The organism is Mesorhizobium sp. f-mel (genome assembly GCF_053850215.1).
In genome coordinates, this window is record NZ_JBSPTO010000036.1 from 1 (window position 1) to 47436 (window position 47436).

Consider the following 47436-nt stretch of genomic DNA (forward strand, 5'->3'; position numbering starts at 1 on the left):
AGACTCAACTGACCCGTCCGCTTCACCGCCATCGTGATTCCCTCCGAACTTCCATCTCAGAGAATCATAAACCAAGAATTGTGCAACAGTCCCCTTGAGGGGGAGATGGCCGGCAAAGCCAGAGGGGGTTGGTCCGACCGGGTTCGGCACCATCTCTAACGAAAGGATGAGTCGCACTCCATGCGAGGCCCTGTCGCCTCCGGCGACATCTCCCCCTCAAGGGGGGAGATAAAGGCGCGTCAACCCTCGACCGCCACATGCGGCGCCAGCCGCCGGATCGCCGCGATCATGTCCTGCCCCTGGACGTCGAGCGAGGAGATTTCCATGTGCACGATGTTCTTGCCGAAGGGCAGCATCCGGCTGAGCGCATTGATGGCTGAGTATTTGATCTCGTCTGGCGGCTCGCCGGTCAGCTCGAAATTGAGCATCGCCGCACCCTTGCCGCCGGAGGCGAGGCGAACGCTGCGCACGTTGCGCCAAGGCACCAGCACGTCGCCGGCGCGGCGGTCGCGAAAGCCCTTGTCGTCGAGCACGACCTTGACCGATGTGTCGAAGGCGCCGCGCGCGATGAAGTAGCCGAGCGCCAGGCAACCGAGCGCCAGAAGCACGATAACCAGCACCCACCCGCCAGCCGCGCCCGCCGCCAGCCCCTGCAGCGCGCCGAAAGCGAAGATCGCGCCGATCAGGAACGGCCCGATTGCCGGGAAGATTTTTCCCGTGGCGCTGTTGCGGATTTCGAGCGGCGCGGACATGGCAAGAGATTGAGCCCGAAAGCGGCGGGAGTCGATAGGGCTACGCCCGGCCGCTCGGCGAGCCTTCGAGCGATCTTTCAACAGACGCGGCCGGCCGCTCCCTGCAGAAATACAAGATCGCCAGCATCACCACGACAAGCAGAATGGCGTAGTAGATCGACAGGCGGGCATAGAGTTCCGCTTTTTCCATCGTGAAGGGGCGGCCCTGGCTGTTGGCGCGCGCCATGATCGATGCGAGCAGCGCATCATGCGAAAACATTTGGTTTATTGCGGCCAATGGCAAGGTCGATGCGAACAACAGGGCGTTGTAGAGCTTTGCCCTGGGCTCTAACCTCAGCAGCATCACGCCACACCAACTGTAAAGGGTACTGTGGAGCGCAACCGCCGCGATCTTCATCGGCGTGTCCTCGACCATGAACAGGAACGGCATGCCGTCGCTGGGTTCAGTGAGGCGCAGCAAGTACCAGATCCCGGACACGAAGCCGAGCGTGCCAAGCAGAAGGTTGGCCCACTGGCGTGCGCGTGCCGCTTGCTCGGCCAGGGCATAGGACAGCAGCCATTCGCCCACCGAGGCGTTCGCCACACGCGCGAGGCTGAGCAGGCCCAGCGTGAGGACTGTCAGGGCTGCCCAAGACGTCGGCTGACCGATAATGGCCTCGGCAACGCCCGGAAACAGCCGGTCGGCCAGAACGACGGCCGCGTTTATCCAGACGAAATCGATGCAGAGACCAAGAAACAGCAATACATACTTGCGCAACTTGAAATTCCCCCAACCCCCGATGTATCGCCTCTGCTTACCGCTCACTGCTCGGGCTGCGCAAGTGTCCAGATCCAACCGATGAAGGTGAGGACCAGGAAAGGATAGCCGGCGGCGGGCAAGGGCGACGACGTCGGCAGCAAAGGCGCGCCCCAGAGGATCATGCAAGCCGACACGCGAACAGCAAGCAGCCACAACAGCGGTGAGCCGCATCCACAGGGCAAAAGTGTTCGGCGCGCTGACCATGACCAGTGCTGCCGCCCACAGCGAGATGCCGCCGACATAGGAGGGAACGCTGGCCTCAAGCCCCGCCGCGTTGCCTGCCAGCAGCAGGCTCTCGCCGGCGAGAAAGGTCAGGAACCCGGCCGCGACGCAGTCATTGCCCAGCCACTGATACTTCATCGTCAAAAGCGCCGTCGCCACCACGAGCGCCACGCTGTCGATCGTCCAGAGCGTTTCGCGGAGCGCATCGCTCGCCACGAAGGTGCCGGCAAGGCCGAATGCGCCGCCGATGGCGAGGCCGGTGGCGGCGACGAAATCCGGAGTGGAGCGCATGTCATGTCTCCCCAAGCCGAGAGGATAGCGCAGGGCGGGGCGTCCTCCAGCGGATAAGCAATGGCCGCTGCGCAGTTAAATGCTTCCGATGGCGCCATTGCGAATTTTGAGCGACGGAGCCCGACGGCAGCCCGCTCGATGCGGCCATGCCGTGGCGCGATTACCTTGAATGTCTAAGGCGTTAGACACATTTGTGACTTGTGCCCAATTTGGCACGGGCCGGATTGCCTTGGACCGCGAAGCTGATTTGCGTCTAGGCGATACAAAACTTGCTTAACACCCACCGTGTATCTAACCTTTTTTCAGTATGTTCCAGTCGAATTTCGGCGGCGTTGTGGAGTGGCTGTCCCATAGCTGCAGATATCAAATCTTGGGAAGAAGATGTTTCAAGAAAAAGTTCAGGCATGGCTCTCGCGCAAAGTACCGGATCGATTCGTCAATGTATGCTTTGATCTTCCTGCAGTGCTAGCGACGGACATCGGTTTAAATCGCTCGGAAAATCAGGATCGGGTTGCCGCAATGAAAATCAGCGCCCGTGCATCTGCAGGACGGCCGTTAGCTGCAATTGCTGTTGCCGATGGAATGGGAGGAATGCGCGACGGCGCCGAGTGCGCTGCAATCGCGTTGGCTGGCTTTTTCTATGCGCTAACGCTCTATCGCTCCCAAGGTTTAGAGCAACGGGCAAATGCTGCCATATTGTATGCAAACGACTGTGTGTTTCGTTTCGCGGGCGGCAAAGGCGGCGCAACACTTTCTGCCATCCTTGTAGACAACAGCATTCGTCCAATATGGGTAAACATCGGCGACAGCCGCATATATGCCTTCAGTAGTGGAGGATCCGTTGATCGCTTAACTGTCGACGACTCTCTGGCCGAAGCCGTCGGAGGGCACGGCAGGGAGCTTTTGCAGTTTATGGGGATGGGGCCGGGGATCCAGCCACACATAGCCGCCGTGCCAAATAGCGCCAACAATCTTGCCATCACAACCGACGGCATACATTTCTTGCCTCCTACAACCCTCAATGAGATACTTGTCCACGCGCCGGAACTAAAATCTGCAGCCGAACGGTTAGCCGCACTCGCCAGGTGGTGTGGAGGTTCCGACAATGCTTCCTCCGCCATTGCAAATGTCGCTGAACTCTCCAGTGCCCTAGGTTCGAACGATGCGGAAGGCATCCAATTATGGGATCCCTTTGGTAGTTTGCAGACGCTCTGGATCAGAGAGGACGCCGCACGCGTCGAAAACACGTTCGCGGAGCCAGCGCAGGAGCCACTGACGCCGAAGCCGCCAGTCAACGCTTTGGCATCAGATCTTCCAGAGAACAAAAACAATGCGGCCAAACTTAAAAAGAAAAGAGTCCGTAAGAAGAAAGTTTTTGACGACGAAACTCAGTTCGAAATTGAAATTGACAGCTCACCAAGCCTGGAAACTAAGAATGATAATAGCTAACCGTTATGAACCCACCGGTAGCACGGCTGCCGGTGGCATGGGGGAAATTATTCAATGCCAAGACACGCACCTGAGGCGCCCGGTTATTGTAAAGCGCCTTCAGACTGGCGTTAGTGAGCGTAGAATTGTTGACGAGCAGAAGGCGCTCGCGAAACTCCGCTCCAAGCATGTTGTCCAGCTTTACGATATCATTGAACTGGCCGATAGGCGGATTGGTGAAAAGGCGATCGTTCTTGAGTACATAGATGGAAAGAACCTTGAGATAAGCTCTTTAACTCCTGACCGTGCCTACCTTAAGATCTTGTGGCAGATCGCCTGCGGGCTGAAAGATATTCATAAAGCCGGCATTATCCATCGGGATATAAAGCCAAACAATATTAGACTAGATAGTGAAGGCGTCGTTAAAATAATCGACTTTGGCCTTGCACGATCGTCTGGCTTTGACGCAAAAACTCGAAGTGTCATTGGTACCCCCATTTTCATGGCTCCCGAATTGTGGGGAACAAACACTATCAGCTTTAATAGCTCCATCGACGTGTACGCTTTTGGCGTAACCGCTTTGGCTCTCGTTAGTTCCACTGTTCCTAACGAGCTGGCTGAGCAACCACCTAAGCCAGCTCACCTGACTTCTCTTCAATCTCTTCTAAAAGGGCTTCCGACTAATATTTCGATTGCAATCCATCGATGCCTGAATACTGATCCGGCGAAGCGGCCCAATATGGATTGGGTACAGAATGTTCTGGCGCGACATTTACTCCAGGACGAGCATCGGGCCCTGGTGGTTATGGATGGGAAACATCATCATCTCAATAGGTTAAATAGAAAGATAACGCTTAACGCAGGAAGCGTCGGATCGCTTGTTATTGCATATGATGGCTTGGATTTCAGGGTAACGACAGCGTCCGGCGCCGTCTTTCTTAACAACACTCGGGCGTCATCGGGTGCCTTGGTGCCTGGCTGCTGCGTTATTACATTCGGTGACGCTGGCCGTAGCCGCCGGTTTGTGACTTTTGATGTATCAAACCCGGAGGTAATGCCTTGAAAAGCGGGGATATCGTTTCTGGAAGGTACGCTGTACGAAGCCACGTCGGGAAAGGCGGCATGCAAGATGTCTATTTGGCGACCGATATGCTGCTTGAGATGGACGTTGCGCTTAAAACCCCACAAGCAGGGCAACAAGACAAGCGTTTTGCCCAAAGCGCTATATTTGCCGCTCGAGTAAATCACCATAACGTTGCCAAGACTCTTGACTACGTGGAAGAGTACGGCCGGCTTTTTTTGATTGAGGAGTACGTGGCAGGCGAGACGCTTGAGGCCAAACTAGAGAAATTTGGCGTTGTAGATCCTCATCTGGGGGCACGAGTTCTTCATCACATGTCGAAAGGAGTCGCTGCATCCCATCATGCTGGCGTCGTTCACAGAGATCTAAAACCAAGTAATATTATTCTCGGAAAAGGTGTGAATCTTCATCAGTTAAAGATCACGGATTTTGGCATCGCGACTCTTACAGAAGAGGTTTTTAACGAGGCTGCAAAGGACGGAGATCTGACCCGTTCGACATCGGGAACGATAAGGGGGGCACTTCCTTACATGGCGCCAGAGATGATGTTCCGGTCGCCCGGCGATCATCCAGGCCCCGCTGCAGATATCTGGTCTCTTGGAGCTCTGATGTTCAGGCTCCTGACTGGCGATTATCCATTCGGGGTATACTTGGAAGCTGCGGTAAACGTGCGTAACAAGACACGAAAGCCTTGGCCGTCATTTATGACAGTAAATCCTCAGTTTGCCCCCTTATCTAAAGAACTCATAGCTATCGTGGATAGCTGCTTAGACTACGACCCGGCGAGAAGGCCAACAGCTGACGAGCTGATCGTTAAATGCGATGAGCTTTGCTATATTAATTTTCATCGGTCGGAGGGTGTGGTCACAAATTTTATTCAGAATGGCTACAGCGGCTTTGCCACGGGCGGCGATGGGACTGTGTTTTTCAGCATGGAAAGCGTCTATGGGCCCCGAAGACCAAGCAGCTCCAACGTGCGAATATGCTATTGTATGTTCCCGGGGAATCCGCGACACCGAGGCCATCCAGTCAGCGTCATCGGATGAGTTCCAAGGCTGTGGTGATGTCGGTTAGGTAGCGCCCTCAATCCCCCATCTTCAGCGCCTGGATAAACGCCTCCTGCGGGATATCGACCTTCCCGAACTGGCGCATCCGCTTCTTGCCCTCTTTCTGCTTGTCGAGCAGCTTGCGTTTGCGCGAGACGTCGCCGCCGTAGCATTTGGCGGTGACGTCCTTGCGCAGCGCCGAGATGGTTTCGCGGGCGATGACCTTGCCGCCGATCGCGGCCTGGATCGGGATCTTGAACAGGTGGTGCGGGATGAGCTCCTTCAGCTTCTCGCACATCTGGCGGCCGCGCTTTTCCGCCGCCGTGCGGTGGACCAGCATCGACAGCGCGTCGACCGGCTCCTCATTGACCAGGATCGACATTTTTACCAGGTCGCCCTCGCGATAGTCAGTCAAATGATAGTCGAAGGAGGCGTAGCCCTTGGAGATCGATTTTAGGCGATCATAAAAATCGAAGACCACTTCATTGAGCGGCAAATCGTAGGTCAGCATGGCGCGCTTGCCGACATAGGACAGATCGGCCTGGATGCCGCGCCGGTCCTGGCAGAGTTTCAGGATGCCGCCGAGATACTCGTCCGGCGTCAGAATGGTGGCGCGGATCCATGGCTCCTCGATGGCCTGGATCTTGACCACGTCAGGCATGTCGGCCGGGTTGTGCAATTCCTTTGTCGTGCCGTCGTTCAATAGCAGCCGGTAGACGACCGAGGGCGCGGTGGCGATGAGGTCGAGATTGAACTCGCGCTCCAGCCGCTCCTGAATGATTTCAAGATGCAGCAAGCCAAGGAAGCCGCAGCGATAGCCGAAGCCGAGCGCGGCACTGGTTTCCATCTCATAGGAGAAAGAAGCGTCGTTGAGGCGCAGCTTGCCGACCGCGGCGCGCAGATCCTCGAAATCGGCGGCGTCGACCGGGAACAGGCCGCAGAAAACCACCGGCTGCGCCGGCTTGAAGCCGGGCAGGGCCTGTGCCGTCTGGCGCTTGTCCTCGGTGATGGTGTCACCGACGCGGGTGTCGGCGACTTCCTTGATCGAGCCGGTAAAGAAGCCGAACTCGCCGGGGCCGAGCTCGTCGACATTGATGCGGGCCGGCGTGAAGACGCCGGTGCGCTCGACCAGGTACTTGGCGCCGGTGCCCATCATGCGGATGGTCTGGCCCTTCTTCAGCACGCCGTCGATGACGCGGACAAGCACGATGACGCCGAGATACGCGTCGTACCAACTGTCGACCAGCATCGCCTTCAGCGGTGCGGCGATGTCGCCCTCGCGCGGCGGCGGCAGATCATTGACGATCGCCTCCAGCACGTCGGGAATGCCGAGCCCGGTCTTGGCCGAGATCAGCACGGCGTTGGAGGCGTCGATGCCGATCACCTCCTCGACCTGCTCGCGGATGCGCTCGGGCTCGGCGGCCGGCAGGTCGACCTTGTTCAGCACCACGACGATTTCGTGGTTGTTGTCGATGGCCTGGTAGACATTGGCCAGCGTCTGCGCCTCGACGCCTTGAGAGGCATCGACGACCAGCAGCGAGCCCTCGCAGGCCGCGAGCGAACGCGACACTTCATAGGCGAAGTCGACATGGCCGGGCGTGTCGATCAGGTTGAGGACATAGTCCTCGCCATTGTTGGCGCGGTATTTCAGCCGCACCGTCTGCGCCTTGATGGTGATGCCGCGCTCGCGCTCGATATCCATCGAGTCCAGCACCTGCTCCTTCATGTCGCGCAGCTCCAGCCCGCCGGTCAGCTGGATCAGCCGGTCGGCAAGCGTGGATTTGCCATGGTCGATATGGGCGACGATGGAGAAATTGCGGATGTTCTTGATCGGCGTGGTCATGCCGCGCGCTTTAGCAGGGGCAGCTTGCCCGGGCAAGCGGCCGGGCGTGCGGCCAAAGCAATCGCTGAGGTTTGCGCTGCCGGGGGGCGCAACACCGTTAAGCTTTGATCCACCAGATTAGAGCATAGTTCGCGCCCTGCGTGACAGGCAACGACCTGTCACCGTTTGGGGGGCCAAGCAATGCCACAGTCTGGAAGCCATTTTCTTCGTTCCGAGAGCGGCTCCTTAGCGCCGATACTCGCCATCATGCTGATCCCGATGATGGCCGCGCTGGGCTTTTCAATCGACTATAACGCGGCCGTTGCGACCAAGGGATCGATGCAGAATGCGCTCGATGCCGCGACCCTGTCGATCACGACGCTGCCAACCAGCACGTCACTGGCGGACCGTCAGGTGAAACTGCAGGAGTCGTTTACGGCCAATAGCGGGCAAGGCACCGCCAAGCTCGACAGCTTCGTCGTCGCTGCCGACGGCGCCGCCAGCATCAATGCTTCGGCCAGCTTTGCCATGCCGACGAACTTCATGCAGATCGCCCACGTCGACACAGTGCAGATCGGCGTCGCGTCGGCGGTGCGCAAGCGGCCGGCGCTGGTGCAGACCACGTTCAAGGTCGACAAGGTGTCGGGCTATTGGAACAAGACGATGACGCTCTACGGCACGAAATTCGGCGAGACGGCGCTCAACCCGTTGATGAAGATCAACTATGTCTACAACAACTTTGGCGATCCGAAAGGCTACGGCACGTCGACAGTGTATACGGTCAATGGAGCGACGAGCACGAAGGTCCAGGAACAAAAATGCACGACCAAGACGGTGCAGAATTTCAACAGCCTGCCTGCCGGCGCGATTACACAAACGAGCGGCAACAAGAAATACCTGACCACCTGCACCAACACCATGTATCCCGCGAACGGCGCCGGCGCGGTGATCGACGTCAGCCTGATGGATGTGCTGTATCTGCAGATGGATGTGCCGTCGGCCCAAATACCCAAGCTCAAGTCGAACGACGCGAACACATCGAACCGGTTGTACATCGACGGAGTTGAAGTCGCGAACGGCAAACTGGTGGACATCTTCACCGCCGTGCCGTGCGGCCAACCCAGCCAGCAGGCCTGGGAAGATGGCGGCAATCCCGTACCGGCTCCGGTGTCCAACGCCGACTTCTTCTACACCGTGACAGGCAAATGCGATTTCAATCAGCGGCCTTCGCAAACAGTGCTTACGCAATAGGGAGAAGCTGCCGATCTCCCCCCACGCGGGGGAGAAGGCCGGCAGGCCAGAGGGGGGCGCTGTCCCACCGGCCTTGCCAGAGATCGATGATTTTCCACCTCCGAAACCTCGGAGGCCCCAAGGTTTCCATGATTGCCTGAGTGCCATTCCAGCGTTGCACAGCGGCGCATGTGGAACTGCGCTTCAGTGCTCTACGGCGCCCCCCTCTGTCCTGCCGGACATCTCCCCCACATGGGGGGAGATCGGCTGTCGTGACGGCCTTCGCCAATCTCCAACGTCGCAAAGATAGCCAGCCTTCCAATCACGAAGCGGTGATGGCTGTAACGAACCGCACTGCGGCGGCGAAGTGTGGACATGAGCGGCGCTTCACGCCCGTCGCAGCGGAGGACAGCCGATGACTGGATCAAAAGCCAAACGCAGCAGGAGCGCGACGCGCGCAGGAGCGGCGGCGCTGTTATCGGCGACGATGTTTTTTGCAACGGGGCTTTTGGTAACGGGGGCGGCCGCAGGCCAGCCGCTCACCGTGGTCGAGCTGTTCACCAGCCAGGGCTGCTCGTCCTGTCCGCCGGCCAACGCCAATCTGATCAAGGTCAAGGACCGGCCAGGCGTGCTGGCGCTCTCCTTCAACGTCACCTACTGGGACTATCTCGGCTGGAAGGACACTTTCGGCAGGGAGGAATTCACCCAGCGCCAGGTCACATATGAGCCGTCGCTCGGCCGTTCGGGTCCGTTCACGCCGCAAGTGGTGGTCAATGGCAGTGCCGATGCGGTCGGCGCCCGGCGCGGCGAGATCGAGCGTCTGATTTCGAGCAGCGGCCCCGCGAAAGGGCCCTCACTATCGCTCGACGGCGGCAAGATCGCCATCGGCGCCGGCCCGGTGCCGGGCGGCAAGGCCGATATCTGGCTGGTGCGCTACCGGCAAGGCGTCATCGAAGTGCCGGTGGCGCGCGGCGAAAACACCGGACGCACGCTGCCGCATGCCAATGTCGTGCATTCCCTCTCCAGGCTTGGCGTCTGGACCGGCGATGCTATCGTGCTGCCGCTGCCGGCGGCCGCGAGCGGGCTCAGCACCGCGGTGCTGGTGCAGTCACCGGGTGGCGGGCCGATCCTGGCCGCCGCGACGAACTAGAATTCAACAAAGCATGATCCCGAAAAGTGGGACCCGGTTTTCGGAAAGATCATGCTCAAACAAATTTGCGCAACGCCGCATGAGCGGCGCCGCACATGCCGGCCGCATCAGCGCGCCATCAACCCCAGAGGAGACCACCATGACCAACTTCACCCGCCTGACGCTGCCGGCGCTCGCCCTAGCGCTTTGCTCGACGGCGCTTTTTGCTGGCGGCATCGCGCGCGCCGAGGATGCGATGAAGCCGATGGCCACGGATGCCATGAAGCCCGCCGATGCCATGGCCACCGACGCGATGAAGCCGGCCGACCCGATGGCCGCCGAAAAGATGAAGGACTGCATGGACAAGGCAGCCATGGAAACCGACGCGATGAAGAAGGATGAGGCAACAAAGGCCTGCGACGCCATGGGCATGGCCAAGTAGGTCAGGCAGTCCCTGGCCGTTCCTGCCCAGGCCGGAGACGGCCCTTGCGGCCGGCGCAGGGGCAAACCTGCGCCGGCGTACTATTCCAAATACGCACGGCCCGAAACGCACGGCAATGTGAGACGCCGGCGGACCCAAATGCTCTATAATCACAACACCATCATGGGAGATCAGACATGACTGGCATTCGAGAACCAATTGCGAGGCGCTCGACAAGCTTCGCCAGGAGCGCGCTTGCGGCGCTGATCCTCGCGGCGGCCGGCGCCGCACTGTGGCAGACGCCGGCGATTTCAGCCGAGGCGGCAGTGGTGATCCCACCGCCGGCGATGGACGAAAAACCCGCCGCCGGCACCGCCAAGGCGATCTTCGCCGGCGGCTGTTTCTGGGGTGTGCAGGGCGTGTTCCAGCACGTCAAGGGCGTGACCAGCGCCGTGTCCGGCTATGCCGGAGGCGACAAGGACACCGCCGTCTACGAGACGGTCGGCACCGGCCGCACCGGGCACGCCGAAGCCGTCGAGATCACCTACGAGCCGTCAGAAGTGACCTACGGCCAGTTGCTGCAAGTGTATTTCTCGGTCGCGCACAACCCGACGCAGCTGAACTATCAGGGTCCGGACCGCGGCCCCCAATACCGTTCGACGATCTTTGCCGAAAGCGACGCCCAGAAGAAGATCGCCGAGAGCTACATCGCCCAGCTCGACAAGGCCAAGGTGTTTCCGGAGCCGATCGTGACCACGCTGGAGACCGGGAAAACCTTCTATCCGGCCGAGGACTATCACCAGGATTTTTTGACGCTGAACCCGACCTACCCCTATATCGTCTACAACGACCTGCCCAAAATCGAGAATTTGAAGACGCTATTCCCAGACCTTTACAGCGAAAAACCGGTGCTGGTGCTGGCCGCCAACAAGAGCTGATCTTTTGCCAGCGTGCACTTGATGCGTCTAAGTGGACGCACTTCGGCGTAAGGTGTGTTGAGATTCAGGTTAGGCCGAGCCGAAAATGGTGGATTCCGAGAACCGGAACGGAGCTGTACTTTCGGGTACGTGAGTACCGGAAGCGCAGGGAGCCGCCGTTTGCAGGCCGGCATCACCTTATTGCACGCCTAGAAACTGCCTGAGCTCAGGCGTCCTGGGATTGGCGAAGACGTCCTCGGGGGCGCCGATCTCGTGGACGCGGCCCTGATGCATGAACACGACGCGCGAGCAGACGTCGCGGGCGAAGCGCATCTCATGGGTGACCATCACCAGCGTCATCCCTTCCGCGGCCAATTCCCTGACGACAGCCAGCACTTCGGCAACGAGTTCGGGGTCGAGCGCCGAGGTGATCTCGTCGCATAGCAGCGCGATGGGCTGCATGGCGAGCGCCCGGGCGATGGCCACGCGCTGCTGCTGGCCGCCGGACAATTCGTCCGGCAAGGCGTTGAACTTGTGGGCGAGACCGACGCGGTCGAGCATTTTTCGCGCGACCGCTTCGGCGTCCTTTTTCGGCGTCTTCTTCACCACCATCTGCGACAGCATGACGTTGCCGCCAGCGGTGAGATGCGGGAACAGATTGAACTGCTGAAAAATCATGCCGACCTTCAGGCGCAGCGCCTTGAGATGCACCTCGTCGGGCAGGAACTGGGCGCCGGCGACGACGATCGAGCCTTCGTCGATGGTCTCCAGCCCGTTGATGCAGCGCAGCAGCGTCGACTTGCCCGAACCGCTCTTGCCGATGATGGCGACGACCTCGCCCGGCGCGATGTCGATGGAAATCCCCTTCAGCACCTCGTTGTCGCCGAAGCGCTTCTTCACCTCAGTGATTGCGATGAGCGACATTGAGCTTCCTTTCCAGGAGCTGGCTCGATTTCGACAGCGGCCAGCACAAAGCGAAGTAGATGAGCGCGACCAGACCATAGACGGTGAACGGCTGGAACGTCGCGTTGGTGACGATCGAACCGGCCTTCGACAATTCGACGAAGCCGATGATCGAGGTGAGCGCGGTGCCTTTCACCACCTGCACCGAGAAGCCGACCGTCGGCGGCACCGCCACTTTCAGCGCCTGCGGCAGGATGACGTAGCGCATCTGCTGGAGATAACCCATGCCGAGGCTGGCGGACGCCTCCCATTGACCCTTGGCGATGCTCTCGACGCAGCCGCGCCAGATTTCGGCGAGGAAGGCGGCGGTCCACAGGATGAGCGCGACACAGGCGGCAAGCCAGGCGGGAACGTCGATGCCGAACAGGCCAAGGCCGAAGAAGGCGAGAAAAAGCTGCATCAGGAGCGGGGTGCCCTGGAACAGCTGGATGTAGCCGCGTGACAGCAGCCGCTTCCAATGCCGGCCGCCGATGCGCAGGAAAAGCAGGGCCGCGCCGACGATGCCGCCACCGATGAAGGAAACCAGCGAGAGGACAACGGTCCAGCGGGCGGCCAGAAGCAGGTTGCGCAGGATGTCCCAGAAGCTGAACTCGGTCATGGCGCCTGTCTCATCGCGACGCCTTCCTTGGAAACAGCATCCAGCCCAGGCCGGCCAGCAGCTGGCGCAGCAGGATGGCGAGGGCCAGGTAGATCAGGGTCGAGACGATGTAGGTTTCGAAGGCCCTGAAATTGCGCGACTGGATAAAGTTGGCTGCAAAGGTCAGGTCCTCGGCGGCAATCTGCGAAACGACGGCCGAACCCAGCATGACGATGACGATCTGCGATGACAGCGCAGGCCAGATGCGCTGCAGCGCCGGGACCAGAACCACATACCAGAAGCTCTGGAACGGCGTCATGGCGAGGCTCGCGCCGGCTTCGAACTGGCCGCGTGGCGTGGCCTGGATGCCGGCGCGGATGATTTCGCAGCTGTAGGCGCCGAGATTGACGATCATGGCGAGGTTGGCGGCGGTCAGTTCCGACATCCTGATGCCAAGCGACGGCAGCCCGAAGAAGATGAAGAACAGCTGGATGAGGAAGGGCGTGTTGCGGATCAGCTCGACATAGGTCGCGACGACGGGTTTTAGCAATTTCGGCCCCAGCGCCCGCACCCAGGCGCAGGCAATGCCAAGGGCCACGCCGAACACCGCGCCGATCACGATGAGCTGCACGGTGATCCGGATGCCCTTGAGCAGCACCGGCAGAGAACCGATCAGCCAGCCGAAATCGAACTGATAGGTCATGGCTTGCTATCTGACCTAGAGCGGTTCCGGTTCTCTTGGAACCGGTAACTCGCTCTAACTGTTTGTTTTGCCGCATTTATGCGGACGCCAAATGGTTCCATTTGGCTGCAAAATGCTCTAAGCCACACGCGGCGGGCGGCGATCACAGGTCAGCCGGCAGGTCGACCTTCAGCCATTTCTGCGAAATAGCGTTGAGGGCGCCATCGGACCTGGCAGCGGCGATGATGCCGTTGATCTTGGCCATCAATGCCGGCTCTTTCTTGTTCATGCCGATGTAGCAAGGCGAATTCTTGATCAGGAATTTGAGCTCCGGCCGCTTGGGCGGGTTCTTTTCGAGGATGGCGGCGGCGACGACATTCCCGGTCGCGATCACCTCGACCTGGCCCGAAAGGAAAGCGGAAATAGTGCCGTTATTGTCCTCGTAGCGCTTGATCTCGACGCTCGCGGGCACGACCTTGGTCAGTTCGAGATCTTCGATCGCGCCGCGGGTGACGCCAACGGTCTTGCCGGCGAGGTCTCCCGCCTTCGCGACCGCGACATCCGCCGGAGCGAACACGCCATTGTAGAAGGGGGCGTAGGCTTCGGAAAAGTCGATGACCTTCTCGCGATCGGGATTCTTGCCGAGGCTGGAAATGACCAGGTCGACCTTGTTGGTCTGAAGATAGGGAATGCGGTTGGCGCTGGTGACCGGATCTCGACCTTGGCGCCGAGCTTTTCGCCAATCAGATTGGCGATATCGATGTCGTAGCCTTGCGGCGTCATGTCGGCACCGACACTGCCGAAGGGCGGGAAATCCTGTGGCACCGCGATGCGGATGGTGCCCCGCCCCCCAATGTCGCTCAAGGCGTCAGCCCGCGCCTGCGGAAACGGGGCCATGGCGATTCCAGCCACGGCGGCGAAGGCCAGCATGCACATATTGCGACGGTTCATTATTTTCCCCTTTGACTGAGCAAAACCAATTGGTCGTCAGGGCAAAGCAACAGGCATGCCAAACCATCGAAATCGGCTCGAATCGGGCTTTCTCAATAGGATCGGGGAAGGCTTCTTCACGACCCAATGCCGCTCGACTGGCAGGCCGCCTAAATATTGTGCAGTGCGGCGGTTGCCTGTCAGTCGTAGGTCAGATCCGTCGCCTTGCCGCCGAACACGCGGTAGGCATAAAACGAATAGAAAATGATGACCGGCAGCACGACCACCGTGCCGGCCAGGATTATGGCGAGGCTTTCAGGCGCGGACGCCGCCTGCCAGATGGTCAGCCTGTCGGGCACGACGAAGGGATAGAACGACCAGGCGAGCCCGGCAAAGCCCAGCGTGAAGATGGCGGCCAGTGTCAAGAACGGCATCAGCGCGTGGCGATCGTCTGCTTTAGGCAGGTGGAAGGTCTGCCGCCACAGCCAGGCGAACAGCACCGCCGACAGGATCGGCAGCGGCGACAAATAGAGCATGGCGGGCCAGACGAACCATTTGTCGAAGATGCGCGGACTGGCGAGCGGCGTGGCCAGCGAGACGGCGACCATGCCGAGCGCGGTCAGCACCAGCGCCCGGCGCAGCCATAGCACCGCCTTCTTCTGCAATTCGCCTTCCGTCTTGTAGATGACCCAGGCCGCGCCCATCGCCGCATAGGCGGCGGCAAGGCAGAGCGCCACCAGGGCGCCGAAGGCCATGCCGCTGAGGCCGACATCCAGGCCCAGAACATAAATCCCCAGCATGTAGCCCTGCGCCAGCGAGGCGATGACCGAGCCCAGGAAGAAGATGCGGTTCCAGCGATGCTTCCGGCCGGCCGGTACCTTGGCCCGGAAATCGAAGGCAACGCCGCGCAGGATCAAGCCGACAAGGAGGAGGAAGACCGGAATGTAGAGCGCGGTGAGGATGGTGCCGTGCGCCAGCGGGAAGGCAACCAGCAGCAGGCCGACCGCCAGCACCAGCCAGGTCTCGTTAGCGTCCCAGAACGGGCCTATTGCCGCAATCATCGTGTCCTGCTCGGCGTCTTCAGCGGCCGCGAACAGGATGCCGATGCCGAGATCGAAGCCGTCGAGGATAACGTAGATCAGGAGGGCAAGGCCCATCAGGCCGGCGAAGATGAGGGGGAGCAATGTCGGCCAGTCGAGGGTCATCACCGTTCTCCCTATTTTGCCGCCGGTTGCGACAGCGGCGCGTCGAGAACGCCCGGCAGCGGCGAGGTATCGCCGTCCTTCGCCGCCTTCAGCGCCAGATAGACCAGCACGCCGAGATAGGCGATCAGAAGCAGCGCGTAGAGGATGAGATAGACCGCAAGCGAGACCGCGACCTGGCTGCCGGCGACCGGGCCGACCGCATCGAGGGTCTTGAGCACACCGGTGACCAGCCAGGGCTGGCGGCCGATCTCGGTGGTGTACCAGCCGGCCAGCGTCGCCAGCCAGCCGGACAGCGCCATCGGCACCATAACCAGCGCCAGCGGTTTCGGCAGGGTGTGGCGGCGCCTAAGGAAAAAGGCGGCCGACCAGGAGACGACGAGCATCAGGACGCCGGTGCCGACCATGATGCGAAAAGCCCAGAACACCGGGAAGACCGGTGGATGGTTGCCGGCATAGTCGTTCAGCCCCGGCACGACGCCGCTGGCGCTGTGCCTGAGGATGAGGCTGGCGCCGTCGGGGATGGCGACTTCGAATTTGTTCTCCCTTGCCGCCTCGTCGGGAAGCGCGAAAAGGACCAGCGGCACATTGGGGCCGGTGTTCCAGTTGGCCTCCATGGCGGCGACCTTCTGCGGCTGATGCTCCAGCGTGTTGAGGCCATGCTGGTCGCCGGCGAAGATCTGGATGGGGATCAGGATCGCCGCGGTGAAGACACCGGTGCGCAAGGCCTTCCACATCGATTCCGAGCGGTCGCCATAGAGATAGCGCAGCGCCGACAGGCCCGCGATCAGGAACGAAACCGTCAGGCCGGAGGCAAGCAGCATGTGGACGAGCCGGTAGGGCATCGACGGGTTGAAGACGATCGCCCACCAGTCCGTGGCGTGGGCTACGCCGTTGCGCATCTCGAAGCCGACCGGCGTCTGCATCCACGAATTGAGCGCGATGATCCAGAAGGCGGACAGGGTGGTGCCGCCGGCCACCAGCACGGTTGCCAGCGTGTGGATGCGGTTGGAGACGCGGCGGAAGCCGAACAGCATGATGCCGAGGAACGCTGCCTCGAGGAAGAAGGCGGTGAGTATCTCATAGGCAAGCAGCGGGCCGGCTATGTTGCCGACGGTTTCCATGTAACCCGGCCAGTTGGTGCCGAACTGGAAGCTCATGGTGACACCCGAAACCACGCCCATGGCAAACGACAGCGCGAACACCTTCACCCAGGTGAAATAGGCGCGCATCCAGGCGGTATCGCCTGTGGCGTTGTAGCGAAGCTTGAACAACAGCAGCATCCAGCCAAGCGCGATGGTGATAGCCGGAAACAGGATATGGAACGAGATGTTCGCGCCGAATTGAATGCGCGAAAGGATGAGCGGGTCCATGGTGGGCTCCGGCTGCTGCTTATGTCGCAGAAGATAGGCCGGATGCGCTAAACGGTCAAAGCGGCGTGGCGTCACGCGAGGCGGAACGCCGCAGGACTGCGGCAGCGGTGGATGCATCTTCGCATGCCGATGTCCAGAACTGTCAGGAGTGCCATTGACTTCCGGCTGCGCGCACCGACATTCAGCGGATTGAACCAACAGTTCTCCTTTCAAGCAGCCGTTTTTTCAGCCATGCCATCGATCATTTCCATTTCCGGGGTCACCAAGACCTACGCCACCGGTTTCAAGGCCCTGAAGGAGATCAACCTCGATATCGAGCGCGGCGAGATCTTTGCGCTGCTCGGGCCGAACGGCGCCGGCAAGACGACGCTGATCTCGATCGTGTGCGGTATCGTCAACCGCTCGTCGGGCGCGGTCACCGTGGACGGCCACGACATCAGCCGGGATTATCGCGCCGCGCGCAGCCTGATCGGGCTGGTGCCGCAGGAACTGACCATCGACGCGTTCGAGAGCGTATGGGCGACTGTAAGTTACAGCCGCGGCCTATTCGGCAAGCCAGCCAACCCCGCCTTCGTCGAGAAAGTGCTGCGCGACCTGTCGTTGTGGGACAAGAAGGACGCCAAGGCGATCACCCTGTCCGGCGGCATGAAGCGGCGGCTGATGATCGCCAAGGCGTTGTCGCACGAACCGAGAGTGCTGTTCCTCGACGAGCCGACAGCCGGGGTCGACGTCGAGCTGCGCCAGGAAATGTGGGCGATGGTGCGCCGGCTGCGCGAGGATGGCGTCACCATCATCCTGACCACACACTATATCGAGGAGGCCGAGGCGATGGCCGACCGCGTCGGCGTCATCAATCGCGGCGAAATCGTGCTGGTCGAGGACAAGGCCGAACTGATGCGCACGCTCGGCCGCAAAAGGCTGTTGCTGGAATTGCGCAGTCCGCTCGCCACCATACCCGAGACGTTTTCGCGCTACGCGCTGGAGCTTGCGCCGGACGGCAATCAACTGACGTACACCTATGACAACCAGAGCGAACGGCCGGGCGTCGCCTCGCTGCTCCGCGACCTTGAGACGGCCGGCATCCAGTTCCGCGATATCGACACGCAAAACAGCTCGCTCGAGGAGATCTTCGTCAATCTGGTGAGGAAGGACGCATGAACCTGCGAGCAGTCTGGGCGATCTACAAGATGGAGATGGCGCGCGCCTTTCGGACCGTGCTGCAGAGCATCGTCTCGCCTGTCATCTCGACATCGCTCTATTTCGTCGTCTTCGGCTCGGCCATCGGCTCGCGCATCACCGAGATCGACGGCATCAGCTACGGCGCCTTCATCGTGCCGGGGCTGATCATGCTGTCGCTACTGACGCAGTCGATCTCCAACGCCTCCTTCGCCATCTATTTCCCGAAATTCGTCGGCTCGATCTACGAATTGCTGTCGGCGCCGGTGTCCTATCTGGAGATCATCATTGCCTATGTCGGCGGTGCGGCGACCAAGTCGATCATACTCGGCCTGATCATCCTGGCGACCGCGTCGCTGTTCGTGCCGCTGACTATCGAGCATCCGTTCTGGATGCTCTCCTTCCTGGTGCTGACGTCGGTGACCTTCAGCCTGTTCGGGTTCATCATCGGCATCTGGGCGAAGAGCTTCGAGCAGCTGCAGCTGGTGCCGCTGCTGATCATCACGCCGCTGACCTTCCTTGGCGGCAGCTTCTATTCGATCGACATGCTGCCCGGCATCTGGCGCACGGTGACGCTGTTCAACCCCGTCCTCTATCTGGTCAGCGGTTTTCGGTGGAGTTTCTACGGCAAATCCGACGTCTCGATCGGCATCAGCCTCGGCATGACCGTCGTTTTCCTGCTTATCTGCATAGCGATCGTCGCGTGGATCTTCAGGACCGGCTACCGGCTGCGGAACTGACCGGCTTACAGCACGCTGAGCCGTGGGCTAGGCCGGCATCCCCTGAAAGATTGCCCTGGACGGCGGTCGAATAGGCGAGCGAGAAATCGCCATGCCGGCGGACCAGCGCCAGGCGCTCGGCATGGGTCAGCTCCTGCCGGGTGACCTTGGGCGCGGCGCCCTCGAGCAGGCGGTCGAAATGATTGCGCAAGGAGGGCATGGTCGAGATTCCGCGTGCCGCGCTTCGGAATTGGGATACCCGCAAGCCCGCGGGCTTCGAATCATTGGTGGCAGCGAGAATTGAACGGAAGCCGTTGGCAATTGGGAATAAATTGGCAAGCGGGCATAAAAAAGGAGGGGCTTCGGTCGAGCCAAAACCCCTCCCCAACGATTTACCAGCGTGGACCTGGGAGCGCGATGATCTCTAGACCGCGATCTTGCCACCGCCCTGTTTGGTGATGGCGACGACCGACGGCCGCACCGGCATATCGGGCTTGAAGTCAGGCCAGCGGGTCGACGGGTCCTCGTAGTAAGAGGGACGGCCAAAAGCCTCCCAGTCTTCGCCGCCATCGGCCGGATGCTGAACCGCGACGAAGGCGGTCTGGTCGTCGGGCGTGAATAGCGGGCCGCACAGTTCGGCGCCGATCGGCACGCGGAAGAACAGCTTTGATGTCGCCCGCGCCTCGCCTTCGGTGTCGACCGCCCACAGGCCATCGGTGCGGCCGGTCGCCTTCGGGCCCTGGCCATCGGTGGCGACCCAAAGCCGGCCGGCTGAATCGAAGGCGCAATTATCCGGCATGCCGAACCAGCCATTGGCGGTGGTTGCGGTCGAGAAGGTGGCGCCGACTTCGGCTACCGAGGGATCGCCGCATTTCAACAGCACTTCCCATTTGCCCTTGGCAGCAGTGAAATCGCCACCGTCCTCGACGATCTCGATAATGTGGCCGAAAGCGTTTTCGGCGCGTGGGTTGGCGGCATCGACCTGGTCCGTCTTGCGTTTAGAATTGTTGGTCAACATGACGTAGACTTTGCCAGTCGCCGGATTCGGCTGGATATCCTCGGGGCGGTCCATCTTGGTGGCCCCGAGCAGATCGGCGGCACGGCGCGTCTCGATGAGCACGTCGGCCTGGCTGGCAAAGCCGTTCTCCGCCGTCAGCGGGCCTTGGCCGAAGACGATGGGCAGCCATTCGATCGACCCGTCCTCGGCGAATTTGGCGACATAGAGCGTGCCGTCGTCGAGGAGATCCATGTTGGCGGCGCGGTCCTCGGCGTTGAACTTGCCGGCCGTGACGAATTTGTAGACATAGTCGAAGCGTTCGTCGTCGCCGAGATAGAAGACGACACGGCCATCCTTGGCGACGATCGATTCAGCGCCCTCATGCTTGAAGCGGCCCATGGCAGTGCGCTTCCGCGGCACCGAGGTCGGATCGTTGACGTCGACCTCAACGATCCAGCCGAAGCGATTCGGCTCGTTCGGCTCCTTGCCGATGTCGAAGCGGTCGTAATGCGCAGCCCATTCATAGGCGCCTTCGGGAATCCCCAGGCGCTTGTAGTTGGCGGCTTCCTTGTGGCCTTCCTGCAGCTCGCCCGAGAAATAGCCGTGTATGTTTTCCTCGGCCATGACGTAGGTGCCCCAGGGCGTGACGCCGCCGGCACAGTTGTTGACGGTGCCGAAGACCTTCGTGCCGGTCGGATCGGCACTGGTCTTGACGCGGTCGTGGCCGGCGGCGGGGCCGGACAGCGCCATCTCGGTGTTGGAGGTGATGCGGCGGTTGAGCTTGCCGTCGCGCACCACCTGCCATTTGCCTGATACCTTGCGGATCTCGACGATGGTGCCGCCATGCGCGGCCATCTCGACATCGACCTGTTCCTTGCTCAGCGGCGCCTGCTTGGCCTCGCCTTCGACGATGGTTACGAGGCCCGGGAACATCAGATGCGGATTGGTGTATTCGTGGTTGACCACCAGCAGACCATGCTCGGCCGAGCCGTCGATCGGGATATAGCCGACATAGTCGTTGTTGTAGCCGAACTGTCTTTCCTGGGCCTGGGCCGACTGTTTTGCCGGATCGAAGTCCGGCGAATCGGCGAACAGCGGATCGCCCCAGCGCAGCAGCACGTCGGCGTCGTAGCCGGCGGCGACATGATGCTTGTCATCGACGCCCGCCTCGACCTCGTCGAAGCTGAAGGCCGAGCCGCCGGCTGCGCGGGCATCGTCGGCGAGGATCAGCGCCAGCGGGCTGACGGTGGCGGCGATGGCGGTTGCCGCGAGCGATCCCTGCAGGAAACCACGGCGCGAGAAACGTGCGGCGATGATCTCGCCCATCGTCTGGTTGTCGGTGGGATTGGTTCCTGGCCCATCGTTTTCCTCGAGCAGGCTGGTGCGGAAATGCGTGTCGGGGGAGCGGTGTTCTGTCATGGGCTTGCCTCTGGCTTTCTTTGGGATGGCTTGAGCGTGCTGCTTGACTGACCGCGTATCGCCGGCAGATCACAGTTTGATGACGTTGCCGGCCAATTTCCAGCCCCGATTTCGTGTCCATGATGAGCCTCGCTTGACCGCGACCGGCGCTTCGGAAACAAGATCAGCGGCAGGCGCGGAAGGACCGCGTCGAGAGGGACAAAAAGTGAGTTTCTGGGGACTGGGGCAGCTCGGCATTTCGACGGTGATCTTCCTGCTAGCAGCGACGGCGGCCAAGCAATGGGGACTGGCGCCGACCTTCGGCAAGATCGTTTTGACTTTGGCGCTGTATTCGGCGGGCAATCTGATCATGCTGAGGCTGATCCGTGAATTCGGCATGTCGGTGTCGTTCAGCCTGTCGGCGGTGATCCAGCTGGTGTCGGTGAACGTGGTGGCACTGGTGTTCTTCGGCGAGCGCGTCAATGCGTTGCAGGCCACTGGCATCGTGCTCGCCGTCGCAGCGGTGGCGCTGATCACGCTCGGTCCCTATCTGCAAAGGCCGTAACTGCGAGGGCCGATGAAGAATACCGCAAGCAAGCTGCTCAACTGGATCGAATTCCCGGTGCTGCTGGCCGGACTGGTCATCGCCGGCGGACTGTGGGGGTTCGAGGAACTGATGGAGGTGGCGCGAGACACCACGCCGCACGCCTTCGATACGGAAATCCTGCTCGCCTTCCGTGAAGCGGGCCAGCCCGACAATCCGATCGGACCGCTATGGCTGGAAGGGGCGATGCGCGACATCACCAGCCTCGGCAGCGCCAGCGTGCTCGTGTTTATCACGGCCGCCGTGATCGTCTATCTGCTGCTGATCCACAGGCCGGGACCAGCGTTTCTCGTCCTCGTCGCAGTGGCGGGCGGGCAGGCCCTGTCGAGCACGCTGAAGCTCGGAATCGACCGGCCGCGCCCCGATCTGGTCTCGCATCTCGCCGACGTGGCATCGCTTTCGTTTCCGAGCGGCCATGCGATGCTGTCGGCGGTGACATATTTGACGCTGGGCAGCATGGCGTCGCGCTTCCTGCCTGGGCGAACGACGAAGATTTACGTGCTGTCGCTGGCGGTGCTGACGACCCTGCTGGTCGGCATCAGCCGCGTCTATCTCGGCGTTCATTGGCCATCCGACGTGCTGGCCGGCTGGTGCGCCGGCTTCGCCTGGGCGATGCTGTGCTGGCTGGCCGCATGGGCGCTACAGCGATGGCGCGGGCAGAGCGACGGCGGCTGAACCGGCCGTTCAGTACGACACTGCGCTAATTCTCCTCGAAGTTGCGGCGCTGGGGCCTGCTGTCCCAGCTGGCGCGCAGGCTCTGCAGGACGCAAACGGTCTGGTGTGCATGTGCGACATGTGCGTCATGATGCTTGAACCGTCACAATGATGGTATTATACATGGACCTGCAGACTCAAACGGGGTTTAGCCGATGATCACTGCCGCGCAGATGCGCGCCGCGAGGGCGCTGGCCGGCATCGATCAGAAGACGCTCGCCGAGCGCGCCGGGGTTTCGCTTCCCACCATTCAGCGTATGGAAGCGAGCGACGGCGTCGTCAGGGGGGTGGTCGACACGCTGATGAAGGTCATCCAGGCTCTCGATGAGGCCGGCGTGGAACTGATCGGCGAGAACCAGGCCAGCGAGCGCGGCGGCAGGGGCGTGCGCCTCAAGCCGATCGTGCCGAAGAACCTGCCAGGCTGAGCCCGCAAAGTCGCGACGGCGACCGCCGACAGTCCTGCCGACGATTCCGCCGCCTCCTTGGTTTTTATGCATGTCGTTGTCCCAAAACCGCTGTGCACTTTTGGGCGACATGCATCAGGAGAGGAAGGCAGTCCATGGATCAAATCCGGCGGACAATTCATCAACCGGCGCGGCCGACATTCTCGGAATTGTTCACGCCGAAGCTGGTGACGGTGCTGCGCGAGGGTTACACATCAGAGCATTTCAGGGCCGATGCCATCGCTGGGCTGACCGTGGCCATCGTGGCGCTGCCGCTGTCGATGGCGATCGCGATCGCATCGGGCGTGACGCCGGAGCGCGGGCTCTACACCTCCATCATCGGCGGCTTCCTCATCTCGGCGCTCGGCGGCAGCCGCTTCCAGATCGGCGGGCCGGCCGGCGCCTTCATCGTGCTGGTGGCGGCAACGGTGGCGCGGGTCGGTGTTGACGGGTTGCTGCTGGCGACGATGATGGCCGGCGTCTTCCTGCTCGCCATCGGCTATCTCAGGCTTGGCACCTACATCAAGTTCATTCCCTATCCGGTGACCGTCGGCTTCACCGCCGGCATCGCGATCATCATCTTCTCCGGCCAGATCGTCGAGCTGTTCGGGCTGAAGCTCGCCGGCAAGGAACCTGGACCGCTGGTGCCGAAGCTGATGGCGATCGGCGAGGCGGCCGGCACGATCAATCTCGCCGCCACCTTCGTGGCCGTACTGACCATCCTCGCCATTGCCCTGGTGAAGCGGTGGCGGCCGAAATGGCCAGCCATGCTGATCGCCATAGGTCTGGCTTCGCTTGTCGTAGCGCTGTTTTCCCTGCCTGCCGAAACGATCGGCACGCGCTTCGGCGGCATCCCGCGCAGCCTGCAAATGCCGGCCTTTCCGCCAATCAGCTTCGCCAGGGTGATCGACGTCCTGCCGGACGCCATAGCCTTTGCGCTGCTCGGCGCGATCGAATCGCTGTTGTCGGCCGTTGTCGCCGACGGCATGACAGGAAGGCGGCACCGCTCCAATTGCGAACTCGTGGCGCAGGGCTTTGCCAACATAGCGTCCGCCCTGTTCGGCGGCATCTGCACCACCGGCACCATCGCCCGCACGGCGACCAATGTGCGGGCAGGCGCGCATGGACCGGTTTCGGGCATGATCCACTCGGCCATCCTGCTTTCTCTGATACTGGTGGCGGCACCGCTGGCCAGCTACATCCCGCTGGCGGCACTGGCCGGCGTGTTGGCAGTGGTGTGCTGGAACATGTTCGAAAAGCAGGCCTTCCTCACATTGCTGCGGGCTTCGCGTGGCGACGCGCTGGTGCTGCTGGCGACCTTCCTGATCGTCATCTTCCGTGACCTCACCGAAGGCATCGTCGTCGGTTTCGCCCTGGGCTCGATCCTGTTCATCGACCGCATGGCCAAGAGCATCGCCGTCGAGGCCGATCCGTCACTTGTGCAGGAGGATGTCGCCGACCAGGCCAGCGCCTACGATGCCAGCGAGGCTAGCGATGCCGACACCGTCGTTTACAGGATTTCGGGCGCCTTCTTCTTCGGCGCCGCCTCGACTGTCGGTGCGGTGCTCGACCGCATCGCCGACCAGCGCCGGAACTTCATCCTCGACTGCTCGGCGGTGCCGTTCTTCGATTCGACGGCGGCCAATGTCATCGAGGGCGCCGCGCACAAGGCCAGGCGCGCCGGCGTGCGCTTCATCATATCAGGCGCTTCGCCGCAGACACGTCGCATGCTGATCAACCACGGCGTCAAGCGGCCGCTGGTGACATACGCCGCCTCGATCAGGGATGCGCGGGCGCAACTGAAGGGCAAATCAGAGACGGATTAGCAACCAGGATTTGCCGGCCGGTGGCCACCTGTTGGCACAAGCTATCCCATTGCTGAATGTCACTTTGATCCATGGCCGACACTCGACAGGTCAAAGGCTGTCATTCGAGAACGACCATAGGCGCGACTGTGCGAGTATTGGAACACCGGGAGAGCCTTGGCGCTGCTGGCTGCTGGATCGAGCGGGCATCATGAAACCTTTTGATTTTTGGGCCGTTGTCGACCGTATGTCCGAGGCGAAATCCAAACCGAGATCGGTCGACGGCGCCAGATCGCGCGATGCCCAGACACCGCGTCAGGAGAAATCGAGCGAAGAGAAGGCATCGACTGCCGAAGCCGCGTCCGAGGTCGTCGGCGAAGCCGCGCCGCCGCCGGAAGCCGTCGAACCCGATCCACAGCTGACCCCCGAAGAGGCCGAGCGGGCGCGCAAGAAATATCTGCTAAGGCGTTTCTGGATCAGCGCGCGCGGTTACTGGAGCCGGCGCGGCGACAGTTTCGCCTGGCCGCTCACGATCGGGCTGTTGATCCTGATATGCGTCAATGTCGGTTTCCAGTATGGGATCAATGTCTGGAATCGCGCGATTTTCGACGCCATCGAGCAACGCAACGCCCGCACCATTTATTTCCTGAGCGCCGTGTTCGTGCCGCTCGTACTCGGAAGCGGAAGCCTTGTCGTCGCACAGGTCTATCTTCGCATGACGATCCAGCGCCGCTGGCGTTCGTGGCTCACCACATCAGTCATCGCGCGCTGGCTCGCCAACGGCCGGTATTATCAGCTGAACCTCGTCGCCGGCGACCACACGAACCCCGAAGCCCGCATCTCGGAGGATCTGCGGATTGCTACCGAATCGCCCGTCGATTTCATCGCCGGTGTCCTCAACGCGTTTCTGTCGGCCTCGACCTTCATCGTGGTGCTGTGGACGATCGGCGGCGCGCTGACCCTGCCGATCGGAGGTTCGAGCGTCACCATTCCCGGCTTTCTCGTCGTCACCGCGGTGATCTATGCCGCCATCACCTCCACCTCGATGGTGGTCATTGGCCGCCATTTCGTCCATCTCTCCGAGGAGAAAAATCAGGCGGAAGCCGAGTTCCGCTACACGCTAACGCGCGTGCGGGAAAACGGCGAGAGCATCGCATTGCTCGGGGGCGAGGAGGAGGAGCGCAGCGGCATCGACAAAACGTTCGCCTATGTGCTCGGGCAATGGGCGCTGCTTACAGGCCAGCACATGCGCACGGCGCTGGTGTCGCAGGGATCGAGCCTGTTTGCGCCGGTCGTGCCGATCTTGCTTTGCGCGCCAAAATTTCTCGAAGGCAGCATGACCCTCGGGCAGGTCATGCAGGCTGCCTCCGCCTTCGCCATCGTGCAGGGCGCGTTCGGATGGCTGGTCGACAACTACCCCCGTCTTGCCGGTTGGAACGCCTCCGCGCGGCGCATAGCCTCGCTGATGATGTCGCTCGACGGGCTCGAGCGCGCGGAACAGAGCGACACCCTGGGCCGCATCCAGCACGGCGAAACCGAAGACGGTGCGATGCTCAGCCTGAACAATCTCTCCGTGTCGCTCGACGACGGCACCGGCGTGGTCAAGGAGACCGAGGTCGAGATCGAGCCGGGCGAGCGGGTGCTGGTTTCAGGCGAATCCGGCACAGGCAAGAGCACGCTGGTGCGGGCCGTCGCGGGCCTGTGGCCGTGGGGCGGCGGCAGCGTCGATTTCCATGCCGACAGCCGGCTGTTCATGTTGCCGCAGCGCCCCTATGTCCCGATAGGGACGCTTCGCCGCGCGGTCGCCTATCCCGCCCCCGCCAACAACTGGACGATTGCCGAGATCAACGTCGCCCTCGACAAGGTGGGCCTCGATTATCTGAAGGGCAAGATCGAGGAAGACGCGCCCTGGGACCAGATCTTGTCGGGCGGCGAAAAGCAGCGGCTCGCCTTCGCACGTCTGCTCTTGCACAGTCCCGATATTATCGTGCTGGACGAAGCGACGTCGGCGCTCGACGAGAAGAGCCAGGACAAGATGATGGAGACGGTGATCCACGAATTGCCTGATGTCACCATCATCAGCGTGGCGCACCGCGCCGAGCTGGAAGCCTACCACAGCCGCAAGATCACCCTGGAGCGGCGCGAGGGCGGCGCGATTCTTGTCAGCGACATCGACCTTGTTTCGCGCAAGGGCAGACGGAACTTGCTCGCGCGCGCCTTGTGGGGCACCGGCGCTCCGATCGAAAAGCCGCATGAGCTGGAGTAAGGCGGCGCCATCCCAAAACTGAAATCCACCCGGTCTCCCCGGGGGACGCTGTGGGAGGGAAGCCGTCGCGTCGTACGCACCACTTAAGCAATCAGGCATCGAGCGGGCGTCTTTAAGCCGGCGCCGCGGCCAGGCAAAACCCCGCTATTCGGCGGCCTTGCCGCCCCACGTCACGGCCCAGTGGTCGAACCCGTATTCCAGCGTCGGCTTGACGATGCGGAAAAAGGGCGGCAGGTCGGTCCGACTGTCCCGAATTGCCCTTCGCAATTCGGTTGGCAATTCGGGTGAGAGGCTATTCGCTAAATGCAATAGCGCCAATCAGCCGCCGGGCGCGGCAGCGTCCTCCTGCGACGCAGCGGCCAGATCGTCGCGCGCCTTGTGCGCGAGTTTCCTTGTCGAGCGCCTGGGGCTGTCGCCGAACAGATCGGCTGCCGCGGCGAGACAGGTCTTTTTCAGGCTTTTCTCCGAGCGCTTCAACAGCTTGCTCAAGAGCCACGTTTCTTGAGGAGAGCCGAGCGGCCGGTCGTCGGCATCGAGAAGCGTACGCAGGACGAACACATCATGCAGTTCGCCCAGTCTTTCGCCGAGTTCGTCGACCGCCTTGCGCCGGGCCTTGATCGGCATCGGCCACAGCCTTCCGAGCAACGACAGATGCATGCCGTGGGTCTTTGCTGCCTTGCGCAGATCGTGGAAATCGTCGGCCCCGCCGCGGGAGCTTGCCTTGTCCAGCGCCTTTCTGGCGCGACGCAGAGTGATGCGGGCGCCTTCGGCAAGCACATCGGCGGCCTGTTCGGGCTGGTCGGGCAAGGCCAGCATATCGATCCGGCTGATGCCCTCCTCGCAAGCGGCAATCGCGGCAGTCATTGCAGCGTCGAGGCCGACACCGCCATGCAATTCGTGCTGACGCGCGACGAGCGTCTCGCGCACCGCATCGAGACCGCCGCCGGCGCTCTGTTCGGGAAAGCTTGCTGCCAGCCGGTCGATGGTTTCAACCAGCGCGGTCGCCTCGCGCGGACCGGCAAGCAGGGCTGCCACCTGTCGGTAGCATTGGTTCTCGGTCAGGCAGAACGTTTCGTCGCCGGAACGGACCAGGCGCAGCAAGGCACGCGCGTTCTTCAGCCGCTTGCGGCATTTGTGCAGCGCCTGCTCCGGCCTGTCATGCGCCGCGTCCAGGTGGACCAGCGCCTTGCCGATCTCCTCGGCGAGGATGCGCCTGACCTCGCCGGTCAACGGCAGGCGCGGATCGATGCGATAACTCATGCGGCGATCTCCGGAATCCCCCCGAGGGCGAGCGACGCGTTATAGAACCTCTGCTCGCCGGTAACTTCGCGGCCGAGCCAGTCTGGCAGCATTTCGTCCGGCACGTCCTCGGGCGTCTTGAGCTCGGCAACCACCAGCCCCGCAAGCATCCCGCCGAAGACATCGACTTCATAGAGATGGCCGCGATGCCTAACATGGTGGCGTGTCTTCTCGATGACATGTCCGATCGCGAAGGCCTGCATCTCTTCCGCCTCCGCCAGAGGGATCGGATATTCGAATTCGTCGCGTTCGCGGACCTTGCTGCCGAATTTGAGCGTCAGCTTTGCCGAGGCGCCGTTGCTGACGCGCACGCGCACCGAGCGGTCCGGTGTGGCGGCGAGATAGAACTGGCGAATGCGGATGTCCGCTTCGACCAGATCCCGCCACTCATTGCCAGAGACCAGGAACTTGCGCTCGATTTCCTTGACCATGGCTTCGCACTAAAGCGCCTGCGGCTGGAGATGGCAAGGTGGAGGCGGCTTAGGGTTGACTTTAATCATTCGATTGATTAAATTGCTGATCATGGCCAAGCTAACGAACGCCAAAATTCCACGTCGCGAGACGTCTCCCGCCGACATGACGCGCGCGGCACTTGTCCGCGCGGCGCTGAAGCTGTTCGGACGACAAGGCTTCGACGGTACCTCGACGCGAGAGATCGCGGCTGAAGCCAAGGCCAATATCGGCTCGATCGCCTATCATTTCGGCGGCAAGGAAGGGCTTCGCGCGGCAGCGGCCGATTATATCGTCGACACCATCCAGACCATTGCCGGCCAGGCGATCGGCAATCTGCGGGCGCCGAGCGATTCAGAGGCGGGCGACCCCGAAGCGGCGCGGGCACAATTGTTCACCGCATTGGAGCGGATGGTGGCCTTCGTCGTGGCTAGGCCGGAGGCCGGTGAGATCGTGCAGTTCGTCCTGCGTGAACTTTCGCATCCGACGGCTGCACTCGACCGCATCTACGACGGCGTGTTCGAGCCGACGCATCGCCGGCTCTGCCTGGTCTGGGAGCAGGCGACGGGCGAGCCGGCCGAAAGCGAGGCTACCCGACTCACCGTGTTCACGCTGATCGGCCAAGTCGTCTATTTCCGCATCGGTCGCGAGGCGGTGATGCGCCGCATGGGCTGGCGCGCGATCGGCAACGCCGAGGCTGTCAAGATTGCGGCGACGGTGACGGACAACCTTGGGGCCATATTGGCCGCCCGGAAGGATCGTAGGTCATGAGTTTCCTCTGCTCTTTACCGCTCGCCGCTCTGCTTTTCAGCGCCTGCGCACCAGCGGCACCACTCGCCGTCGGCTATGTCGAGGGCGACTATGTGCTGCTCGCGCCGATCGAGGTGGCGCAGGTGGAGACGATTTCGGTCAAGCGCGGCGACCGCGTCGTGCCGGGCACGCCGGTGGTGACGCTGGAAAGCGCCGATGCAAGAATAGCCGTCGCGCAAGCCGAGGCGGCCCTTGCCCAGGCGCAGGCGCAACTTGCCGACCTGCAGGTCGGCAAGCGGCCGGAAGAGATTGAGGTGCTCAAGGCGCAGGTCGACATGGCCAAGGCGCAGGCCGCCGACGCCAAACGCAGATACACCCGCGCCAGCGACCTGTTCAAACGCGGCACCGGCACGCAGGCCGATTTTGACACCGCCTCGGCCACGCTGGAGACAGCCAATGCGCAGGTCGGCCAGGCGGAAGCCAATCTCGCCGTCGGCGGCCTGCCGGCACGGCCCGAAACGATCAAGGCGGCCGAGAATCAGGTCAGCCAAGCGCAATCGACGCTGGAGCAAGCGCGCTGGCGGCTGTCGAAGCGCGTACTGGCGGCGCCGTCGCCCGGCCGCGTCAACGATGTGATCCGCAATCCGGGCGACACGGCCGGCCCGACCGCGCCGGTCATTTCGATGCTGCCGGACGGCGCTGTGAAGCTCAGCGTCTATGTGCCGGAAAGTGCGTTCTCGTCGGTGAAAGTCGGCACGCTGCTAAATGTTCATTGCGACGGCTGCGGGCCGGACGTGAAGGCGCGCATCAGCTATGTGTCGCCGGACCCGGAATTCACGCCGCCGGTGATCTACTCGCTCGAGACCCGGCAGAAGCTGGTCTATCTGGTCGAGGCGCGGCCGGAGGGCGACTCCAGCGCGCTGCAACCGGGGCAGATCGTCGATGTCGATCTGGCGGATGTCGGCAAATGAACGCCATCGATGTCCATGGCCTGGTCAAGCGTTTTGGTGACAAGACCGTCGTAGACCATGTGACGATGACGGTGGCCGAAGGCGAGATCGTCGGCTTCCTCGGCCCGAACGGCTCGGGCAAGACGACGACCATCCGCATCATGTGCGGCCTGCTGACGCCGGACGAGGGCGAAGGCACGGTGCTCGGCTTCGACATCCGCAGCGACAGTCTGAGGATCAAGCGTGAAGTCGGCTATATGACGCAGAAATTCTCGTTCTACGAGGATCTGACCATTGCCGAGAACCTTGAATTCGTGGCGCGGCTCTATGGGTTGAAGCCGCTTAACGAGCATGTCAGCAGGACGCTGGAAGATCTTGGCCTCACCTCGCGCAAGGACCAGTTGGCCGGTACGCTGTCCGGTGGCTGGAAGCAGCGGCTGGCACTGGCCGCATGCATCATGCACAAGCCCAGATTGCTGTTGCTCGATGAGCCGACGGCGGGCGTCGACCCGAAGGCGCGGCGCGAATTCTGGGACGAGATCCATGGGCTGGCCAGCGGCGGACTGACCGTTCTGGTCTCCACGCATTACATGGACGAGGCCGAGCGCTGCCACCGCATCAGCTACATCTCCTACGGCAGGGTGCTGGCCACCGGCACGGTCGACGAGGTGGTCAGGAATGCCGGCCTGACGACCTTCGTCGTGCACGGCCAGCGGCTTGACCAGCTTGCTGCCGCACTCAGCGATCGCCCCGGCGTCGACCAGGTAGCGCCGTTCGGCGCGACGCTGCATGTCGTCGGCTCCGACAGGAAGGCGCTTAAGGCAGCTCTCGCCGATGTCGAGAAAGAGCACAAGGGCGTGACTGTGACGCCAGGCGAGACCAGCCTGGAGGATGTGTTCATCCAGTTCATGTCCGGCTCGAAGGACAATATGGGATGAGAAACCGGATAAACAGCGTCTTTTCCCTCGCCAGGCTCGGCGCGCTGCTGATCAAGGAGTTCATCCAGATGCGGCGCGACCGCATCACCTTCGCCATGATGCTGGGCGTGCCGCTGATGCAGCTCGTGCTGTTTGGCTATGCCATCAACAACGATCCGAAGAGCCTGCCGGCAGCCTTGGTGGCGATGAGCAGCGATCCCTACACGCGGGCCATGGTCTCGGCGCTGCAGACCACCGGCTATTACAGGTTCGACCATGTCGTGCAAAGTGCCGCCGAGGCCGAATTCCTGATGGCGCGTGGCGACGTCGCCTTCGTCGTCACCATTCCCGCCGATTTTGCCCGGCGAGTCGAGCGCGGCGACCAGCCGCAAATCCTGATCGAGGCTGATGCGACCGACCCGGCAGTCGCCAGCGGCGCCATCTCGACGCTCGGCACCGTGGCCAACCAGGCGCTGCTCCGGGCGCGCGGCATGCAGGAAACGGCCGCCGAGACCGCCCGAGGCCAGCTCGAGGTCGTTGTCCACCGACGCTACAATCCGGAAGGCATTTCGCAATACAACATCGTGCCCGGCCTGCTCGGCGTCATCCTGCAGATGACGATGGTGATGATGACCTCGATCGCGCTGACACGCGAGACCGAGCGCGGCACGATGGAGAATCTTCTGGCGATGCCCTCCAGCCCGCTCGAGATCATGCTGGGCAAGGTGCTGCCCTATCTGGTGGTCGGCGCCGTTCAAGTGGTGGTGGTGCTGGCGGCGGCCAAGCTGCTGTTTGGCGTTCCCTTCACCGGGTCGTTGTCACTGCTGCTATCGGCGGTTCTGGTCTTCGTGCTGGCGCTGGTGCTGCTCGGCTACACCATCTCGACGATGGCGCGCACGCAGATGCAGGCACTCCAGCTCACCTTCTTCTTCTTCCTGCCGTCGATCCTGTTGTCGGGCTTCATGTTCCCCTATCGCGGCATGCCTGGCTGGGCGCAGATCTTCGGCGAGATTCTGCCGCTGACGCATTTCCTTCGCATCATCCGCGCGGTGATGCTGAAAGGCGCCGACCTGCCGGCGGTCGCAACCGAAATCGGCTGGCTCGTCGTGTTCGTGGCGCTGTTTGCCGGCGTGGCGCTGGTGCGGTTCCGCCGCACGCTGGACTAGTCCAGCTCAAGCAGCCTACGCAAATGGCCGAGATGGGTGGAGTGCGGAGTTCCAACGCGAACAGCAGCTCAGCTCACTTGGATGCATGATCATTCGGGTCGAGATTTATGCGGGTCTGGCCTAACCCGGGACCGGCGGCAATTCAGGCGCGTCCAGTCCTTGGAAAGGATTGTGCCAGGCGTCGATTCCTTCAAACTGACGATACCAGCGGCTGACAAAAGGATAATCGTCGAGCGGCAATCTGGCGACATCGTTAAAGGGCAGAAACGTCGCCATTCGAAAGTCGGCATAGGAAACCGAATTTTCGACCAGCCATTCTCGCTCGGAAAGCTCGGCCTCAAGTGTTGCAGCGGCCGTGCGGAAGTCTCTCAGCCCCTCTTCAACCCGGTGCTGATCAATCGGGCCGAGCCCAAACCGCTGTTTGGTCCCGCGTTCGAAATGCACGACGTCGCAAGCTCTCGCGAAGTTCTCCTTACCCCAACTGAGCCATCGGATCATCTCGGGTTCATCGTCGCCGGTGCGCCAGAGATCCGAATGCGCGTCGCGTGAAAGCCGGCAGGCTATGGCATCGGCCTCCCAGAGGCTCTTTCCCGAGCCCACAAGTATGGGCAATGAAAGATTTGGATTCAGCGGCCGAAATTGCTCAGCCTGCCCCGGAGCGAAGGGGGAGGCGAATTCAAACTCGACCTTCGCGTTGAGATAGCGCGCTACCGCGACCGCGAGGCGGGGATTGGGATTGCGGCTGAAGTACAGCTTCATTGCATGTCAGTCCTTGAATGGTTCGACTGGACGCGCAGGAGCGCTATGACGCTTGGCATCGGAGCGAAGCCGGAACCGCTTGCCACCCTATGCCGCCGCCATGATCTCAGCGTAGGTGCCGAAATCGACATTGCCGCCGGACAGCACCACGGCGATGCATTTGCCTGATAGCTCGATCTCGCCCGATGACAGCGCGGCCAGCCCGACGCTGCCGCCGGGCTCGACCACCAGCTTGAGATGGGCCATGGCGTCGCGCATCGCCTGTGCCGCGGCACTGTCGGAAACGGCAATGCCGCCGGCGAGATTCCTGCGGTTGATCTCGAAGGTGATCGCGCCCGGCTCGGTGGTGAGGAGCGCGTCGCAGATCGAAGTGTGGCCGGGTTCGATCGAAACCCGGGCACCTTTGGCCAGTGAGCGACAGGTGTCGTCGAAATGCTCGGGCTCCACCGCCCAGATGGCGGTGGCCGGCGATGCGTCCTTGACCGCAATCGAGATGCCGCTGCTCAGGCCGCCGCCGCCGCAGGGAATGACAATGGCGTCGAGGCTCACGCCGAGCGCTTTCGCCTGCGCCATCAGTTCGAGGCCGATCGTGCCCTGGCCGGCGATGATGGCGGGATCGTCGAATGGCGGGACCAGGATCATGCCCCTTTCCACGTACGGGCGAACCACCGTCATGCGGTCATCGCGGAAACGATCGAACGGCACCACTTCCGCACCCATTTTCCTGACATTGCCGACCTTCATCGCCGGCGCATCGGTGGGCATGGCGATGACCGCCTTGACGCCGAACATCGCCGCCGACGCGGCGACGCCTTGCGCGTGATTGCCCGACGAAAAGGCCACGACGCCACGGCTGCGCTCCTCGTCGCTCAGCGACGACAGTTTATTATAGGCGCCGCGGAACTTGAAAGAGCCGGTGCGCTGCAGCGTCTCCGGCTTGAACAGGATCCTGGCACCGAAGCGCTTGTTCAGCTCCGGCGATTCGATCAGCGGCGTTTCGACTATCAAGCCGGACAATCGCAATGCTGCGGCGCGGATATCGGCGATGCCGGGAGGGGTGGTCATGGGGAGGTCCTGCAGAATGAGATCGCCCATGGTGCACGGAAAACCAGGCCGCGCACCACTGCAAAAATGTGACCGTTACAATTCGCCTTTGGGCAGTAAAGGGGCGTGCCCATCGGCAGCCGGCCACTCTGACAACATCGTGGCGGCGCACATGGTTTTGTGGCGGGGCAAGAAGTGCTTGGCGCGCAATGTGGTTGAAGCGCGTCAAGAGGCCCGGGTCCAGTGCCTACCCGGCCGCACGCCGAACTCGCCAAGGCCGCCGCCTTCGCCAACCCCCAATCGCGCACGCGCAGTCAGCGGCGTCATTATGAACATCACCGGTGGTTCATGATGGATGTTATTGATCTGCGCCTACCAGTAACCCGCTGTTCTGTACGCGATCTGCAACTACAACGACAAATACACGCCACTCTGTTGCTTGTGACAATATTAACTGACATCCTCCGCCTCAGAAGAGTCTGTCGTCCTCGAAATATTCGACAGGGCGGATGCGATGAGTGACAGTTGGCAGAACGTTGTGCTGCGGAACCAGCATCCGAAATTGCGGATGTTCGCAAATTGTGACGCGGACGTCAGTTCCGCGAAATCTGAAGTGCAGCCGGCGCTGCGCGTGACCAGCGAGGAGTTTGCGGCCTCCACTCCACCGCTCGCTACCGCTATCGCACCCGAGGACGCCCCGGTCAGCGGCACCGCCAAGAAGCACGGGGTCGACGTGCAGGCGCAGCGGGCGGCCGTCGAGGTCAGCGTTTTCGTCCGCTCCAGCGATTCACTGCCACCGGTGGCTGGCCAGCAGACCTTGCGCGGGATGGCGACCCGCCGCATGACCCTCGATGAAGTGTACGATCTCGCGCGCGACGCCGGCACCATCTTTATCGAACCGGCCGATGCCCTGAAGCTGCCGCGTCCGATCAAGGGCAGCGCCGGCGGCACCGCTCCAGCCCGCCGGGTCCCAGGCGTCACTCCGACCCAACTCGGCGACGGCAAGGGCATGCTGATCGGCATCATCGATGTCGAAGGCTTCGACTGGGCCCATACCGATTTCCTCGTCGGCGGCAAATCGCGGTTTGTCAGCATCTGGGATCAGGGTGCCAAGGTCGGCCGCAATCGCAAGGGCCTCAAGCGCGGTCGGGTGATCTCCGCCGCCGACATGCAAACCGCAGTGACGGATGCCGCCAAGATTCAGTCTCGCCGCACGATCTCGAGCCGCAATCGCAGATGGTCGTGGGCTCGCACGGCACCCATGTCGCCTCCATCGCCGCCGGCAATAGCGGTCTCTGCAGCGCAGCTGAAATCGCCGCGGTGCTGATCGCGCGGCCGGAAGACGAAATCGACCGGCGCACCTCGTTCTACGATTCCACCTGCCTGCTCGACGCCGTCTACTACCTGCTCGATCTCGCCGGTGAGCGCCCCATCTCGATCAACATCAGCCTCGGGACCAACGGCCACGCCCATGACGGTTCAAGCATCCTCGACCGCTGGATCGACGCGTTGCTATCGGAGCCCGGCCGTTCGATCTGCATTGCCGCCGGCAACGCCGGCCAGGAACGACCCGAGGCTCCGGACGATCTCGGCTACATGATGGGCCGCATTCATGCGAGCGGCAAAATCGATGCCCAGGGCCTCGACCACATCCTCGAGTGGCAGGTCGTCGGCGACAAGATCAAGGATGCATCGGAGAACGAGCTCGAGATCTGGTACGAGCCGCAGGATCGCCTCGCCATCAGCATCCGCCCGCCTGATGGCGACTGGATTGGCCCGATCCAGCCCGGTGAGTTTCACCCGACCAACGGCGCCAACTACATCGCCACTTACCTGACGCCGTTCTTCGGCAGCAACCTGATCATCGGCATCCCCGCCGGCGTCTGGCAGGTCCGGCTGCACGGCCTCGTCATCCGCGACGGCGCCTTCCACGCTTGGATCGAGCGCGACGACCCGGCCGACTTGGGCGACGGCAGCTACTTCTGGCCGTCGTTCTTCACCGAGGCCTCGCATGTCGACACCTCCTCGGTCAGCGCCCTCGCCTGCGGCCAACGCATCGTCTCCGTCGCCAATCTCGATGAACTGAAGCGCCGCGCTCACATCACCTCGAGCCAGGGTCCGACCCGTGACGGCCGGCTGAAGCCCGACATCACTGCGCCCGGCACCGGCATCGTCGCGGCCAACGGCTTCGGCGGTCCGGATGACCCGTGGATCGAAATGACCGGCACCAGCATGGCGAGCCCCTATGTGGCCGGCGTCATCGGCCTGATGCTGGCGGCCGAGCCGACGCTCACCGCTGCCCAGATCCTCGGCATCATTAAGGCCACCGCCCGGCCCCTCCCCGGCGCCACCTATCAGTGGACGAACGACCTCGGCTTCGGTGTCATCTCTCCTGCCGCCTGCGTCGCCGAAGCCTCCCACGCGCTTACCCGTACCGAGCTGAAGAAAACCACGCCGCCGGCTACCGCTCCCACCGTCACCGCCGCGGCCCCGCCGGGCCGTCCTGCCAGTCGCCGTGCCGCCAGGCCTGCAACCCGGCGCCCGCCGCCCGAGGCCGCATAATGAAAATCACCCTGCTCCCCTCCGACAAGGGCGATTGCCTGCTGATCGAGGCCGGTGCCGTCACCATCCTCGCCGATGGCGGTATGCCCGGCTCCTATGCCTCCGAGGTGCGCGGCTATCTCGGCAAATGGGCCGAGGACACCGGCAAGCAACTAGACCTCGTCTATGTCTCGCACGTCGATCAGGATCACATCGCCGGCGTGCTGCAGCTGCTCGAGGACACAGTGCAATGGCGCGTTTTCGACCACAAGCACGCCAACGGCCAGTCCTCCGGCAAGCCACCGTTCAGGAGACCGCCCAAGGTCAAGCGTATCTGGCACAACGCCTTCAAGCTCATGGTGGATGAGTCCGAGGCGATCGGCACTGTCCTCGCCGCCCGCGCTAACACGCTGTCCAGTTCGGCCAACCCGTCACTGCTTCGGCTCGCCGACGCCTTCCGCAGCATCGCCAACTCGATCCCCGAGGCGATCAAGGTGTCCCGCCGCATCGCCGCCGACCAGTTGAACATCCCTCTTAATGGCGAGTTCGGCAAGCTCCTCGCCATGGTCCGCGGCCACGAGGTGATCAGCCTCGCGGCCAACAGCTCCCTCGCCATCCGCGTCATCGGCCCGTTCGAAAAGGATCTCGAAGTCCTCCGCAAATACTGGAAGAACTGGCTCAACAACCCTAAGAAGGCGGGCTCGCTGCAGGACCTCGAGGAGTGGCTGGAAGAAAACGACGGTCCGATCCCGCCCGGCTTCGGCGTGTCCATCGACGACGAACTGGGCCACCGCAAGGACGTCACCGAGCCCAACCTCGCCTCGCTCATGCTGCTGCTCGAGGAGCCGAAGGCTAGCGGCGGTGTCACCCGCGTCATCATGACCGGCGATGGCCATGCCGACGATATCCTCGCCGGCCTCACCCATCACGGCCGCCTCGCCGATGGCGCCGGGCTGCATGTCGACGTGCTGAAGCTCCAGCACCACGGTTCCGAGCACAATCTGCACCGCGCCTTCGCCAGGCGCATCACCGCCGATCACTACCTGATCTGCGCCAACGGCAAGGACAAAAACCCCGACCTGCGTGTCCTCGAGGTGCTGCTCGATTCCCGGCTGGGCGTTGCCGACAAGCTCTCCCCGAACGCGGAAGCCGGCCAGCCCTTCACCATATGGCTCAACTGCAGCACCCACTATCTCGACAAGCAGCAGGCCGCCTACATTGCGAAGAAGGGCACGCGCTCCACCGAGCTCGGCAAGAACATCGCTCATATGAAGGCGGTCGAGGCTCTCCTCGCCGAGGCCAAACAGCACAACCCCGGCAGGCTGAAGCTCAAATCCCTCAAAGCCTCGCCGCTCGAACTCGAGGTCTGAACCGATAACGCGTCGAGTCAGCCCGCGCATCACCAGCGCCACCACGCCGTCGCGCCTGCATGGACTGCTTGGGAGGCTCCAAAATATGGCGACCGCCATGGGGCCCGGGCCTGCGGCGAACTGGCCGCTCCGGCCCTCCGCTCTGGCTTCGGGCGTTCTTCAATTGACGAATGGCTGTCAATTGCCCCGGTCTGGTAGCTGATTGCCTCAGCCGGAGGCCGCTGCCGGCGGCAGCTCCCTGGGTTCGAATCCTTTGAAAGGTCCCCTGGACCTTTTCAATTCGCCTGCGACGAACCGGGTTCTCACCCCAAAAGCGTCCTTTTCCGTTTGGCGCCGCCCATCTTGCGCCAAGTGTTAAAGCGATGGGTGGCGGCGGCGAAGGAGATCTTCATCTGCTGGGCAACCGAATAGCGCGATTTGCCCTCGTCGAACATGCGGTAGCAGCACTCGACGCCCTCCTCTGTCAGCTTGCCGTCGGGCGCTTTGTTGTGCGGATTGGCCGGATCGAATTTTTGGACCTGCTGCTCGACCAAGCCTTTAAGGCGCTGCAGGTCCCCCTCGATGCTGGCGATGAGGTCGAGAACGGGTTTCGGGTCAAATGCATGGGTGGGCAATTTTGCCGGCATTTACGGTTTCCTTTCTCTTGGCTTAAGTTCGGCTATATAGGTGAACATTCGCCAATGAAGAAGAGGTGGCGGAAGAATCCCGGAGTCGCTAATTTTGAACGTCCGGCCGACGGGCGCGATTGACCAAGAGCGCACCAAACCCTAGTTTAGAATTATTCTAAACTGGGGTGAATTTCTCATGCTTTCTCGTGTTTTCGGTTTTGGCCGCCGTCCTTTCGAGTCGCTCTCGGAGCAAGAGATCCTGGCGCTCGCCATCTCTTCCGAGGAGGATGACGGGCGCATCTACCGCGCCTATGCCGACGGGCTGGCGGGTAGCTTTCCGCATTCGGCCAAAGTGTTCGAGGAGATGGCCGAGGAAGAGGACGGCCATCGCGACTCGCTAATCGAGCTTCACCGCGAACGTTTCGGCGAACGCATTCCGCTGATCCGGCGCGAGCATGTGAAGGGCTATTACGAGCGCAGGCCCGACTGGCTGGTCAGGCCGCTGGGCATCGAGCATGTGCGCCAACAGGCTGAAACGATGGAGCGGCAAGCCTATCTGTTTTATGTCGAGGCGGCGAAACGCACCAGCGATGCCTCGACGCGAAAGCTGCTCGACGATCTGGCGGTCGCCGAACAGGGCCACGAGACGTTGGCGCAGCGGCTGGAGAAAAAGCATGTGCCGGGTGCGGTGAAGGATGAGGAAGCCGCGGCCGAGCAGCGCCAGTTCATCCTGACCTATGTACAGCCGGGACTGGCCGGGCTGATGGACGGATCGGTGTCGACGCTGGCGCCGATCTTCGCCGCCGCCTTCGCCACGCACGACACGTTCCAGACCTTCCTGGTCGGGCTTGCCGCCTCGATCGGCGCCGGCATCTCGATGGGCTTCACCGAGGTCGCCTCCGACGACGGACGGCTGTCGGGGCGCGGCTCGCCGGTTAAACGCGGCATCACCACAGGCGTCATGACGGCGCTGGGCGGTCTCGGTCACGCCTTGCCCTACCTCATTCCGTATTTCTGGACCGCGACAATTCTCGCGGTCGTGGTGGTGTTCTTCGAGCTGTGGGCGATCGCCTTTGTGCAGAACCGTTACATGCAGACGCCATTCTGGCGCGCCGCCTTCCAGGTGGTGCTGGGCGGCGCGCTGGTGTTTGCGGCTGGAGTGCTGATCGGGAATGCCTAGAGAGCGCTACCCATTCACCGCCCGGCTGTCCTCAGGCGCCTCGGCGCGTTCGGTCAGGCCGTAGTCGCGCACGACATGGGCGATGCGCAGACGATAGCCGGCAAAGATGCCGCCACGGCCGGCCTTCTGCGCCTGCCTATGTTCCTCCGTGTTGCGCCAGGCCTTGACCGCCTCCTCGTCGCGCCAGAACGACAGCGACAGGATGCGGTTCGGGTCGGTGAGGCTCTGAAAGCGCTCGATGGTGAGAAACCCGTCTATGCCGTCGAGCAGCGGACGCAGGTCGGCTGCGAGGCCGAGATAGGCGTCGCGCTTGCCCGCTGCCGGCTCGACTTCGAAGATGACGGCGATCATAGTTTCACCTTTCCTTCAGGCATGATCTCGGTCTGAAAAGTCTGCAACTTCTGGGGATCATGCTTCGGTGCGTGCGGCCCGGACGCGAGTTTCAGAAACGTCCGATCCTCCTTCAGGATGAATCTTTCACGCCGGGCGAATTGGTAATTCGCCCGGCCGACCGGATCGGCGGCGAGCCTGATGCGGTAGGCTTCGTAAGCCGCCAGGCTGTCGATATTGTAAGCGGCGTAGGCGGTGGTGGCCGAGCCCTCATGCGGCGCAAAATAGCCGATCAGATCGGCGCCGCAGCGCGGGATGGCCTCGCCCCAGTTGCGGGCATATTCCTCGAATGCCGCCTTGCCGAACGGGTCGATCTCGTAACGGATGAAGCAGGTGATGGTCATCTTTTGTCTCCTTGCTGGATTTGTTTGTTGTAGCGACAGTTCGAGTGGGGTCGAAACGTTCGGCGGACCGATGTGCTAGGCAATTTCTCTGGTGGTCACGCTTGCCAGAAGCACTTCGCGCATTCGCGGCGAACGTCTTCTGGCGTCAGGCCAACATCGCGCAAAAGGTGCTCGTCAATCTCGGCGAGGTCGAGGCGCTGCAGATGGCGGTCGTACCACCGCGCCAGGAGCCGCAGATGCAACCTGCGCAAGATAATGAACGGAAACGGCCGACGGCCGAAGCGCCTGACAAGCACGGTGTGGGGAACGGTTCTTGCGGTCATCGTTGTCTCCTTGATCTCAGCCGAGGATAGTGGTTATCTGACGACAATGCTTCGATAAGGAACGAACTATGCGTGAAGGACCAGATATAGCCCGCATCGCCAGCCTGGTCGGCGATCCGGCGCGAGCAAACATGCTGACCGCGCTGATGGGCGGCACGGCACTGACGGCGAGCGAACTGGCGCTCGAGGCCGGCGTTTCGCTGCCGACTGCCAGCTCGCATCTGTCGAAACTGATGGAGGGCGGGCTGCTGACGCTGGCAAGCCAGGGGCGGCATCGCTACTACGGCCTCGCCGGGCCGCAGGTGGCGGGCATGATCGAGGCGATCACCGGTGTCGCCGCTGCGGTCGGGCCGCAACGGGTGCGGCCGGGTCCGCGTGATGCGGCCATGCGCGCGGCGCGGGTTTGCTACGACCACCTCGCCGGAGAACAGGCAGTGGCGATGCTGGATCGTCTTGTCGGCAAAAAAGTCCTCATCCGCGACGATAAGGAGATCAGGCTTGGGCCGTCAGCCGCCGCGCATTTCGCCGAGATCGGCATCGATGTCGAGAGCAAGGCGCGGCGACCCGTGTGCCGGGCCTGCCTCGACTGGAGCGTGCGGCGCTCGCATCTAGCCGGCACGCTGGGCGCGGCCATTCTCGACAAGATCCTTTTGGAAAAATGGGCGCGGCGCGAAAAGGACAGCCGCGCGGTGATCTTTTCGCCGATGGGCAAGCAGGCCTTCGAGACGGTTTTTCTCGGCTGAAAGATGATCAGCCGCCCTTGAGCGGCTTGCCCTGCTTGAAAAAATCCGTCCAGGGATCGGCTTTCGCCAACTGCTTCAGCGTCGTCTTGTCGCCGACCGGAAAGGCGTTCGGCGCCAACCCGGCCTCGATCTCCGCCCAGGTCGCCGGCATCGAGACCGTAGCGCCTTTCTTGGCCCGCGACGAATAGGGTGCCACCGTGGTCGAGCCCCGGCCATTGCGCAGATAGTCGACGAAGATCTTGCCGGTGCGCGCCTTCTTCGACAGCGTCGCTGTATACCGATCAGGGGCGGCCTGCTCGAGGGCGCTGGCGAAATCGTGAGCGAAGTCCTTCACCTCATCCCAATCCGCCGACGGTTTCAGCGGCACGACGACATGATAGCCCTTGCCGCCGGAGGTCTTGACGAAATGCGGCAATGACAGCTCATCGAGCTGGCCCCGGATTTGGAGCGCCGCCGCGCGCACCGCTTTCACGTCGACGCCTTCGTCGGGATCGAGATCGAAGATGATCTGGTCCGGCTTGTCCAGTTCGTCGATGGTGCAGCCCCAGATATGGATCTCGACCACGCCGAGCTGGACTAAGGCAGCGACACCATCGAAATCGCGGATGAACAATATCTCCTCGCCGTCCATCGGATCCTTCATCCTGGCGATTTTTTCGTGCATGCCTGCGGACGCATGCTTTTGGAAGAAGCGTTGGCCGCCGACGCCGTCCGGCGCCCGTACAAGGCTGAGCGGCCGATTGACGACGTATTGTTGCATGCGCGGCCAGACCAAAGCGTAATGATCGAGCAGACCCTGCTTAGAGACCTTCTCTTGCGGCCACAGAAGCTTGTCGGGATGAGAAAGTTTTACGACGGTTTTTGCCCTCCCGGCGGATTTGACAGAGCTCTCGCCCTTGCCCCCGGCAGGCTTTGCCTTGGTGTCGGCCTTGCCTGCGGGTGCCTTCGGCTTTTCCTGCACGACTTCCTCCGCCGGTTTGTCCTCGCGCAATCTGGAACGAGGCGTGGCGCATTATACGGTCGACGTCCAGGTACGGAAAGTGAGGCAAAGCCGCGTTGTCCGGCCTTGCCTCGATCGCGAGTGCTATTCCGCGGCCTGAAGGTTGACCTTGGCTTCCGCAATCTCGGTAAGCTTGCGGTCGGTCGCCTGCTCTTCCTTGATGTTGTTGGCCAGGACATTGGCACAGTCGGTGCGGCCAAGCTGCTTGGCCCAGGCGATCAGGGTGCCGTAACGGGTTATCTCGTAGTGCTCGACCGCTTGCGCGGATGCGATCAGGGCGGCGTCGAGAACGTCCTTGTCGTCGATGTCGCCGCTGACTTCATCGGCTTCCTCGAGAATGCCGTCGATAGCCGGACAGTTGACCGTCTTGGCCTTCACGCCATGCAGTTCGAACACCTTCTCGACCCGCTCGATATGGCCTTTGGTCTGGCCGAGGTGCTTCTCCAGGCCGGCTTTCAGCTGCGGATCGGTCGCCTTGTCGATCATCTTCGGCAGCGACTTCTCGATCTGTTTTTCGGCGTAATAGATGTCGCGAAGCGTGTGGACGAAGAGGTCGTCCAGCGTCTTGATGTCTTTCGAAAAGAAACCCATGGCTTTGCCTTTCCATTGTTCTTGTGGTGCGGGGTCCTGGCGGCGGTTCCGCACGGAAGCCGCTGCCTGCTGGGCCGGGTTGGTCCCGGCTTTTAGGGTCAACGTGCGGCTATCGGACGGGTTCCTGGCTTTCCCCGAGCACGCACGGAAATTTCGTGGCGCCGGCCAAAGTTGAAACACAAGCGCGCCGCAGCGACATCCAAACGAAACATATGTGATGCAAAAGTCACACTAGCCGGAATGCCGACGAACTGCATGGAAAGACCCCGAATCAGCCGCATTCCAGCCACGAACCAAGGCCTTTTTGACCAAAGATTAACATCGTGTTCACCGACTATTCACGCCTCGACGCTATGATCCCCGCAATTCGGAAGGGACATCCGAAATCGGGACAGGGACAGGGACAATGAACTTCTTGACGCACCTCATCGGCTACGCTGCCGCCATCCGCGAATTCGTCGCGCCGACCTACCGGCCGGAGCGCTATTACATGCGCGGCCCCGGCCCCGCTTGCGCACGCCGCGGCCACACGCTCGGCATCAGCGCGCACTGATGACGACCATGGAAGGCCGTCACGACAGCCGGATCTGCAGGCCGGCCGCAGATCACCGTGCGACGACCTATCGCGCGGAACGTCCTGGGCTCGCCGACAGGCGGCGTGCGACAACGCCGAGGTTCTGAGATTCTAGAGCTTTGAGATTCAGGGGCTTTGATCTCGCCGCCGGCAAGCTTAGTGTCGTTTGACACCAAGCAGCCGGGACTCGCGTGACCGCCCAGCCAGACCATCCTCCCGAAAAGCCAGCCTTCGATGCAAGCCAGCCTCTGATCGTGTTCGACAGCGTCTGCGTGCTGTGCTCTGGCTTTGTGCGCATGGTGGTCAGGCTCGACCGCAAAAGCCGCTTCCGTTTCGCCACGGCGCAGTCGCCGCTCGGCGAAGCGCTGTTCCGAAAATACGGGCTGCGGACGGACAGCTACGAGACCAATCTGGCCCTCATCGACGGTGCCGCCTTCACGCGGCTGGACAGTTTCATTGCCGTGATGGCGGAACTGGGCTGGCCGTGGCGGGCGGCGAGATCTTTACTCCTGCTGCCGCGCCCGCTTCGCGACTGGCTCTACGATCGCGTTGCGAAGATCGTTACACGCTGTTCGGCAGGAAAGAGAGCTGCGAGATCCCGTCCGCCGAGTTGAAAGGGCGGCTGATTGGCTAGGTCGGCCACTGCAAGGGTTCTATCCTGCACGATACCGCGGGCGGATCGGCACCCCCCTTTGCCGGAATGATCCGTTATCGCGGCTGGCTCGAACCTTCGCAAGGCTCCAGCAAGATCGCGTCGCCTGCCGCCCTGGCGAGTTCGCGGCAGTCCTGAATCGTGCACAGCGTCCAGCCTTCACCCGTCGCGCCAGAGGCCGCGAGCACAAGGCGCCGCTGCGGCGCCATCTTGGGTTTATAGGCCCACCAACCGTCCCGCAGCACCGAGCCTTCCGGCGGCTCCATGCCGGCACCTGAGCCCTTGATCCGCGCCTCGGCGATCTGCAAGCCGGAAGGCATCACTTTCCAGTCTTCCTGCCAACGCGTCTTTTCCACCGAATGCGTCCAGGCGAGCGTGAACGCAGCCACAGTGAGCGTCACCGTCTTGCCGGCGGCGAGAATACAGAGGCTCATGCGGTGCCGGTGGCCTGCCGCGCACGCCAGCAATGCCAGCCGATCCAGGCGACAGAGAGCGCCCAGCCGGCTTCGTCGGTGACTGGCAGCGCCGCAACCAGCAGCACGCCGGCGGCGAAGGCGACGAGACGTTCCCACCAGGCCATGCGCCGGGCGAGGAACCCGACGGCGGCTGCGCCCCACAGGGCAATGCCCACGCAAGCCTTGGCGACGACATAGGCGACCTCGACGGGATAGCCGAACTGGGCGGCGATCGGGCCGGGGTCCTGCAACATCAGCGCCGGGGTGTAGACCGCCATGAACGGCACGACGAAGCCGGCGACGGCAAGCTTGGTGGCCTGGATGCCGATCTTGAGGCCGCTCTCCTTGGCCATGGGCGCGGCGGCGAAGGCGGCCAGCGCCACCGGCGGTGTGAGGTCGGCCATGATGCCGAAATAGAAGACGAACATATGGCTGACCACCAGCGGCACGCCGAGCGACAGCAATGCCGGTCCGGCCAGCGACGAGGTGATGATGTAGTTGGGGATCGTCGGTATGCCCATGCCGAGCACCAGGCAGGTCAGCATGGTCAGCACCAGTGACAGGAACAGATTGTTCTCGCCGATGGAGATGATCCAGCCGATGAAAGTCGAGGCGATGCCGGTGAGCGTCAAAGTGCCGATGACGACGCCGACGATGGCGCAGGCGATGCCGACCGGCAACGCGTTCTTTGCTCCCTCGGCAAGCGAATCTACGCATATCTGCAGCGTCTCGCGACCGCCCTTGAAGGTGACGCAGGCGACAATTAGCCCGGCGATCACAAGACTGAGGATATTGACGCCGAATTTCAGGAAAGAGGCGGCGGCAAGTCCCAACGCCAGCCAGAAGACGATGCGGAAGGCAAGCGGCCCGATCAACGCCGCCAGCGGCGTGCCGAGGATGAGCACGATGGTCAGCGCCAGACCCATGGTGCCGGCGAAGATCGGCGTATAGCCGGCAAACAGCAGATAGATAAGCGCGGCCAGCGGCAGCACCAGCGGCCAATGTCTTCTCACCGCGTCCCACGGATTGGGCAGGTCCGCCTTGGCCATGCCCTGTAGGCCGGCCTTGCCGGCTTCCAGGTACACCTGCCAGAAGCAGGCGCCGAAATAGAGCAGCGCCGGGATGATCGCCGCCTTGACCACCTCGGCATAGGGAATGTTCAGCGTCTCGGCCATGATGAAGGCGACCGCGCCCATCACCGGCGGCATGATCTGGCCGCCCATTGACGAGGTTGCCTCGACGGCGCCGGCGAAAGCCGATCGGAAGCCGAAGCGCTTCATCAGCGGGATGGTGAACTGGCCGGAGGCCACCACATTGGCGACGCCAGAGCCGGAAATGGTGCCCATCAACGCCGAGGACAGAACGCAGACCTGGGCCGGGCCGCCGCGCCACGAGCCGACCAGGCCAAGGGCGAAATCGTTGAACAGTGCGATCATGCCGGCGCGTTCGAGAAAGGCAGCGAAGACGACGAAGATGAAGATATAGGCGGCCGAGACGTAGACCGGCGTGCCGTATATGCCTTCGGTGCCAAAGGCGAAGGTGTCGATGAGCTGGGCGAAATCATAGCCGCGATGGATGAAGGGCGGCGGCAGGTGATTGCCGAAGAAAGCGTAGGCGAGAAAGATCAGAGCGATCAGGGCAAGCGGCAGCCCCATCAGCCGCCGCGCCGCCTCGAAAACCAGCACGACCAGCACCGTGCCGATGATCAGGTCCGGCGTGGTGAGGAAGCCGGAGCGGCGGATGAGGTCGGTATAGAACACCCAATTGTAGAGGCCGGTGGCAAAGCCGAGCACGCCGAGCGTCCAGAACGCTGCTTTCGCCGGTGTGCTTGTGGCGCGCAGATTGGCGATCAGGGCAAAGCCGAGCAACAGCAAGAAGCCGACATGCATGGCGCGCACCACCTGGCTCGGAAGGCTGCCATAGGCGGCGATGTAGATCTGGAAGATAGAAAAGGCGATGGCGATGAGAAAGGCGGCCTTGCCGGCGATGCCTTCGCCGAAACCCGACGGCAGGCCTTCGACCGGGGCTTCGGCGGTGGGGGAAAGAACGGTCGGGGCGTCGGTCATTGGCGGGGTTCCTGGCGGGGCGTTCCCCTCCCCCTTGAGGGGAGGGTGGACAGCCGCCGAAGGCGGATGGACGGGTGGGGTAACCTCAACTGCCTCGACCTTTGACTGAAAAGACGGAGTGCGTCGCCGAGGAGCCCCTCCCGGCCCTGCGGGCCACCCTCCCCCTTGAGGGCAGGGGAATCGCATATGGCGATATTGGGGTTGAGTTTGGGCCGAGAAAGGATTCTTTGGAGAGGCAGTTGAGCGAAGGAGCGACTGCCATTTCCTGCCTTGAGAG

At 62.3% G+C, this 47436-nt stretch carries 45 protein-coding genes and 3 pseudogenes; 24 read left to right on the top strand and 24 right to left on the bottom strand.

All coding sequences use genetic code 11. The annotated features are described in order from the left end of the window. Positions 1 to 239: 239 nt before the first annotated feature. Together ACWUKX_RS27755 and ACWUKX_RS27760 are read right to left on the bottom strand one after the other, a co-directional pair. A complete protein-coding gene (locus ACWUKX_RS27755) occupies positions 240 to 752 on the bottom strand; it encodes a hypothetical protein (protein WP_456009877.1) in 513 nt (170 codons plus the stop codon). A 40-nt stretch (positions 753 to 792) separates the two neighbouring features. After that, on the bottom strand, positions 793 to 2064 hold the full coding sequence (locus ACWUKX_RS27760; RefSeq protein WP_456009878.1) for a hypothetical protein: 1272 nt from the start codon (positions 2062 to 2064) through the stop codon (positions 793 to 795). A gap of 381 nt (positions 2065 to 2445) precedes the next feature. On the opposite strand from ACWUKX_RS27760, the gene ACWUKX_RS27765 reads away from it, so the two are divergent. From ACWUKX_RS27765 to ACWUKX_RS27775, 3 genes are read left to right on the top strand one after another with little or no spacing between them, the layout of a single operon-like run. Next, positions 2446 to 3513, top strand: coding sequence for a PP2C family protein-serine/threonine phosphatase (locus tag ACWUKX_RS27765; protein WP_456009879.1), 1068 nt, complete (start codon positions 2446 to 2448; stop codon positions 3511 to 3513). After that, positions 3440 to 4555 carry a serine/threonine-protein kinase gene (locus ACWUKX_RS27770; protein ID WP_456009880.1) on the top strand — a complete coding sequence of 372 codons (1116 nt, stop codon included), beginning with the start codon at positions 3440 to 3442 and terminating at the stop codon, positions 4553 to 4555. Before ACWUKX_RS27765 ends, ACWUKX_RS27770 begins: the two co-directional genes overlap by 74 nt. Further along, the gene (locus tag ACWUKX_RS27775; RefSeq protein WP_456009881.1) at positions 4552 to 5619 is read left to right on the top strand and encodes a serine/threonine-protein kinase; all 1068 of its coding nucleotides are present in this window, start codon (positions 4552 to 4554) and stop codon (positions 5617 to 5619) included. The genes ACWUKX_RS27770 and ACWUKX_RS27775 overlap by 4 nt, the downstream gene beginning before the upstream one ends. Positions 5620 to 5656: 37 nt before the next feature. On the opposite strand, the gene lepA is transcribed toward ACWUKX_RS27775, so the two are convergent. After that, a complete protein-coding gene (gene lepA / locus ACWUKX_RS27780) occupies positions 5657 to 7462 on the bottom strand; it encodes a translation elongation factor 4 (RefSeq protein ID WP_456009882.1) in 1806 nt (601 codons plus the stop codon). A gap of 180 nt (positions 7463 to 7642) precedes the next feature. Here lepA and ACWUKX_RS27785 point away from each other — a divergent pair, with 180 nt between their 5' ends. The 4 genes from ACWUKX_RS27785 (at position 7643) to msrA (ending at position 11159) form a co-directional block, all read left to right on the top strand. Next, positions 7643 to 8692 carry a TadE/TadG family type IV pilus assembly protein gene (locus tag ACWUKX_RS27785; protein ID WP_456009883.1) on the top strand — a complete coding sequence of 350 codons (1050 nt, stop codon included), beginning with the start codon at positions 7643 to 7645 and terminating at the stop codon, positions 8690 to 8692. Positions 8693 to 9086: 394 nt separating this feature from the next. Next, positions 9087 to 9821 carry a DUF1223 domain-containing protein gene (locus tag ACWUKX_RS27790; protein WP_456009884.1) on the top strand — a complete coding sequence of 245 codons (735 nt, stop codon included), beginning with the start codon at positions 9087 to 9089 and terminating at the stop codon, positions 9819 to 9821. 139 nt (positions 9822 to 9960) lie between these two features. Continuing rightward, complete coding sequence (locus tag ACWUKX_RS27795) at positions 9961 to 10242, top strand: pentapeptide MXKDX repeat protein (protein WP_456009885.1); 282 nt, start codon at positions 9961 to 9963, stop codon at positions 10240 to 10242. A 176-nt stretch (positions 10243 to 10418) separates the two neighbouring features. Then, positions 10419 to 11159 carry a peptide-methionine (S)-S-oxide reductase MsrA gene (gene msrA / locus ACWUKX_RS27800; RefSeq protein ID WP_456009886.1) on the top strand — a complete coding sequence of 247 codons (741 nt, stop codon included), beginning with the start codon at positions 10419 to 10421 and terminating at the stop codon, positions 11157 to 11159. A gap of 177 nt (positions 11160 to 11336) precedes the next feature. Here the strand turns inward: msrA and ACWUKX_RS27805 are convergent, their stop codons facing one another. From ACWUKX_RS27805 to ACWUKX_RS27830, 6 genes and pseudogenes are all read right to left on the bottom strand, one after another. Next, positions 11337 to 12062, bottom strand: a complete 726-nt coding sequence (locus tag ACWUKX_RS27805) for an amino acid ABC transporter ATP-binding protein (protein ID WP_456009887.1) — start codon at positions 12060 to 12062, stop codon at positions 11337 to 11339. Next, on the bottom strand, positions 12040 to 12699 hold the full coding sequence (locus ACWUKX_RS27810) for an amino acid ABC transporter permease (RefSeq protein WP_287337500.1): 660 nt from the start codon (positions 12697 to 12699) through the stop codon (positions 12040 to 12042). Before ACWUKX_RS27810 ends, ACWUKX_RS27805 begins: the two co-directional genes overlap by 23 nt. A 10-nt stretch (positions 12700 to 12709) precedes the next feature. Next, a complete protein-coding gene (locus ACWUKX_RS27815; protein WP_456009888.1) occupies positions 12710 to 13381 on the bottom strand; it encodes an amino acid ABC transporter permease in 672 nt (223 codons plus the stop codon). A 142-nt stretch (positions 13382 to 13523) separates the two neighbouring features. After that, positions 13524 to 14296 (bottom strand): annotated as a pseudogene (locus tag ACWUKX_RS27820) (transporter substrate-binding domain-containing protein). A gap of 194 nt (positions 14297 to 14490) precedes the next feature. Further along, entirely contained in the window at positions 14491 to 15495 is a 1005-nt protein-coding gene (locus tag ACWUKX_RS27825; protein ID WP_456009889.1) for a cytochrome d ubiquinol oxidase subunit II, read from the bottom strand. 11 nt (positions 15496 to 15506) lie between these two features. After that, complete coding sequence (locus ACWUKX_RS27830) at positions 15507 to 16865, bottom strand: cytochrome ubiquinol oxidase subunit I (protein ID WP_456009891.1); 1359 nt, start codon at positions 16863 to 16865, stop codon at positions 15507 to 15509. Positions 16866 to 17096: 231 nt separating this feature from the next. Here ACWUKX_RS27830 and ACWUKX_RS27835 point away from each other — a divergent pair, with 231 nt between their 5' ends. Next, positions 17097 to 18023 (top strand): ABC transporter ATP-binding protein, encoded by a 927-nt coding sequence (locus ACWUKX_RS27835; RefSeq protein ID WP_456009892.1) that lies wholly within the window; start codon positions 17097 to 17099, stop codon positions 18021 to 18023. After that, complete coding sequence (locus tag ACWUKX_RS27840; RefSeq protein ID WP_065006435.1) at positions 18020 to 18781, top strand: ABC transporter permease; 762 nt, start codon at positions 18020 to 18022, stop codon at positions 18779 to 18781. The genes ACWUKX_RS27835 and ACWUKX_RS27840 overlap by 4 nt, the downstream gene beginning before the upstream one ends. On the opposite strand, the gene ACWUKX_RS27845 is transcribed toward ACWUKX_RS27840, so the two are convergent. Then, positions 18753 to 18980, bottom strand: coding sequence for a hypothetical protein (locus ACWUKX_RS27845; protein ID WP_455839271.1), 228 nt, complete (start codon positions 18978 to 18980; stop codon positions 18753 to 18755). The genes ACWUKX_RS27840 and ACWUKX_RS27845 overlap by 29 nt on opposite strands. 204 nt (positions 18981 to 19184) lie before the next feature. Continuing rightward, positions 19185 to 21176 carry a PhoX family protein gene (locus tag ACWUKX_RS27850; RefSeq protein WP_456009894.1) on the bottom strand — a complete coding sequence of 664 codons (1992 nt, stop codon included), beginning with the start codon at positions 21174 to 21176 and terminating at the stop codon, positions 19185 to 19187. Positions 21177 to 21381: 205 nt separating this feature from the next. Here ACWUKX_RS27850 and ACWUKX_RS27855 point away from each other — a divergent pair, with 205 nt between their 5' ends. The 5 genes from ACWUKX_RS27855 to ACWUKX_RS27875 all read left to right on the top strand — a co-directional run bounded on the left by ACWUKX_RS27855 (position 21382) and on the right by ACWUKX_RS27875 (position 26987). After that, a complete protein-coding gene (locus ACWUKX_RS27855) occupies positions 21382 to 21720 on the top strand; it encodes a hypothetical protein (protein ID WP_456009895.1) in 339 nt (112 codons plus the stop codon). A 12-nt stretch (positions 21721 to 21732) separates the two neighbouring features. Next, complete coding sequence (locus ACWUKX_RS27860) at positions 21733 to 22434, top strand: phosphatase PAP2 family protein (protein ID WP_456009897.1); 702 nt, start codon at positions 21733 to 21735, stop codon at positions 22432 to 22434. 194 nt (positions 22435 to 22628) lie between these two features. Continuing rightward, positions 22629 to 22898 (top strand): helix-turn-helix domain-containing protein, encoded by a 270-nt coding sequence (locus ACWUKX_RS27865; RefSeq protein WP_456009898.1) that lies wholly within the window; start codon positions 22629 to 22631, stop codon positions 22896 to 22898. 134 nt (positions 22899 to 23032) lie between these two features. Beyond that, entirely contained in the window at positions 23033 to 24742 is a 1710-nt protein-coding gene (locus ACWUKX_RS27870) for a SulP family inorganic anion transporter (protein WP_456009899.1), read from the top strand. 226 nt (positions 24743 to 24968) lie between these two features. After that, positions 24969 to 26987 (top strand): ABC transporter ATP-binding protein/permease, encoded by a 2019-nt coding sequence (locus ACWUKX_RS27875; RefSeq protein ID WP_456009914.1) that lies wholly within the window; start codon positions 24969 to 24971, stop codon positions 26985 to 26987. Positions 26988 to 27131: 144 nt separating this feature from the next. Here ACWUKX_RS27875 and ACWUKX_RS27880 read toward each other — a convergent pair. The 3 genes and pseudogenes from ACWUKX_RS27880 to ACWUKX_RS27890 form a co-directional block, all read right to left on the bottom strand. Next, positions 27132 to 27224 (bottom strand): annotated as a pseudogene (locus tag ACWUKX_RS27880) (lipo-like protein); the annotation flags it as partial. 81 nt (positions 27225 to 27305) lie between these two features. Next, positions 27306 to 28247: a CHAD domain-containing protein gene (locus ACWUKX_RS27885; RefSeq protein ID WP_456009900.1), complete on the bottom strand. Its 942-nt coding sequence runs from the start codon at positions 28245 to 28247 to the stop codon at positions 27306 to 27308. After that, complete coding sequence (locus tag ACWUKX_RS27890; RefSeq protein ID WP_456009901.1) at positions 28244 to 28717, bottom strand: CYTH domain-containing protein; 474 nt, start codon at positions 28715 to 28717, stop codon at positions 28244 to 28246. Before ACWUKX_RS27890 ends, ACWUKX_RS27885 begins: the two co-directional genes overlap by 4 nt. A gap of 91 nt (positions 28718 to 28808) precedes the next feature. On the opposite strand from ACWUKX_RS27890, the gene ACWUKX_RS27895 reads away from it, so the two are divergent. Genes ACWUKX_RS27895 through ACWUKX_RS27910 form a run of 4 tightly spaced genes read left to right on the top strand, consistent with a single transcriptional unit; the run spans position 28809 to position 32519 of the window. Beyond that, positions 28809 to 29507 carry a CerR family C-terminal domain-containing protein gene (locus ACWUKX_RS27895; protein ID WP_287337514.1) on the top strand — a complete coding sequence of 233 codons (699 nt, stop codon included), beginning with the start codon at positions 28809 to 28811 and terminating at the stop codon, positions 29505 to 29507. Further along, positions 29504 to 30457: an HlyD family secretion protein gene (locus ACWUKX_RS27900; RefSeq protein WP_456009902.1), complete on the top strand. Its 954-nt coding sequence runs from the start codon at positions 29504 to 29506 to the stop codon at positions 30455 to 30457. The genes ACWUKX_RS27895 and ACWUKX_RS27900 overlap by 4 nt, the downstream gene beginning before the upstream one ends. Next, the gene (locus ACWUKX_RS27905; RefSeq protein WP_456009903.1) at positions 30454 to 31374 is read left to right on the top strand and encodes an ATP-binding cassette domain-containing protein; all 921 of its coding nucleotides are present in this window, start codon (positions 30454 to 30456) and stop codon (positions 31372 to 31374) included. Before ACWUKX_RS27900 ends, ACWUKX_RS27905 begins: the two co-directional genes overlap by 4 nt. Positions 31375 to 31382: 8 nt before the next feature. Next, entirely contained in the window at positions 31383 to 32519 is a 1137-nt protein-coding gene (locus ACWUKX_RS27910; protein ID WP_456009915.1) for an ABC transporter permease, read from the top strand. A 120-nt stretch (positions 32520 to 32639) separates the two neighbouring features. Here the strand turns inward: ACWUKX_RS27910 and ACWUKX_RS27915 are convergent, their stop codons facing one another. After that, positions 32640 to 33278 carry a glutathione S-transferase family protein gene (locus tag ACWUKX_RS27915; protein WP_456009904.1) on the bottom strand — a complete coding sequence of 213 codons (639 nt, stop codon included), beginning with the start codon at positions 33276 to 33278 and terminating at the stop codon, positions 32640 to 32642. Positions 33279 to 33365: 87 nt separating this feature from the next. Continuing rightward, positions 33366 to 34343, bottom strand: coding sequence for a threonine/serine dehydratase (locus tag ACWUKX_RS27920; protein ID WP_456009905.1), 978 nt, complete (start codon positions 34341 to 34343; stop codon positions 33366 to 33368). A 1074-nt stretch (positions 34344 to 35417) separates the two neighbouring features. Here ACWUKX_RS27920 and ACWUKX_RS27925 point away from each other — a divergent pair. Both ACWUKX_RS27925 and ACWUKX_RS27930 read left to right on the top strand, forming a co-directional pair. Further along, positions 35418 to 36884 (top strand): S8 family serine peptidase, encoded by a 1467-nt coding sequence (locus ACWUKX_RS27925; RefSeq protein ID WP_456009916.1) that lies wholly within the window; start codon positions 35418 to 35420, stop codon positions 36882 to 36884. Then, complete coding sequence (locus tag ACWUKX_RS27930) at positions 36884 to 38233, top strand: MBL fold metallo-hydrolase (protein WP_456009907.1); 1350 nt, start codon at positions 36884 to 36886, stop codon at positions 38231 to 38233. The genes ACWUKX_RS27925 and ACWUKX_RS27930 overlap by 1 nt, the downstream gene beginning before the upstream one ends. A gap of 302 nt (positions 38234 to 38535) precedes the next feature. Here ACWUKX_RS27930 and ACWUKX_RS27935 read toward each other — a convergent pair whose 3' ends face one another. After that, complete coding sequence (locus tag ACWUKX_RS27935) at positions 38536 to 38859, bottom strand: hypothetical protein (RefSeq protein WP_456009908.1); 324 nt, start codon at positions 38857 to 38859, stop codon at positions 38536 to 38538. Positions 38860 to 39037: 178 nt separating this feature from the next. Between ACWUKX_RS27935 and mbfA the strand changes: the two genes are divergently transcribed. After that, positions 39038 to 40021 (top strand): iron exporter MbfA, encoded by a 984-nt coding sequence (gene mbfA / locus ACWUKX_RS27940; RefSeq protein ID WP_456009909.1) that lies wholly within the window; start codon positions 39038 to 39040, stop codon positions 40019 to 40021. A gap of 6 nt (positions 40022 to 40027) precedes the next feature. On the opposite strand, the gene ACWUKX_RS27945 is transcribed toward mbfA, so the two are convergent. From ACWUKX_RS27945 to ACWUKX_RS27955, 3 genes are all read right to left on the bottom strand, one after another. Beyond that, positions 40028 to 40372 carry an antibiotic biosynthesis monooxygenase family protein gene (locus ACWUKX_RS27945; RefSeq protein ID WP_292313350.1) on the bottom strand — a complete coding sequence of 115 codons (345 nt, stop codon included), beginning with the start codon at positions 40370 to 40372 and terminating at the stop codon, positions 40028 to 40030. After that, positions 40369 to 40755, bottom strand: a complete 387-nt coding sequence (locus tag ACWUKX_RS27950) for an NIPSNAP family protein (protein ID WP_456009910.1) — start codon at positions 40753 to 40755, stop codon at positions 40369 to 40371. The genes ACWUKX_RS27945 and ACWUKX_RS27950 overlap by 4 nt, the downstream gene beginning before the upstream one ends. Positions 40756 to 40850: 95 nt before the next feature. Continuing rightward, on the bottom strand, positions 40851 to 41078 hold the full coding sequence (locus ACWUKX_RS27955; protein ID WP_127208062.1) for a DUF1127 domain-containing protein: 228 nt from the start codon (positions 41076 to 41078) through the stop codon (positions 40851 to 40853). 68 nt (positions 41079 to 41146) lie between these two features. Here ACWUKX_RS27955 and ACWUKX_RS27960 point away from each other — a divergent pair, with 68 nt between their 5' ends. Further along, positions 41147 to 41821 (top strand): ArsR/SmtB family transcription factor, encoded by a 675-nt coding sequence (locus ACWUKX_RS27960; protein WP_095517651.1) that lies wholly within the window; start codon positions 41147 to 41149, stop codon positions 41819 to 41821. A gap of 7 nt (positions 41822 to 41828) precedes the next feature. Here the strand turns inward: ACWUKX_RS27960 and ligD are convergent. Both ligD and ACWUKX_RS27970 read right to left on the bottom strand, forming a co-directional pair. Then, positions 41829 to 42846: pseudogene (gene ligD, locus ACWUKX_RS27965) on the bottom strand (DNA ligase D); the annotation flags it as partial. Between the two features lie 59 nt (positions 42847 to 42905). Continuing rightward, positions 42906 to 43412, bottom strand: coding sequence for a YciE/YciF ferroxidase family protein (locus ACWUKX_RS27970; protein WP_027154740.1), 507 nt, complete (start codon positions 43410 to 43412; stop codon positions 42906 to 42908). 406 nt (positions 43413 to 43818) lie between these two features. Between ACWUKX_RS27970 and ACWUKX_RS27975 the strand changes: the two genes are divergently transcribed. Continuing rightward, entirely contained in the window at positions 43819 to 43965 is a 147-nt protein-coding gene (locus ACWUKX_RS27975; RefSeq protein WP_023801394.1) for a hypothetical protein, read from the top strand. Positions 43966 to 44177: 212 nt separating this feature from the next. Further along, entirely contained in the window at positions 44178 to 44600 is a 423-nt protein-coding gene (locus ACWUKX_RS27980) for a thiol-disulfide oxidoreductase DCC family protein (protein WP_456009911.1), read from the top strand. 94 nt (positions 44601 to 44694) lie between these two features. Here ACWUKX_RS27980 and ACWUKX_RS27985 read toward each other — a convergent pair whose 3' ends face one another. Further along, the gene (locus ACWUKX_RS27985) at positions 44695 to 45072 is read right to left on the bottom strand and encodes a DUF1850 domain-containing protein (protein ID WP_456009912.1); all 378 of its coding nucleotides are present in this window, start codon (positions 45070 to 45072) and stop codon (positions 44695 to 44697) included. Beyond that, positions 45069 to 47159, bottom strand: a complete 2091-nt coding sequence (locus ACWUKX_RS27990; RefSeq protein WP_456009913.1) for a TRAP transporter permease — start codon at positions 47157 to 47159, stop codon at positions 45069 to 45071. Before ACWUKX_RS27990 ends, ACWUKX_RS27985 begins: the two co-directional genes overlap by 4 nt. Positions 47160 to 47436 lie beyond the last annotated feature (277 nt).

Bases quoted from the DNA above. Each gene is read 5' to 3' on its own strand.
- ACWUKX_RS27755 (WP_456009877.1), bottom strand. From the start codon at position 752: ATGTCCGCGCCGCTCGAAATCCGCAACAGCGCCACGGGAAAAATCTTC.
- ACWUKX_RS27760 (WP_456009878.1), bottom strand. From the start codon at position 2,064: ATGCGCTCCACTCCGGATTTCGTCGCCGCCACCGGCCTCGCCATCGGC.
- ACWUKX_RS27765 (WP_456009879.1), top strand. From the start codon at position 2,446: ATGTTTCAAGAAAAAGTTCAGGCATGGCTCTCGCGCAAAGTACCGGAT.
- lepA (WP_456009882.1), bottom strand. From the start codon at position 7,462: ATGACCACGCCGATCAAGAACATCCGCAATTTCTCCATCGTCGCCCAT.
- ACWUKX_RS27785 (WP_456009883.1), top strand. From the start codon at position 7,643: ATGCCACAGTCTGGAAGCCATTTTCTTCGTTCCGAGAGCGGCTCCTTA.
- ACWUKX_RS27790 (WP_456009884.1), top strand. From the start codon at position 9,087: ATGACTGGATCAAAAGCCAAACGCAGCAGGAGCGCGACGCGCGCAGGA.
- ACWUKX_RS27795 (WP_456009885.1), top strand. From the start codon at position 9,961: ATGACCAACTTCACCCGCCTGACGCTGCCGGCGCTCGCCCTAGCGCTT.
- msrA (WP_456009886.1), top strand. From the start codon at position 10,419: ATGACTGGCATTCGAGAACCAATTGCGAGGCGCTCGACAAGCTTCGCC.
- ACWUKX_RS27805 (WP_456009887.1), bottom strand. From the start codon at position 12,062: ATGTCGCTCATCGCAATCACTGAGGTGAAGAAGCGCTTCGGCGACAAC.
- ACWUKX_RS27810 (WP_287337500.1), bottom strand. From the start codon at position 12,699: ATGACCGAGTTCAGCTTCTGGGACATCCTGCGCAACCTGCTTCTGGCC.
- ACWUKX_RS27815 (WP_456009888.1), bottom strand. From the start codon at position 13,381: ATGACCTATCAGTTCGATTTCGGCTGGCTGATCGGTTCTCTGCCGGTG.
- ACWUKX_RS27825 (WP_456009889.1), bottom strand. From the start codon at position 15,495: ATGACCCTCGACTGGCCGACATTGCTCCCCCTCATCTTCGCCGGCCTG.
- ACWUKX_RS27830 (WP_456009891.1), bottom strand. From the start codon at position 16,865: ATGGACCCGCTCATCCTTTCGCGCATTCAATTCGGCGCGAACATCTCG.
- ACWUKX_RS27835 (WP_456009892.1), top strand. From the start codon at position 17,097: ATGCCATCGATCATTTCCATTTCCGGGGTCACCAAGACCTACGCCACC.
- ACWUKX_RS27840 (WP_065006435.1), top strand. From the start codon at position 18,020: ATGAACCTGCGAGCAGTCTGGGCGATCTACAAGATGGAGATGGCGCGC.
- ACWUKX_RS27845 (WP_455839271.1), bottom strand. From the start codon at position 18,980: ATGCCCTCCTTGCGCAATCATTTCGACCGCCTGCTCGAGGGCGCCGCG.
- ACWUKX_RS27850 (WP_456009894.1), bottom strand. From the start codon at position 21,176: ATGACAGAACACCGCTCCCCCGACACGCATTTCCGCACCAGCCTGCTC.
- ACWUKX_RS27860 (WP_456009897.1), top strand. From the start codon at position 21,733: ATGAAGAATACCGCAAGCAAGCTGCTCAACTGGATCGAATTCCCGGTG.
- ACWUKX_RS27865 (WP_456009898.1), top strand. From the start codon at position 22,629: ATGATCACTGCCGCGCAGATGCGCGCCGCGAGGGCGCTGGCCGGCATC.
- ACWUKX_RS27870 (WP_456009899.1), top strand. From the start codon at position 23,033: ATGGATCAAATCCGGCGGACAATTCATCAACCGGCGCGGCCGACATTC.
- ACWUKX_RS27875 (WP_456009914.1), top strand. From the start codon at position 24,969: ATGTCCGAGGCGAAATCCAAACCGAGATCGGTCGACGGCGCCAGATCG.
- ACWUKX_RS27885 (WP_456009900.1), bottom strand. From the start codon at position 28,247: ATGAGTTATCGCATCGATCCGCGCCTGCCGTTGACCGGCGAGGTCAGG.
- ACWUKX_RS27890 (WP_456009901.1), bottom strand. From the start codon at position 28,717: ATGGTCAAGGAAATCGAGCGCAAGTTCCTGGTCTCTGGCAATGAGTGG.
- ACWUKX_RS27895 (WP_287337514.1), top strand. From the start codon at position 28,809: ATGGCCAAGCTAACGAACGCCAAAATTCCACGTCGCGAGACGTCTCCC.
- ACWUKX_RS27900 (WP_456009902.1), top strand. From the start codon at position 29,504: ATGAGTTTCCTCTGCTCTTTACCGCTCGCCGCTCTGCTTTTCAGCGCC.
- ACWUKX_RS27905 (WP_456009903.1), top strand. From the start codon at position 30,454: ATGAACGCCATCGATGTCCATGGCCTGGTCAAGCGTTTTGGTGACAAG.
- ACWUKX_RS27915 (WP_456009904.1), bottom strand. From the start codon at position 33,278: ATGAAGCTGTACTTCAGCCGCAATCCCAATCCCCGCCTCGCGGTCGCG.
- ACWUKX_RS27920 (WP_456009905.1), bottom strand. From the start codon at position 34,343: ATGACCACCCCTCCCGGCATCGCCGATATCCGCGCCGCAGCATTGCGA.
- ACWUKX_RS27930 (WP_456009907.1), top strand. From the start codon at position 36,884: ATGAAAATCACCCTGCTCCCCTCCGACAAGGGCGATTGCCTGCTGATC.
- ACWUKX_RS27935 (WP_456009908.1), bottom strand. From the start codon at position 38,859: ATGCCGGCAAAATTGCCCACCCATGCATTTGACCCGAAACCCGTTCTC.
- mbfA (WP_456009909.1), top strand. From the start codon at position 39,038: ATGCTTTCTCGTGTTTTCGGTTTTGGCCGCCGTCCTTTCGAGTCGCTC.
- ACWUKX_RS27945 (WP_292313350.1), bottom strand. From the start codon at position 40,372: ATGATCGCCGTCATCTTCGAAGTCGAGCCGGCAGCGGGCAAGCGCGAC.
- ACWUKX_RS27950 (WP_456009910.1), bottom strand. From the start codon at position 40,755: ATGACCATCACCTGCTTCATCCGTTACGAGATCGACCCGTTCGGCAAG.
- ACWUKX_RS27955 (WP_127208062.1), bottom strand. From the start codon at position 41,078: ATGACCGCAAGAACCGTTCCCCACACCGTGCTTGTCAGGCGCTTCGGC.
- ACWUKX_RS27960 (WP_095517651.1), top strand. From the start codon at position 41,147: ATGCGTGAAGGACCAGATATAGCCCGCATCGCCAGCCTGGTCGGCGAT.
- ACWUKX_RS27970 (WP_027154740.1), bottom strand. From the start codon at position 43,412: ATGGGTTTCTTTTCGAAAGACATCAAGACGCTGGACGACCTCTTCGTC.
- ACWUKX_RS27975 (WP_023801394.1), top strand. From the start codon at position 43,819: ATGAACTTCTTGACGCACCTCATCGGCTACGCTGCCGCCATCCGCGAA.
- ACWUKX_RS27985 (WP_456009912.1), bottom strand. From the start codon at position 45,072: ATGAGCCTCTGTATTCTCGCCGCCGGCAAGACGGTGACGCTCACTGTG.
- ACWUKX_RS27990 (WP_456009913.1), bottom strand. From the start codon at position 47,159: ATGACCGACGCCCCGACCGTTCTTTCCCCCACCGCCGAAGCCCCGGTC.